General features: G+C 62.2%; 52 protein-coding genes and 6 pseudogenes (1 of these 58 running past the window's edge). 27 read left to right on the forward strand and 31 right to left on the reverse strand.

Annotation, left to right across the window (positions count from 1 at the left end):
* The 7 genes from DRF71_RS10210 to DRF71_RS10240 form a co-directional block, all read right to left on the reverse strand.
* The coding region (locus DRF71_RS10210) for a 3-methyl-2-oxobutanoate hydroxymethyltransferase (RefSeq protein ID WP_112310457.1) at nt 1-783 on the reverse strand (783 nt) is incomplete at its 3' end.
* On the reverse strand, nt 783-1,244 hold the full coding sequence (rbsD, locus tag DRF71_RS10215) for a D-ribose pyranase (protein WP_112310458.1): 462 nt from the start codon (nt 1,242-1,244) through the stop codon (nt 783-785). The genes rbsD and DRF71_RS10210, both read right to left, overlap by 1 nt.
* Nucleotides 1,241-2,167 carry a ribokinase gene (locus DRF71_RS10220; protein WP_112310459.1) on the reverse strand — a complete coding sequence of 309 codons (927 nt, stop codon included), beginning with the start codon at nt 2,165-2,167 and terminating at the stop codon, nt 1,241-1,243. The genes rbsD and DRF71_RS10220 overlap by 4 nt, the downstream gene beginning before the upstream one ends.
* Nucleotides 2,164-3,702: a sugar ABC transporter ATP-binding protein gene (locus DRF71_RS10225; protein ID WP_112310460.1), complete on the reverse strand. Its 1,539-nt coding sequence runs from the start codon at nt 3,700-3,702 to the stop codon at nt 2,164-2,166. Before DRF71_RS10225 ends, DRF71_RS10220 begins: the two co-directional genes overlap by 4 nt.
* A gap of 82 nt (nt 3,703-3,784) precedes the next feature.
* Nucleotides 3,785-4,750, reverse strand: coding sequence for a substrate-binding domain-containing protein (locus tag DRF71_RS10230; RefSeq protein WP_198672142.1), 966 nt, complete (start codon nt 4,748-4,750; stop codon nt 3,785-3,787).
* An 82-nt stretch (nt 4,751-4,832) separates the two neighbouring features.
* Nucleotides 4,833-5,846: an ABC transporter permease gene (locus DRF71_RS10235; protein ID WP_112311251.1), complete on the reverse strand. Its 1,014-nt coding sequence runs from the start codon at nt 5,844-5,846 to the stop codon at nt 4,833-4,835.
* Between the two features lie 94 nt (nt 5,847-5,940).
* Nucleotides 5,941-6,702, reverse strand: coding sequence for a phytanoyl-CoA dioxygenase family protein (locus DRF71_RS10240; RefSeq protein ID WP_112310461.1), 762 nt, complete (start codon nt 6,700-6,702; stop codon nt 5,941-5,943).
* A 233-nt stretch (nt 6,703-6,935) separates the two neighbouring features.
* Here DRF71_RS10240 and DRF71_RS10245 point away from each other — a divergent pair, with 233 nt between their 5' ends.
* The 5 genes and pseudogenes from DRF71_RS10245 to DRF71_RS10265 form a co-directional block, all read left to right on the forward strand.
* Nucleotides 6,936-7,706 (forward strand): helix-turn-helix domain-containing protein, encoded by a 771-nt coding sequence (locus DRF71_RS10245; protein WP_198672143.1) that lies wholly within the window; start codon nt 6,936-6,938, stop codon nt 7,704-7,706.
* 228 nt (nt 7,707-7,934) lie between these two features.
* Nucleotides 7,935-8,142: pseudogene (locus DRF71_RS29615) on the forward strand (ISL3 family transposase); the annotation flags it as partial.
* Nucleotides 8,143-8,315: 173 nt separating this feature from the next.
* On the forward strand, nt 8,316-8,765 hold the full coding sequence (locus DRF71_RS10255) for a transposase (protein ID WP_112310463.1): 450 nt from the start codon (nt 8,316-8,318) through the stop codon (nt 8,763-8,765).
* Between the two features lie 176 nt (nt 8,766-8,941).
* On the forward strand, nt 8,942-9,322 hold the full coding sequence (locus DRF71_RS10260) for a DoxX family protein (RefSeq protein WP_112310464.1): 381 nt from the start codon (nt 8,942-8,944) through the stop codon (nt 9,320-9,322).
* Nucleotides 9,323-9,776: 454 nt separating this feature from the next.
* Nucleotides 9,777-10,253: pseudogene (locus DRF71_RS10265) on the forward strand (transposase); the annotation flags it as partial.
* Between the two features lie 33 nt (nt 10,254-10,286).
* Here the strand turns inward: DRF71_RS10265 and DRF71_RS10270 are convergent.
* A complete protein-coding gene (locus DRF71_RS10270; protein ID WP_112310465.1) occupies nt 10,287-11,213 on the reverse strand; it encodes a LysR family transcriptional regulator in 927 nt (308 codons plus the stop codon).
* 75 nt (nt 11,214-11,288) lie between these two features.
* Between DRF71_RS10270 and DRF71_RS10275 the strand changes: the two genes are divergently transcribed.
* Both DRF71_RS10275 and DRF71_RS10280 read left to right on the forward strand, forming a co-directional pair.
* Nucleotides 11,289-11,585, forward strand: coding sequence for an MFS transporter (locus tag DRF71_RS10275; protein ID WP_232831437.1), 297 nt, complete (start codon nt 11,289-11,291; stop codon nt 11,583-11,585).
* Between the two features lie 23 nt (nt 11,586-11,608).
* Nucleotides 11,609-12,565: a pirin family protein gene (locus tag DRF71_RS10280; RefSeq protein WP_112310466.1), complete on the forward strand. Its 957-nt coding sequence runs from the start codon at nt 11,609-11,611 to the stop codon at nt 12,563-12,565.
* Between the two features lie 82 nt (nt 12,566-12,647).
* Here DRF71_RS10280 and DRF71_RS10285 read toward each other — a convergent pair whose 3' ends face one another.
* Entirely contained in the window at nt 12,648-13,196 is a 549-nt protein-coding gene (locus DRF71_RS10285; RefSeq protein WP_112310467.1) for a YbhB/YbcL family Raf kinase inhibitor-like protein, read from the reverse strand.
* Between the two features lie 445 nt (nt 13,197-13,641).
* Here DRF71_RS10285 and DRF71_RS10290 point away from each other — a divergent pair, with 445 nt between their 5' ends.
* The gene (locus tag DRF71_RS10290; protein WP_198672144.1) at nt 13,642-13,929 is read left to right on the forward strand and encodes a hypothetical protein; all 288 of its coding nucleotides are present in this window, start codon (nt 13,642-13,644) and stop codon (nt 13,927-13,929) included.
* A 165-nt stretch (nt 13,930-14,094) separates the two neighbouring features.
* Complete coding sequence (locus DRF71_RS10295; protein ID WP_112310468.1) at nt 14,095-14,367, forward strand: DUF5676 family membrane protein; 273 nt, start codon at nt 14,095-14,097, stop codon at nt 14,365-14,367.
* Nucleotides 14,368-14,728: 361 nt separating this feature from the next.
* Here DRF71_RS10295 and DRF71_RS10300 read toward each other — a convergent pair whose 3' ends face one another.
* Complete coding sequence (locus DRF71_RS10300) at nt 14,729-16,084, reverse strand: IS1380-like element IS1247 family transposase (RefSeq protein ID WP_006473457.1); 1,356 nt, start codon at nt 16,082-16,084, stop codon at nt 14,729-14,731.
* A gap of 107 nt (nt 16,085-16,191) precedes the next feature.
* Between DRF71_RS10300 and DRF71_RS10305 the strand changes: the two genes are divergently transcribed.
* Nucleotides 16,192-16,680: a dioxygenase family protein gene (locus DRF71_RS10305; RefSeq protein WP_157971031.1), complete on the forward strand. Its 489-nt coding sequence runs from the start codon at nt 16,192-16,194 to the stop codon at nt 16,678-16,680.
* Nucleotides 16,681-17,082: 402 nt separating this feature from the next.
* Here the strand turns inward: DRF71_RS10305 and DRF71_RS10310 are convergent.
* Nucleotides 17,083-18,026: pseudogene (locus DRF71_RS10310) on the reverse strand (IS5 family transposase).
* 42 nt (nt 18,027-18,068) lie between these two features.
* Nucleotides 18,069-18,242: a hypothetical protein gene (locus tag DRF71_RS27395; RefSeq protein ID WP_157971032.1), complete on the reverse strand. Its 174-nt coding sequence runs from the start codon at nt 18,240-18,242 to the stop codon at nt 18,069-18,071.
* Nucleotides 18,243-18,393: 151 nt separating this feature from the next.
* Between DRF71_RS27395 and DRF71_RS10320 the strand changes: the two are divergent.
* A pseudogene (locus DRF71_RS10320) lies at nt 18,394-18,828 on the forward strand (Hint domain-containing protein); the annotation flags it as partial.
* Between the two features lie 75 nt (nt 18,829-18,903).
* Here the strand turns inward: DRF71_RS10320 and DRF71_RS10325 are convergent.
* The 6 genes from DRF71_RS10325 to DRF71_RS10350 all read right to left on the reverse strand — a co-directional run bounded on the left by DRF71_RS10325 (nt 18,904) and on the right by DRF71_RS10350 (nt 23,578).
* On the reverse strand, nt 18,904-20,763 hold the full coding sequence (locus tag DRF71_RS10325) for an amidohydrolase (RefSeq protein WP_198672145.1): 1,860 nt from the start codon (nt 20,761-20,763) through the stop codon (nt 18,904-18,906).
* Nucleotides 20,764-20,941: 178 nt separating this feature from the next.
* Nucleotides 20,942-21,352, reverse strand: a complete 411-nt coding sequence (locus tag DRF71_RS10330) for a DoxX family protein (protein WP_232831439.1) — start codon at nt 21,350-21,352, stop codon at nt 20,942-20,944.
* Nucleotides 21,336-21,641, reverse strand: a complete 306-nt coding sequence (locus tag DRF71_RS10335; protein WP_112310474.1) for a GNAT family N-acetyltransferase — start codon at nt 21,639-21,641, stop codon at nt 21,336-21,338. Before DRF71_RS10335 ends, DRF71_RS10330 begins: the two co-directional genes overlap by 17 nt.
* Before the next feature lie 55 nt (nt 21,642-21,696).
* Nucleotides 21,697-21,972, reverse strand: a complete 276-nt coding sequence (locus tag DRF71_RS10340) for a XapX domain-containing protein (RefSeq protein WP_112310475.1) — start codon at nt 21,970-21,972, stop codon at nt 21,697-21,699.
* Between the two features lie 15 nt (nt 21,973-21,987).
* Nucleotides 21,988-22,599 (reverse strand): alpha/beta hydrolase, encoded by a 612-nt coding sequence (locus tag DRF71_RS10345; protein WP_112310476.1) that lies wholly within the window; start codon nt 22,597-22,599, stop codon nt 21,988-21,990.
* Between the two features lie 46 nt (nt 22,600-22,645).
* A complete protein-coding gene (locus DRF71_RS10350) occupies nt 22,646-23,578 on the reverse strand; it encodes a VOC family protein (RefSeq protein ID WP_112310477.1) in 933 nt (310 codons plus the stop codon).
* Between the two features lie 115 nt (nt 23,579-23,693).
* Between DRF71_RS10350 and DRF71_RS10355 the strand changes: the two genes are divergently transcribed.
* Complete coding sequence (locus tag DRF71_RS10355) at nt 23,694-24,599, forward strand: LysR family transcriptional regulator (RefSeq protein ID WP_232831441.1); 906 nt, start codon at nt 23,694-23,696, stop codon at nt 24,597-24,599.
* Nucleotides 24,600-24,612: 13 nt separating this feature from the next.
* Here DRF71_RS10355 and DRF71_RS10360 read toward each other — a convergent pair whose 3' ends face one another.
* From DRF71_RS10360 to DRF71_RS10385, 6 genes are all read right to left on the reverse strand, one after another.
* The gene (locus tag DRF71_RS10360; protein WP_112310478.1) at nt 24,613-25,722 is read right to left on the reverse strand and encodes a lactonase family protein; all 1,110 of its coding nucleotides are present in this window, start codon (nt 25,720-25,722) and stop codon (nt 24,613-24,615) included.
* A gap of 14 nt (nt 25,723-25,736) precedes the next feature.
* Nucleotides 25,737-26,846 (reverse strand): zinc-dependent alcohol dehydrogenase, encoded by a 1,110-nt coding sequence (locus DRF71_RS10365; RefSeq protein ID WP_112310479.1) that lies wholly within the window; start codon nt 26,844-26,846, stop codon nt 25,737-25,739.
* A gap of 160 nt (nt 26,847-27,006) precedes the next feature.
* A complete protein-coding gene (locus DRF71_RS10370) occupies nt 27,007-27,906 on the reverse strand; it encodes a carbohydrate ABC transporter permease (RefSeq protein ID WP_112310480.1) in 900 nt (299 codons plus the stop codon).
* Complete coding sequence (locus DRF71_RS10375; RefSeq protein ID WP_157971033.1) at nt 27,906-28,730, reverse strand: carbohydrate ABC transporter permease; 825 nt, start codon at nt 28,728-28,730, stop codon at nt 27,906-27,908. Before DRF71_RS10375 ends, DRF71_RS10370 begins: the two co-directional genes overlap by 1 nt.
* A 229-nt stretch (nt 28,731-28,959) precedes the next feature.
* A complete protein-coding gene (locus DRF71_RS10380; protein ID WP_112310482.1) occupies nt 28,960-30,246 on the reverse strand; it encodes an ABC transporter substrate-binding protein in 1,287 nt (428 codons plus the stop codon).
* Between the two features lie 320 nt (nt 30,247-30,566).
* Nucleotides 30,567-31,793 (reverse strand): arabinose transporter, encoded by a 1,227-nt coding sequence (locus DRF71_RS10385; protein WP_112310483.1) that lies wholly within the window; start codon nt 31,791-31,793, stop codon nt 30,567-30,569.
* A 275-nt stretch (nt 31,794-32,068) separates the two neighbouring features.
* On the opposite strand from DRF71_RS10385, the gene gndA reads away from it, so the two are divergent.
* The 6 genes from gndA (at nt 32,069) to DRF71_RS10415 (ending at nt 37,734) form a co-directional block, all read left to right on the forward strand.
* Nucleotides 32,069-33,469, forward strand: coding sequence for an NADP-dependent phosphogluconate dehydrogenase (gene gndA, locus DRF71_RS10390; RefSeq protein WP_112310484.1), 1,401 nt, complete (start codon nt 32,069-32,071; stop codon nt 33,467-33,469).
* A 107-nt stretch (nt 33,470-33,576) separates the two neighbouring features.
* Nucleotides 33,577-34,476 (forward strand): NAD(P)-dependent oxidoreductase, encoded by a 900-nt coding sequence (locus DRF71_RS10395; RefSeq protein ID WP_112310485.1) that lies wholly within the window; start codon nt 33,577-33,579, stop codon nt 34,474-34,476.
* Nucleotides 34,473-34,997, forward strand: a complete 525-nt coding sequence (locus DRF71_RS10400) for a gluconokinase (RefSeq protein ID WP_112310486.1) — start codon at nt 34,473-34,475, stop codon at nt 34,995-34,997. Before DRF71_RS10395 ends, DRF71_RS10400 begins: the two co-directional genes overlap by 4 nt.
* Before the next feature lie 76 nt (nt 34,998-35,073).
* Nucleotides 35,074-36,165 carry an ABC transporter ATP-binding protein gene (locus tag DRF71_RS10405; protein WP_112310487.1) on the forward strand — a complete coding sequence of 364 codons (1,092 nt, stop codon included), beginning with the start codon at nt 35,074-35,076 and terminating at the stop codon, nt 36,163-36,165.
* Nucleotides 36,166-36,202: 37 nt separating this feature from the next.
* Nucleotides 36,203-36,973: a hydroxypyruvate isomerase family protein gene (locus DRF71_RS10410; protein ID WP_112310488.1), complete on the forward strand. Its 771-nt coding sequence runs from the start codon at nt 36,203-36,205 to the stop codon at nt 36,971-36,973.
* Nucleotides 36,974-37,053: 80 nt separating this feature from the next.
* The gene (locus DRF71_RS10415; RefSeq protein WP_112310489.1) at nt 37,054-37,734 is read left to right on the forward strand and encodes a GntR family transcriptional regulator; all 681 of its coding nucleotides are present in this window, start codon (nt 37,054-37,056) and stop codon (nt 37,732-37,734) included.
* Between the two features lie 143 nt (nt 37,735-37,877).
* On the opposite strand, the gene DRF71_RS29420 is transcribed toward DRF71_RS10415, so the two are convergent.
* Nucleotides 37,878-38,048 (reverse strand): transposase, encoded by a 171-nt coding sequence (locus DRF71_RS29420; protein ID WP_408634537.1) that lies wholly within the window; start codon nt 38,046-38,048, stop codon nt 37,878-37,880.
* A gap of 26 nt (nt 38,049-38,074) precedes the next feature.
* On the opposite strand from DRF71_RS29420, the gene DRF71_RS10425 reads away from it, so the two are divergent.
* Nucleotides 38,075-38,407, forward strand: coding sequence for a hypothetical protein (locus DRF71_RS10425; protein ID WP_112310491.1), 333 nt, complete (start codon nt 38,075-38,077; stop codon nt 38,405-38,407).
* A gap of 19 nt (nt 38,408-38,426) precedes the next feature.
* Here DRF71_RS10425 and DRF71_RS29425 read toward each other — a convergent pair.
* The 6 genes and pseudogenes from DRF71_RS29425 to DRF71_RS10460 all read right to left on the reverse strand — a co-directional run.
* A pseudogene (locus tag DRF71_RS29425) lies at nt 38,427-39,402 on the reverse strand (integrase core domain-containing protein); the annotation flags it as partial.
* A gap of 77 nt (nt 39,403-39,479) precedes the next feature.
* Nucleotides 39,480-40,265, reverse strand: a complete 786-nt coding sequence (locus tag DRF71_RS10440; protein WP_112310492.1) for an SDR family oxidoreductase — start codon at nt 40,263-40,265, stop codon at nt 39,480-39,482.
* Nucleotides 40,266-40,301: 36 nt separating this feature from the next.
* Nucleotides 40,302-41,252 carry a sugar-binding transcriptional regulator gene (locus DRF71_RS10445; protein ID WP_112310493.1) on the reverse strand — a complete coding sequence of 317 codons (951 nt, stop codon included), beginning with the start codon at nt 41,250-41,252 and terminating at the stop codon, nt 40,302-40,304.
* A 21-nt stretch (nt 41,253-41,273) separates the two neighbouring features.
* A complete protein-coding gene (locus DRF71_RS10450) occupies nt 41,274-42,743 on the reverse strand; it encodes an FGGY family carbohydrate kinase (RefSeq protein WP_112310494.1) in 1,470 nt (489 codons plus the stop codon).
* A gap of 15 nt (nt 42,744-42,758) precedes the next feature.
* Nucleotides 42,759-43,718 (reverse strand): transketolase family protein, encoded by a 960-nt coding sequence (locus DRF71_RS10455; RefSeq protein ID WP_112310495.1) that lies wholly within the window; start codon nt 43,716-43,718, stop codon nt 42,759-42,761.
* The gene (locus DRF71_RS10460; RefSeq protein ID WP_112310496.1) at nt 43,718-44,527 is read right to left on the reverse strand and encodes a transketolase; all 810 of its coding nucleotides are present in this window, start codon (nt 44,525-44,527) and stop codon (nt 43,718-43,720) included. The genes DRF71_RS10455 and DRF71_RS10460 overlap by 1 nt, the downstream gene beginning before the upstream one ends.
* A 218-nt stretch (nt 44,528-44,745) precedes the next feature.
* Here DRF71_RS10460 and DRF71_RS10465 point away from each other — a divergent pair, with 218 nt between their 5' ends.
* From DRF71_RS10465 to DRF71_RS10500, 8 genes and pseudogenes are all read left to right on the forward strand, one after another.
* Nucleotides 44,746-45,726 (forward strand): ABC transporter permease, encoded by a 981-nt coding sequence (locus DRF71_RS10465; RefSeq protein WP_112310497.1) that lies wholly within the window; start codon nt 44,746-44,748, stop codon nt 45,724-45,726.
* A gap of 92 nt (nt 45,727-45,818) precedes the next feature.
* The gene (locus tag DRF71_RS10470) at nt 45,819-46,763 is read left to right on the forward strand and encodes a substrate-binding domain-containing protein (RefSeq protein ID WP_112310498.1); all 945 of its coding nucleotides are present in this window, start codon (nt 45,819-45,821) and stop codon (nt 46,761-46,763) included.
* Between the two features lie 16 nt (nt 46,764-46,779).
* Complete coding sequence (locus DRF71_RS10475) at nt 46,780-48,258, forward strand: sugar ABC transporter ATP-binding protein (RefSeq protein WP_112310499.1); 1,479 nt, start codon at nt 46,780-46,782, stop codon at nt 48,256-48,258.
* Between the two features lie 25 nt (nt 48,259-48,283).
* Nucleotides 48,284-49,072, forward strand: a complete 789-nt coding sequence (locus DRF71_RS10480) for an SDR family oxidoreductase (RefSeq protein ID WP_112310500.1) — start codon at nt 48,284-48,286, stop codon at nt 49,070-49,072.
* A gap of 255 nt (nt 49,073-49,327) precedes the next feature.
* Nucleotides 49,328-49,576: a hypothetical protein gene (locus DRF71_RS10485; protein ID WP_112310501.1), complete on the forward strand. Its 249-nt coding sequence runs from the start codon at nt 49,328-49,330 to the stop codon at nt 49,574-49,576.
* 283 nt (nt 49,577-49,859) lie between these two features.
* A pseudogene (locus DRF71_RS10490) lies at nt 49,860-50,785 on the forward strand (IS5 family transposase).
* An 859-nt stretch (nt 50,786-51,644) separates the two neighbouring features.
* A complete protein-coding gene (locus DRF71_RS10495; RefSeq protein WP_112310502.1) occupies nt 51,645-57,089 on the forward strand; it encodes a glutamate synthase-related protein in 5,445 nt (1,814 codons plus the stop codon).
* Between the two features lie 5 nt (nt 57,090-57,094).
* Nucleotides 57,095-57,230, forward strand: the start of a protein-coding gene (locus DRF71_RS10500; protein ID WP_112310503.1) for a diflavin oxidoreductase. The gene runs 1,601 nt beyond the window's last position; the window shows 136 of its 1,737 coding nt (coding positions 1-136); it begins with the start codon at nt 57,095-57,097; its stop codon lies off the right edge, out of view.

Consider the following 57,230-nt stretch of genomic DNA (forward strand, 5'->3'; position numbering starts at 1 on the left):
GGGTTCAGGCTGAATCATCTCACCGGGAGCAGGAAAGCTGCCGGCCGCCACTTCGGCACGAAAAGCCGCGAGGGCGCTCTGTCGTTCCTCACATATCTGCTGACGAAGGGTGGCAATATTGCCCCATGATCTCGCATGGCGAGGCAGGTGCGGGCTGTCGCCGGTAATATCTGATGTAAAGAGAAACACCACATCCCCTCCGGGGCCAGAGCCCAGAGAAACGGTGACCAGCCCGGATTTGCGGGTAATCGCCGCCAACAGCGGGGCCGCGACCAGTTCGGCCTCGACGGCGAAGGCGCCGGCGTCTTCCAGACGGCGGAATCGGTGCCAGAGGTCCTCGGCCTCGGCCAGATCGCGTCCGACACCCCGGACCCGGCCGGTCCAGGTGCTCTTGCGTGGTACAAAGCCGAGATGTCCCATGACGGGAATATCTTCGGCAGCCAGCAGGCTGACCAGAGACAGGCGACGCGCGGTGATGACCGCGTCTGCGCCGTCAGTCAGGGCGCGGAAGGCGGTGCGCAGGATCTCGTCTTCGGTGACAGCCTCGGCAAAACCGAGAGCTGCGGTCACAAAGACCCGCTTCGATCCGCGCCGCACGGTCGCGACATTGGCGGCCCGGCAGATCACCATCTCGATGCCGGCAGCCTCCGCCGCCGCTGCCTCTTCGGCGGTGTCAGCCGTGACCTGGGCGTGGCGGGCCGGTGCTCCCTTACCTGCCCGGAGCGAACCCACCGTCACCAACCGCTCGGCAGGCCGCGCGCTCCAGTCAAATATCTTCGGCATCAGGCTTTCAGCTTCCGCGCATATTCGGGCGGCGCCACGACGCCGGGCTTATCAAACCATTTCGGAACATCCACCCCGGACCACAGCAGGATATTGCCCCATGGGTCAAAAGCGCCGGTGCGTACAATCACCTTTGCCTGAGCGGCCATATCGCCAAGAATACGGCCATGGGTGGTCACCTCGTGATCGGAATCCGGGAAAAGCGTTTTCACCTTATCCAGCAGAACGGGATTATTTGTCGGCAGATTGTCGGCGTAACCGACCTTCTCGGCGACAAAATCCGAAGCGATCAGCGACAGCACCTGCTCCAGATCCGGCAGGTCTTTCTCAATCGCGAGATCAACACGCCAGACGGTGTCTGGGATCGGGAAACCCGCGTCACAGACGATCATAAGATCGCCATGCCCCATCGAGGCGATGGCATGGTTCAGTTCTGCATTCAGGATACGCCCACGTTTCATTGGTTTTCCTTTGCAAAGGCTTCGATTTCATGGCGTCGACCGAGCGAAGGCACCACCCCAAGTTTCGTGCAGGCCCAGGAGCCGCACAGAGTACCAAAGCGCGCGGCGTCGGGGATGGATTTCCCCTCGGCCAGCGCCACGGCAAAGCCGGAACAGAAGGCGTCGCCGGCGCCGGTGGTATCGACCACCGCGACCTCGCGGGCGCGAATATGCAGATCATGCTCATCGGAAAGGACCAGAACGCCTTCACGGCCCAGCGTCACCACCACCGTGCCAACCCCCAGCCGCCGGAGCCGGATCGCCAGATCGCGCGAGGGCGTCGGATCATCGGGTTTCAGCCCCAGCAGAATGCGCAGCTCGCTTTCATTCGGGATCAGCACATCGACATGTCTGAAGATCGACGGATGCAGCGCGCGGGCAGGCGCCGGGTTCAGCACTGTCCTGGCCCCCGAGGCCTTCCCCAGTTCCATCGCGCGCGCGGCGGCGGCATCCGGGATTTCCAGCACGGTCATCACCACATCCGACATTGCCAGCCGGTCGGCGGATTTATCCACCTGGGCGGCATCCATCGCGTTATTCGCGCCCATATCGAGGATGATGAAATTATTGCCTTCGGTATTGAGTATGATGAACCCCACCCCGGTCGAACGATCCGGAAGCTCGGCGACATGGCGTGAATTCACACTCTCGGCGCGATACATATCGAGGCCGATCTTCGCCAGGGCATCATTTCCCACGCAGGCGACCAGCGCAGAATCCGCCCCAAGCCGGGCTGTCGCGACCGCCTGGTTCGACCCCTTGCCCCCCGGCCCCATGTCGAAATCCGAGCCGAGGATCGTCTGGCCGAATATCGGCAGGGTCGGGGTTCTGATCGTCATCCCAACCGCAAAACTGCCGACGACGGTTATAACCGGTCTCTTCATGCTGCCCCCTCCGCGACCAGATGCGCGGGCTGTACGCTCGCCGCCATCATAAGATTCTGTTCGGTGATCTCTGCCCCGGTGAAATCGCGCGACAGCGTGCCATGCGCCATCATCACCACCCGATTGGCATGCAGCACCAGCTCCGGCAGTTCAGACGAGATCATCAGCACGGCCAGCCCTTCCTGCGCGAGGCGCTTGAGGATCGCGTAAATCTCGGCCTTGGCACCGACATCAATGCCTCGGGTCGGCTCATGCAGGATCAGCACCCTCGGCTCGGAGACGATGCCGCGCGACAGGATGATCTTCTGCTGATTGCCGCCGGACAGAGTGCCCATCACCTGCGCGGGGCCGGAGACCCGCGCGTCGAAAGCCCGGATCTGCCGCGCAGCCGTGTCGCCGATCAGCGCGTTCAGCAACACGCCGATCCGCGAATGGCGATCCAGCGTCGAAGAGACCACATTCTGCGCCACCGACATGGTCAGCAGCGCACCGCCATTGCGTCGGTCGGCCGGGATAAGCGCGATGCCCCCCTGAATAGCCGCCATCGGCTTTTGCGCAGGCAGGATCTGCCCGCAGACCGTCACCTCGCCCGAGCGCGGGCAAAGGCCGAAGATCGCTTCGGCCAGAATATCCTTGCCGCTGCCCGGCAGACCGCCAACCCCCAGGATCTCGCCCGGGCGCAGATCAAGGTCGATGCCATGGATCTCACCTGGCACCCGGAAATCGCGCAGCGAAAGCACCGGCTGCGCCTCTGCCGGCTTATGGGTCAGCCCATAGGGCACCGCATCGCCGAGATCACGACCGACCATCGAGGCAACCAGATGCGGCACCGTCACGCCCGAAAGGTCGGTGATGCTCTCGACCAGTTCACCATCGCGCATAACGCTGATCCGGTCCGAGATCGCCAGCACTTCATTCAGGTGATGCGAGATATAGACAATGGCAACGCCGTCATCGCGAAGCTGGCGCATAATATTGAAAAGGTGCTCGGATTCATGGGGAGAGAGCGCGGAGTTCGGCTCATCCAGCACCAGAACCCGCACTTTGCGGACCAGGGCGCGGGCAATTTCCACCAGTTGCATCTGGGCGACCGAGAGGTCGCGCAAAGGCGTGGCCGGGTCAGTATCCATGCCAAGCCGGGCCAGAATCTCACGCGACCGGGCCTGGGCCCGCGCGCGGCGGATCAACTGCCAGGGCGGGATTTCTGCCAGCGCCGGCAGCATCACATTCTCGCCGACCGAGAGATTGCGGCACAGTGACAATTCCTGGAACACCACGGCAATCCCGCGCCGCCGCACCTCCAGCGGCGAAGAGAGCCGCAGCGGTTTGCCGTCGAGCATCAGCGTACCCTCACTGGGCGCCAGCACACCCGCGAGGATATTCATCAGGGTCGATTTGCCTGCGCCATTCTCACCGATCACGGCATGAATCTCGCCCGGGTTCAGGGCCAACGACACATTCGAGAGTGCCCGCACGCCCGGGAAGGATTTGCCGATCCGCTGAAAAGAGACGACAGGGAGAGTGTCTGTCTGCATTCGGTGCCGATCTGTTCAAAACTGTTCGAGGTAGTGGCCCGGACCAGACCGGCCCGGGCCACAGCAGCTCAGGCCGCTTTGATCAGTTCACCTCTGCAATATTCTCAGAGGTATAGATGCCAACGCCGGTATCGACATTGTCGATGGTTTCGCCATTCAGGAACTTCACCAGCAGGTCGACGGCAGCGAAGCCCTGCGCTTCCGGCGCCTGGTCGATCGTCGCCTGGATGACGCCTTTCTCGACAAACTCGACGGTCTGATCGAGCAGATCGAAGCCGACGATCTTCACCGCACCTGCCTTGCCATTGCGGTCAACCCAGGACCCGGCCGCCGGAGTGGTGCAGCATTCAAGGCTCAGCAGGCCCGAGATTTCGGGATTGCCAAGCATGGCATTCTCAATCGCCGCATACATCTCCTGCGGGTCGGTGCCGGTATTGATGGTCTGAACCACTTCGGTGCCGGTGCAGTCAGCGGCCAGCGCATCACGCGCACCGCTTTCGCGGTCAAGGGACCATTGCGCGGCGGCATCCAGCGTCAGGATCAGGATCTTGCCCTCGGGGTGAACCTGGCACATCAGCTTGCCCGCTTCACGACCCGATTGGATCAGATCCTGGCCAGCAAAGGCCAGACGCTTGCTGTCGGGGTTGTCGGTATTATAGGTGATGACCGGAATCCCGGCATCGACCACGCGGTCGATGATCGGCGCCAGCGCATCGGTCGAGACCGAGGAAATCGCCAGCCCGTCCATCGTATCCAGCAGCGCCTCGATCTCATTGATCTGGCCATCGGCATCAGCGCCCACCGGACCGATGAACTTTGCCGCAACCTTATCCAGCGCATCGCCCCGTTCGACACCGGCGCGGATCTGCGGCGCAAACTCGTTCGAGACATCGTGATAGGAGACAAAGATGTTCAGCTCTTCGCCGGCCGCTACCTTGTCAGCGATCCGCTGGGCAAGCGCGAAATCTTTGACATTGACCGGCTCCGCCGCAGCCAGCATCGGCCAGACCATCCCCACGATCAAAGCAGTTCCAAGCAGTTTTTTCATTTTTTATTCCTCCCAGATTTGTTATTTCCGATCATACCCTCCCGCATGACCGTCCCTTTCGGGTTCTGTCAGATTCACCTTTTCAGACACGGCGCTCCCTGATGGTCCACCGGTCGATGGCAACCGCCACGACGATGACCAGGCCAATCAGAAACTCCTGTGCGAAAGGCGAAACGCCGGTCAGCACAAGCCCGTTACGCAACACACCGATGATCAGCACGCCGAGGATGGTTCCGATGATGGTGCCCTCGCCCCCGGCAAGCGAGGTGCCCCCCACAATCGTCGCAGCGATGACGTCCAGTTCCAGCCCCAGCCCTGTGCGCCCGGCCTGGCCCGACGGCAGGAAAGCGATCGACAGGATGCCGGCAAAGGCCGCAAGCCCCCCCATCAGCGCAAAGGCCGCGATCTTGACCTTCTCGACAGAGATGCCAGAGACACGCGCTGCTTTGGTCGATCCGCCAACTGCCAGCACGCGAAAACCGAACGATGTCCGCGCCAGCAGGAACCAGCCCGCCAGTGCGATCAGCACAAAGAAGACGAGCTGCATGGGCACACCGGCAATCGCCCCCTGCCCAAGGAACGTGAACTGTCCCAGAACATCGGGATTCGCGCCGTTTCTCGCATTCACCGTGACCGGGCGCCCATCGGTCAGGATCAGCGCTGCGCCCCGCACCATTGAAAGCATCCCCAGCGTTGCGATCAGCGAGGGCAGCCGCCCATAGGTCGACAAAAGCCCGTTGATGATGCCGATCACGATACCTGCCAGAATTCCGACCATCAGTGACGGGAAAAGCCCGTAACCGGCGACGATCACCATCCCGGTCACCAGACCGCAAAATGCATAAATCGACCCCACCGAGAGGTCGACTTCGCCCGAGGCCAGTACGAATGTCATTCCGACCGCCATGATCCCGAGCAGCGAGACCTGACGGCCGATATTCAGCAGATTGTTGGTCGTGAGAAAACGGTCATTCAAGATGGCCAGCACAATGCACATGACCAGAAGGGCCAGCGCGACGCCGGTTTCGCGCCCGCCAAATCGGGAGAACCGCTTTTTTACCGCTTTTGTTGCGGGCTGTGCCAGAGACCCTGTCATCAGCTTCCTTTCCGGGATGGCCTTCTGTTGAAGGGCCTTTCTGGGATGGCGCACGGCCCGCGAGGCGGGCCGCCGTGGCTCAGGAAAACCGAAGTCAGGCAGCCATGAAGCTGCCAGCGGGAACCGGCTTCATCTCTTCGTAATTGCCGTATTCGCGCAGGCGGGCAAAGGGCGCATTCGAGACAGCGTTGTAAGAGCAGATGTACCCCCAGCGATAGGTGTCGCTGTTGTTTGCATCCGAGCGGTGCAGCAGGTTTCCGTGGAACACCAGCGCATCACCGGCCTCCATCTCGACATAGAGATGCTCGTATCGCTCAAGAGCAGCCTCAAGATGGGCACGCGCCACATTGGTCTGGCCATCTTCGCGGATGTGGTCAAGACGGCCAAGCTTATGCGTGCCGCTCAACACCTGAAGGCAGCCATTTTCTTTGGTGGCTTTGTCAAGCGAGATATAGATCGAGAGCATATCGGGGCGCAGGCAGCCATTGTTATACCAATAGCCGAAATCCTGATGCCACTCCCATGCACCGCCTTCTCGCGGCTGCTTCATCGTCATCTTGTGGCTGTAGAGATAGGTCTCTTCGCCAAGAAGCGCCTCAGCCTGCAACACCATACGCTGATCGCGGGCAAGCAGCCCGTATTTGTCGTCACCCGCAGTGTTCCACATTTTCAGCAGGGTGCTTTTGCCGTCACGGTCCCCCTTGGCCATCACGCTGCCCTCGCGCGCCTCTTCCTCAAGCTGCCTGCGGGCGTGATCACGGAAATTGGTGACTTCGTCGGCTGAAAGCAGCCCTTTGACGATATAGAAGCCATCTTCTGCATAGCGAACCTGCTGGTCCCTGGTCGGCATAAGCATGACCCGGCCCTCCCTCTGTCTTCAATATGAGATCTGTTCCTCCGAACCGCTGGCACAGGGCCAACGGCTCCTCCTGACGGGCATATTGACGGCTGCGCCACCATTCTAAAATGGACTCTCAGATCAATTATTTATACAAAACGCGCATGATTCAGCCAAGTTTAAAACGAACGGTTTTTGTCGAGAACCTGCACACCCTTCCCGACCCTCGCTGGGAAGGGGCCGTTGCCCGGGTGCCACGGGCAGGCCATGTGATCTGTGGTCCGGATTACGCGGTCAGCCGGCTTTCCTCTCCCGGCTTCGACCTCCTTTACTGCCGCGAGGGTCAGGGCACGATCCATATCGGTGACGAGATCCGGCGGATCGGCCCTTCGACCTGTGCGGTGATTGCAGGGGATCGCCCACATGGCCATTTTGCCGACCGGCAGGATCCCTGGGTGCTGTACTGGCTGCGCATCACAGGTGCCGAGGCGACGACCATGATCCGAATGCTGTTCGGGCCTGATGGCAGAATTCCGATCGCGCGCGGAGCGGCAATTGCCGACTGGTTTGCCCGCCTGTTCGATCTGATGCGAGAGCGGGGCAAGAACCAGGAGTTGCTGATCAACAGGCAAATAGCCGAGCTGTGGTCGCTGCTCAACGCCGAGCGTCTTGCGATGGAGAGCGATCGCCTGCCACCCGCCCTGACGCGGCTGATTGCCGCGATGGGCGACAGACCCGAGCTGCGCTGGCCGGCAGAAGACATGACAGCAACAGCCCGGCTGAGTGGGGCGCAGCTGCGCCGCCTGTTCAGCGCGCATCTGCACATGACGCCCCGCGAATGGCTGCGCCGACAACGCATCCAGCGTGCCCAGGATCTGCTGCTCCGCCAGGGCGTGAAGGTCTCCTGGGTCGCAGAGACCTGTGGCTTCAGCGACATTTACCATTTCAGCCGCGAATTTCGCCGGGTGGTCGGCATGTCACCGACCGCCTGGCGACAATCGGACAGCGGCAGCAGCAGGTAAAGCGTCGTCGCTCTGAGCTGAAGCATAAGCCCTGCGATGACTGCTGACATTCGGGTGTGTCCCGGCTCCGAAGCCCCCGCTTCCCCCGGCCTTGTCGCGACAGATCCGGCCGTCAATCGGCGTGGAACGCTGCCCCCTATCGGCGCGCGATATTGGCTCTGACGCAGGTTTGGTGCAGTTGAGCCTCAAGCTCGCTACATTTTGGCCTTTCTTGTAGGGGAATCGCCCATAGCTTCATGGTTTTCGCGCCGAGATTTTCCGACAGCAGGGCCACAGCAGGGCTTACGTCCAATCGGATTGAGATCGACGGCAACACAATCCGTATCCACGCCGCTCATCGGAAGCCACAGCCGCCTGTCCGCGCTGCGGGAGTGCCTCGCACCATATTGACAGTCGTTACCTGCGCCGGCCCGCTGATGGTCCTGCGCATGGTCGTATGCCAGGCGAACGTTCTTCGAACTTGCAGACATCAATTCCACGACCAGAAAGGATGAAAAGGTCGCCGACCACGGGATCACCGGCCTGAACACCGAAACCATCACGACATCCATCAGCGCGGCGTGCCCCGCTGGCTAAGGAGTTGACTGACTGCGTGCCGGGCGTGCCTGAATGTCGAAGCACAACCCCGACGCCAGGACGATCAACTGCCTGTGCGAAGAAAAGGGGCAATGGGAAGTCTTCACGCGTCTTCCTGATGACGGACGGATATGTCTCAGCGGCAACGCCGCGGGACGCGCCCTTCGTGGTGCAGCACTTCGCGGAAAGGCCTGGTTCTTTGCCGTTTCTCCCCGCGATGGCGGCCGAGCCACCTTGAGATATACCCCGATCGTCACCGCGAAAATCAACGACACCGATCCTCAGACCTGGCTTGCCGATGTTCGCGCGCCTGCCCGAACTGCTCCCGTGGCATTGGAAGAGCAAGGACGTCGTTACAAGGGCATCCGGACCACGGCTTCCCCGGACAGTTCCTCCCGAAGCGACGAAGCCCGGAGTTCAGGCATTTCCTCGGCAGGCAATTCAGAAATCCATGATGTCATCCAGACCATAGTAAGCCTGTGACCCGGAGAGCGAACAAAACCGCAAATGTAATGATCGGCAATAAATTCTATGCTATGCGATTGAGAGGCTTGTATCCCCCTCGGTTTTGCCGTCAGCTTTTCAGCCGTGAGGCCAGCCCTTGGAATCCTCCCTGGGAGGCGCTGCCGGGCCAAAACCCGCATAACAGAGTGAGTGCCATGACGGATCTGTCGAAATACCATCAAACCACTCTGGGTCTTTTGCGCATTGCAATCGGCCTTGTCTTTCTGAATTTTGGCCTTGCCAAAATTTTTCATTTTGCGGCCGGGGATTACACGCCGCCGATTGGCTCGCTTTCCTGGATTGCAGGCTTGATTGAGCTTGTTGGCGGCGCGCTCCTTCTTGTCGGATTCAAAACCCGGATCGTGGCCTTCGTGCTCTCGGGTCTGATGGCCTGCGCCTATTTCATCGCACACTTCCCTGTGAGCATTTTCCCAACCATCAATGGTGGAGCTGCTGCTGCGGTTTTCGCGTTTGTTTGCCTGAATTTCGTGACGGCGGGCGCGGGGCGTTTCAGCGTGGATGGCATGCGCAACTGACCGCTTTTTCAGACCCGTTCTCGTCTGGACAGGGAGTGCTGCAAAAGCCTCACGCCGCAGGATTTCCCTGTCCCACTGCGGACCTGCCCTGCGAGGAATGACGAGACCGGTGAAGCTGTTCTGAGCCGCGATACGAGGCAAGACGCCGTGACCTGGCAGTTAAGGTCACGGGCCATGAGCATGTGGCGCCTTCCCGGCAATTTCGCGCTATGCGTCGTGGTTCCGCTGCGTTTCAGAGGTGGAACCCCCTGCATCCTCGGCAGAGTACACGACCAGAGTTTTTTACAACCACAGGGGGATGTATCGAACAAACTCACGCTGAGCGAGATCGGCAGACCGAAAACCACCACTTGCCAGAGGACGCACTGGCCAGCCTACAACCAGGCGCGCAAGCGCCGTGGTTCGCTGACAATCTGGCGCGCTCTGGCAGACGACCGGGTTCATCGGGTGGTAGGTCAACCTCGGACTTGACGAGCGAACGCCGGAGGTCCGGGTCATTGGGATCACCGCAGGCACTATCGGCGAGGCGGCAGTCTTGCCCGATCTGATCGCCGGGATCCCTCCGGACGAGAAGACTGGCTGCGTCACAGCTGATGGTGTCTGTGATACCCGAAAGTGCCATGATCCCATCGCAGAGTGCGGCACATATGCTGTCATCCCACCGCGCCGGAACGCAAAACCATGAAAGGCTGTCACCGCTGGCGCCATTGCCCGCAACGATGCCCTGCGGGCATCCAAATACCTCGGCCGCGCCTTGTAGCGATGATGGAGCGGCTATCATCGCCGGAACCGCGCCGAAGCGAACATGCATTGCCTGAAACTCCTGGGCCAACTCTTCCTGGGCCGGGGCCTCGATCGCCAGGTCGGTGAACTACAGGTCGATATCGCTGTCCTGAACGACTACACCGCCCTCGGCATAGCGGCCAAATAGGCCGTGCGATAAGTCCTTCCGTAAATTTGGAAATTAAGCTGTCTGCTGATTTCTGCAACACATCCCCGCTGCCCGTTTCCGCTCGGCCTCAGCGAGCATGGCCACAAAGGCAGTAAGCTTTGCAGGCCGGAAACGCGCCATCGGGCTGACGCTGTAAATCCCCCCTGATGGCAGGGTCCAGTCCGGCAGAACATGGATCAGCCTGCCCTGGGCCAGCAATTCGGCGACAAAGAAATCGGGCAACACCGAAAGCCCGCCGCCTTCGCAAACGGCGCGCAGCACGGCGGGTGTCGCGTCAATCGAGAGCGAGGGTGTCATTCGCACCTGCTGCTGCGGCAGCCGGTCATGGGAAAAAGCCCAGAGCAGCGGATCGCGCAGTGCGGTATTCGCAACAAAGGGCAGGCCGGCCAGATCCGCCGGTGCCCGACGGGGGGCAAGGCGCGCCTGCAGGGCAGGGTCAGCGACCAGCAGCTGGCGGAAAGCCCCGATCCTCCGCGCCTTAAGGCTGGAATCCGGCAGCCAGCCGATGCGGATCGCGAGGTCCGCTTCGCCGGCGGCAAGGTCAACCGGCCGATCCCCCAGCATGAGTTCAACCTGGCAGTCGGGGTAGCGGCTGGCGAAATCCGTCGCGACCGGCACCACAACCTGGCAGCCATAGTCATTCGTCGCGGCGATCCGCAAAACGCCGCGCGGCTCGGCGGCGGATTGTGCAAGCTCGCCCCAGGCATCCTCGGCCTCACGCAGGATCAGGCTGCAGCGCTCGTAAAAGATCCGCCCGGCCTCGGTCGGTCGCACTTTGCGGGTCGAGCGGGTCAGCAGGGTCGCCCCGAGCTCGGTTTCGAGTTGCGCAACCTGCTGGCTGACCACCGCCTTGGTGATCCCCAGGCGCGTAGCGGCATGGGTGAAAGACCCCGCATCCACCACGGCCACGAAATAGGCGAGACGGTTGAGGTTTCTCATCTGAGGCTGCTTTGGTTTGCTGATGGCATACAATCAGTATGGATCGTTTGCCTTATCACCTGCGATCAGCGCGCCATGATCAGCGTCACCTACCGGATCGATGAGGCGGATCGGGAAGAGTTTATCCGGCGGCTGCTCCTTGCCTCGAAAGAGCGGATGCGCAACGGCGCGACCCAGTGGTTCTTCCATCAAAGCGTCGAAGAGCCCGGGCTGTGGGTCGAGATTTTTCTGCTGCCAAGCTGGGCGGAACACATGGAACAACATGAGCGTGTCAGCCATACCGATGCAGATCTGCACAGTGATCTGCGGGCGCTGGATCGGCATGAGACAGGCCCGGTGGTGCGCCACTATATCGGCCCCCACCACGCCTGAACCCTATTCAAGAGGAGAGATCCGTGAGCTGGAACCCGGCCCATAATCCCGATTGCCCGCTGGGCGGCGAAGGCGCGATTGAAACGCTGATCATTCCGCGCGCCCGCGATCTTGGCGGTTTCGAGGTGCGCCGCGCGCTGCCCTCGCCAGAGCGGCAGATGGTCGGGCCGTTCATCTTCTTCGATCAGATGGGGCCGGCCGAATTCATCACCGATGGCGGCATCGACGTGCGGCCGCATCCGCATATCGGGCTTGGCACCGTCACCTATCTCTATCAGGGCGAGTTCGAGCATCGCGACAGCCTTGGCACCCATCAGATGATCTATCCGGGCGAGGTGAACTGGATGGTTGCCGGGCGCGGCGTCACCCATTCCGAACGCACCAGCGCCGAGACCCGCGCCACCCGGCACAAGCTGTTCGGCATCCAGACCTGGATCGCGCTGCCCGCCGACCGCGAGGATATGGCGCCCGATTTCGAACATCACAAAGAAGCCGTGCTGCCTTTCATTGAAGATGGCGGCGCCAGTGCCCGGCTCATTCTTGGCTCCGCCTATGGCGAGACCAGCCCGGTGACGATGCAGTCGGAAACCTTCTATCTGGATGTGGTTTTGCAGCCGGGCGCGATTTTCCCGATGCCTGACAACCATGAGGACCGGGGCATCTACGTCACCGCCGGCTCCATCGAGGTTGCAGGCGATCTGTTTGAGGAGGGTCGGATGATGGTCTTCCGCCCCGGTGACCGCATCAGCGTGAAAGCGGGGCCGCAAGGCGCACGACTTATGGCTCTGGGTGGGGCCACACTGAATGAGAAACGCTATATCTGGTGGAACTTCGTCTCGTCATCGAAAGAGCGGATCGCACAGGCGATGGAGGACTGGAAGGCTGCCGACTGGCAGAACGGACCATTCCGCCTGCCGCCCGGGGATGATCACGAATTCATCCCGATCTCGCCGGAAGTGGAACGCAGCCGGCCCGCCTGAGCGCTGGCACAGCCGCCCCGTAAGCAGGCGCCACCTTGAAACAGGGGGCGCCTTTTCTGTTCAGTTCACAAGGCTTGCGGCCTTACTGACCATACAGCCCGACAACGGATTGCCCCGCCAGCGCATGGCCCTGCAGCGCCTCCATCAGGGCGGCGCGGTCAAGCCCTTCCGGCAATGCGCCCGGCTCCAGATCTGTGGCGATGACGGTCATCGTGTAATGGTGCGGATTGTCGGTGGGTTGCGCACACATGCCGCGATAAACCGGCTCGCCTGTCAGGTTGGGGCCAACCGAGATCCCCTCTCCGCTTTGGGTGGCAGCCCCCTCAGCCAGCGCTCCGATTTCAGCGGGGATGTTATAGGCAACCAGATGCGAGGTCCCGAGACCCTTCTGCCCATCCGGGTCCAGGATCAGGATGGCAACGGATTTTGCACCCTCGGGCAGGTTGGACCAAGTGACCTGTGGCGAAAGTCCTCCCCCGCTGCCGCAATTCTCCGCTGCGCCGGCATTCTTCTTCGGGATCACACCCCCGTCGGCATATGAAGAGGACGTAACCGTGAATTTTGCATCCTGCGCGGCGGCAATGCCGCTACCGGCCATGATCAGGGCAACCGAGGCAATCATATATTTCATGGGGGAATCCTTTACTGAGTGAGAAACCGGAGGTGCATGACGAAGGGGCTGGACCCTTTGGGCATCATTGTTTATCCAATATCCAATCTTGCCGCCTCAAAGTGAACTGACGATGTCGTGACCCGGCGGCAAGCTGCGACACCGCCAGGGCGGCAGCAGGAAGACGGGGCACATAATCGCAACTGAAGACCGCCAGCCGGAGGCGGTCACGCCGAATTTACGGGCAACAGGCGAGGCCAGAGCAGGTATCAAAACCGCGAGGCTCAGGGCTTCTGCATGATATAAAAGGCAAAATATCCCTGCTGCGCCGATGTTCTGTTTTGGCAAACAATGCGTCAGGCGAGCCGGGCTTGATCTGACGGCAGGCCAGGCCCGACTTCTGTTCTCATGGGGTGGCCCTCGTCACTCCGAAACCGCACCGCGATGATGAAAGTATGAAAATTCCATGCTGCTTGACCAGTTCATGCCGCGCTGGATCAGCTACACGCTTTATGTCTTTCTGATCATCGCGCCACCTGCCCTGTCGCGCTACCGGCACATGCGGCACTTCGCATTGACCGTCGTGGCCGTCGTGGTGTTGGACGTGACCCTGCTGCGCTACGCCTACATCTCGTTCTTCTGCCTGCTGGCGGGGCTGGCGACGGTGCATCTGGCCTGGATCATTCTGACCAACAAATGCGCCGAAGAATGTCCGGAGTTGTTCGGGCACGACCGGGCAGGAAGGCCGGCCTGAAACGGCAGGAAAAGCCACTTCGCGCGGATTTCCTCGGCAAGCTGACTTCGAAGATATGTGGGACAGGCGCGCCAATTTGACGATTTTGCACAGATGTAATGTCCGGCTCGCAGGAGCGTCTTTCTCCATATCGGCAACTAGTGCCGGATCGTTGGAGAAATCGTCATGGATCAGCGCGAATTTCGTCGCCTTTCTATCGTGCCGCTTGGCTGCACGCTGTCGGTGTTCCTAGCAGTCAGTTTCATCCTTTGCCTGCTGGCGGCACTAGTCCTGCCTGCGCAAGGAATGCAAATGGCATTCGAAGAAGTCTTTCCGGGCTTCGTCTGGCTCGATTCAGCCAGTGTCTTTCTGGGACTATTCTGGACGGTCTTCTACGAGTGGTACATTGCCGTTCTGTTTGTCCCGATCCGAAACTATTTCTTTCGTCAATTTGCGTGATGGCCGAGCGTGAATTGAGCCAAGTTGCCATCGTGAAGGTAGGGACAATGGATAAGCCTATTATCTTGCCAATGCCTGGCAATGAAAACTTCGCCCGCGAGCTTGCTTTTGCCGGGGGCGGGGAGGTAAGCGCTATTGAACCTGCATTCCCCAAGTGGCGTGTCGTTTGAGGTGAAGATCGCCTGTATCCGAGCGCTAGACAAGGATTTTCTGCCGCAAGCGGCACCTGCGGTCGCGCAGACTGCTGGATCTGGACGGATCAGACCGCGAAGCCGCTGTTTCCTTGCCCAGGGGCGGCGTTTTTCAGCGCAGCGGACAGATCTGTCCAGCCGCTTTCGTTCAGTTTGAGCGTGGATCGCGATCATGCGCATAGCGGTGGCGCTCGCAATCGGCGGATAGCGGCGAGGATGGCGCGTACCATCGTGCCGGTGACAGCGACCTCGGCCAGCTGGAAGGTGATGGTGCGGGCGTGACGGACCACACGTGCCCCGATCTTGATCAGCTTCAGTTGCAGGCTGGTCAACGACCAGTCGGCCATGGCCTCGGGCAGCTCGATGCAGCGCAAGAAGGTGGCCAGGTTGTACGCCAGGGCGTGCAGTTGCAGCCGCACCTCATTGTCGCGGAACTTCCGGCACGACAGCCGCGTCCAGCGAAAGGCGTATTTGCCCTCTTTGATGTGCTGCTCGGCGGTGCCGCGCTGGTTGTAGAACCGCACCACCCAGTCCGGCTCCATCGGCAGGTTGGTGACGATGAAGCCGACACGCGGGAACAGTTCGCCCGGATGCCATTCGATCTTGGCGATCACCCGGCGTTCCTTGTCCCAGGACGCCGCCTGATACTCGAATTCCTCGAAGAACCGCTTGACCTTGGTCAGTGACGGCCGCCCGACAGGGCGCGTTAGCCGATGCGCGATCTTGTCCTTGAGGACCGCGTTTGCGGGCAGCCGGATGGCGTAGAAGAACCGCGCTTCTTCCAATCGCTCATAGATCGCCGGGATCGCGTAGGCAGCATCGGCCCGGAAGAACCTGCCACCAAGGTCGCGCTCCGCGTAGCGCGCAATGACGGGGTCGAGAACATCACGCCAGCCATCGGCGCTGTGGACGTTGCCATGGCGCAGGGCGCAGCGTTCCAGCATCCCGAACTGGTTGAACAGAAAGTTGGGGTGATAGCAGCTACAGTCGAAATGGCCATTCCAGGCAGACCCTTCCTGGTCGCCATGGGTCGGGCTGACCGAGCTGTCCATGTCCAGAACGATGTACTTCAGCCCGTTACGGTCATGGAACCGGTCGATCCATTGCCCGTTCAGGTCGGCCAGCGCGGCACGGTTCCCGGCCAGAGCCAGCGTCTCGGTCTCGAACCGTCCCATCTGCGATGCCGAGGCCGCTTGTGCATCGACCGCTCTGCCGCCGACAACTTGGCGCATGACCGGATCGCAGGCGAGACGGTTGGCGTCGTTGACATCCTCGTATCCGGCCAGCCGCCCAAAGACTGATTGCCGGAACAGGCCGTCGAGCCGATGGACCGTGTTCTTGCCAGAGCGAGTATCGCGCAGCGCCGCTGACGCCAAATCGGACAACCCGAGCGCGTCATCAAGCTCGCGCATCACCAGAAGGCCGCCGTCGGAACTGAGCTGCGTGCCGCGAAATTCCAGCCGCACGCGAGGGTCGAAATCCACCCGATCTGCCCGTTGCAAGCCCGCACCCTCTGGGTGATCCATGAAACGCGCCCCTCGCAGCCTTCAACACCATGTTTTATATAGGAAATATAATGGTCAGGACAGCGAAATCAGCGCCTTACTTGGGAAATGTGGGGAAAGGACAGAGAATGAGCGAAGATCACACCTCGCCTTATCGGCGCCGGGTCCTGGCGCTGTTTGGCGGTTGTATCGCCTGGATACGAGCCCCTGGCACCGGTTTTGCTCAGCAGGTGCAGAAGACACCAGCCCAGACAGAGGGTCCCTATTATCCGACCCCCTCAATGCGCTTTGCCGATCAGGACAATGATCTGGTCCGGATCGCCTCTGCGGTTCGCGAGGCGGGCGGCGAGATTATTCACCTGACCGGGCGGGTTTTCACGACCAACGGCGAGGCAGCGGTCGGCGCGCGTGTCGAAATCTGGCAGGTAGACAATAATGGACGCTATCTTCACAGCCGGGAACGTGGCCCGCCCCGAGAGATTCGAATTTTCAGGGCTTTGGATTTGCGATTACAGATGAAACCGGATTTTATTCATTTCGTACGATCAAGCCGGTGGCCTATCCAGGGCGCACCCCGCATATCCATGCCAGGATCCTTCATGCAGAACAGGAGCTGACCACGCAATTCTATCTTCATGGTCATAATCTGAATGACCGGGATTCGATCTGGCGACGGCTCAGCCCGGCCGAACGCAATGCCGTCGAAATGCGATTCATCTCCGGACCCGAGGGTGAGATGACAAATATCGACATTCAGCTATAACGTGTGCCATTCTCATTTGGGAATATGTCAATCATAAATTCCGGAGAAAGATGGAACCCGCTTTCGCGCATACTGGATTTTTGCCATATTGCCAGGATACCCAAATGCGCATGATCCGACTGAGTAAGCTGTTAGGCCGTTCTGTGAGGGTATAATGGCTGTCCAATCGCCGACCTGCATACATCTGGAAATAATCCGACACGGCTCTGTTGCACAAATCACCTGCTGACCGGACTTTCTCTTTCCCGGGACAGACTTAGCCCACGACTTCAGTGAGAGATATGCCGGGCGCCGTGAAGCCGTTCCGGACGGCGACACGGACCTGGAACTCGGCCACCTGACGGTCGAAATCCCGCGCCATGAGGCGCTGACCCAGCAGTTTCACACAGTTCACTTCGTTTCTGCGCGGCTCCGGCGGTGATAGCCGCCCCATCGTCGCCAGATGGTCCTGCCGAAGCACCGTGATGCGCGCAGGGCCTCGTTGCGGGCGATCGGGCCGGGTGTGTCGGGCTTCCGGGGCCTGGCGTTCTTTCGGGGAGGGATGATCGCGGTGGCACCTCGGGCGGCGATGGCACCATGGCATTTTCGGGTGTCGAAGGCACCGTCGGCGGTGACGCTGCCGATCTCCTGATCGGGCGGGATCTGGTCGGGCAGTTCGGGCAGCATGGGTGCGTCACCGACGTCGCCTGTGGTGAACCCGGCCGCCCGGATCTCCACTGTTTTCTCGTCAATTCCGATGTGGATCTTACGCCAGACGCGCCGTTTCGGGCCGCCGTGCTTGTGGGCGTTCCATTCGCCTTCGCCTTCGACCTTGATTCCGGTGCTGTCGATCAGCAGGTGCAGCGGCCCTTGCGATCCGCGATACGGGATGTTGACCTTCAGGGTCTTCTGGCGCCGCGACAGCGTGCTGAAGTTCGGCACCGCCCAGTCAAGGCCGATCAGACGCAAAAGGCTCTCGACGAACCCTGTCGTTTGCCGCAGCGCCATGCCGGACAGCACCTTCATCGTCAGGCAGGTCTGGGATGGCGGTATCGCTGTAGTCCGCCTGCCGTCCACGCTTCCCCATCGGCGCTTCCCCGTCGGTGCAGCCTCCCAGGTCATGGCGGGGGCGTACCAAATCGTCAGCGAGCCGCGACGCTTCAGCGCTGTGTTATATGCGGGCCGGTTCCTGGTCTTGTAGGCGGGTGTGGGTCGGCTCAGGCCGACCAGCTGTCACGCTGGATTCACAACATGAAACCCTCGTCAGATTTGTGCAACAGAGCCATTTGAATCGGAAAAATGCATGGCGTGCGTGTTTTCGGCACGCCGGCGGCCAATAATGGCATCAGCTTTGGCCGTGGCAAGGACCCGCCCAGCTACACGTTTGAGCAGGATGGCGGCGGTGCTGTGTCCCATACCCAGCTCTATACGAGCCATGTTGTCCTTCAGGTGACGGCGAGATTTGACCCGACAAACCCGACTGCAGATGCAAGCGGCGTGATGAATGGATGAATGGCCGGGTTCATCTGTGCAGGGTCATTATCCAGATGGACAATGGTGACCTGTTCATGCGGACTTAGCGCGGAATGCCCTTGGTCAGAATATGCCGGAGCGTGATCTGCTGGTCTCGCCTCAGCACAGGCTGTTGCTGATATCGCCTGTCGTCCGGCGCATGTTCGGCAGTGACGAAGTGCTGATCTCGGCCAGGCATATGCTGGCCTATCCCCGTGTCACCGGTGATACCCCTTCACAAAGCGTCACCTATGTGCATTTTATGTGTGACAGGCATAAGACTGGTTTTGCAGATAAAATGGCCACAAAAAAGCCGCTGCCAGGACGGGTGGCGCTGAAAAGCCCCGGCGCCGTCGTGCCGATGGAACTGATCGCGCTGTTCCCGAACATCCTGCAGGAATGCGATGCGCCGATCACTGCCCGTCATCGCGTGGGATCGGGAAGGCTTAACAGCCTGGTCGCGCGTTCGGATCGCAATGATCTGCCTCTGGAAAGCGCGGCGCCGTCCTGAGATCAATGCCGAAGGAGCCGGGATCCAGTCAGATCAAAAGAGCCGGACAGGTCGTGTCGTCCGGCCCTCTTTGAATCAGACTGCCCAGCAGCCGCAGCCGAATGCCCCCCAGAAACTGCGTGCATCGGAGACCGGGATCCCGGCGCCATATGCGCTGGCATGGTCATGTCCATGCACCTTGCAGCCAGTGCCGCAGCCACAGGCGGTGGCAAATTTAAGCCGGTTTTCCCCAGTCGAGGCGGTCCGGTAATAGCCGCCAAAACGCGCCACCGGCGACCAGTCTGGCATTGGCCGGGGCAAATCAGGGGCCAGCGGCCCGAAATCGCCATCACCATGAACGACTTTGCCGCCAAGAAGCGTCAATACAGCGCGCAGATGGATGATCTCGGCCTCTGGCACCGCGAAATAGTCATCCGACAGCAGTGCGCAGTCGGCCAGCTGACCCGCGATGATCTGCCCCTTCTTGCCCTGTTCATTCGAGAACCAGGTATTCGCCTCGGTCCAGAGCCGCAGCGCTGTCTCACGATCCAGCCGGTTTGCGGCCGGATAAAGCCGGGTGCCGCCAACCGTCACCGATGTCACCAGCCAGGACAGCGAAACCCAGGGGTTGTAGCTTGCCACCCGGGTCGCGTCCGTCCCGGCCCCGACCGGCAGCCCCGCCTCCATCATCTTGCGGATCGGCGGCGTGGTTTCGGCGGCTTTGGCGCCATAACGGTCGATGAAATATTCGCCCTGGAACATCATGCGGTGCTGCACCGCAATGCCACCGCCAAGCGCCGCAATCCGGTCGATATTGCGATCACTGATGGTTTCAGCATGGTCGAAAAACCAGTTGATCCCCTGAAGGGGGATGTCACGATTGACCTTCTCAAACACGTTGAGCGCCCGGTCGATGGTCTCGTCATAGGTCGCGTGCAGCCGCCAGGGCCAGCGGTTCCCGGCCAGGAGCCGGATCACCGGCTCCAGATCGGTTTCCATATTTGGCGGCATCTCGGGGCGCTCGACCCGGAAATCCTCGAAATCGGCGGCGGAATAGACCAGCATCTCGCCGGCCCCATTATGGCGATAGATGTCATCGCCCTGACCGGGCGAGATCTGCTTCACCCAGGAGGAAAAATCGGCCAGCTCGTCTTTCGGCTTCTGGGTGAAGAGGTTGTAGCTGATCCTGACGGTCATCTGCCCGTCCTCATGCAGCTTTTCGATGATCTGATAATCATCCGGGTAATTCTGGAACCCGCCGCCGGCATCGACGACCGAGGTGACGCCAAGGGAATTCAGCTCACGCATGAAATGGCGCGAGGAATTGATCTGGTAATCGGGGTCGAGCTTTGGCCCTTTGGCGAGCGTCGCATAAAGGATTGTCGCATTCGGCTGCGCCAGCAGAAGACCGGTCGGATTGCCCGCCGCATCGCGTAGGATCTCGCCACCCGGCGGATTTGGCGTGTTTTTGGTATAGCCCACCACCCGCAGCGCGGCGGCATTCAGCAGAGCCCGGTCGTAAAGGTGAAGAATGAAAACCGGCGTATCGGGTGCCACGGCATTCAGCTCTTCCAGCGTTGGCAGGCGTTTTTCGGCGAATTGCAATTCGGTGAAACCGCCGACCACCCGCACCCATTGCGGCGCGGGCGTGCGGTCAACCTGGTCTTTCAGCATCCGCATCGCCTCAGCGAGCGAGGGGACGCCATCCCAGCGAAGTTCCATATTATAGTTCAGGCCACCGCGGATGACGTGGATATGGCTGTCGATCAGCCCCGGGATCAGCCGGCGCCCGCCGGCATCAATCACGGTCGCATCGGGGGCTGCTGCACGGATTTCAGCCTCAGACCCCACGGCCAGGAAGCGCCCGTCCCGGATCGCGACCGCTGTGGCTGCGGGGTTCTGGCGATCAAGCGTGGTCACCTTTGCATTGACGATGATCAGATCGGTTCCGGGCATTGATGCCTCCTGCGCATGGCTGCGGGTTGAGGAGAGGAAAGCGTTCGCGGCGGCCCCCTGAAGGGTCTGGCGACGTGTGGGTCGAAACATGCCCGGCCTCCTGTTCTGGTTTGTGCTGTCGCAGGCCTTTGCGGCGATGATCCCCTGCCCTGGCCGGGCAGGGGCGGATACGCGGAGTTCAGTCCTTCTTCGTCAGGTCAAGCAGGGCGACCAGCAGGAAACCACCAACAAGACCCAGATGTTCAAAGAAGGAATTCGCCGCCATGAACCGGTCCTGACCGACCGGCAGGTCCCAGAACCGCAGCGCGACGAAGGTGGCCATCAGGGTGAACCCGGCCAGCGCAAGGGCGCCCAGCCAGCGCAGACGCCCGGTCAGGATCATGGCCGAGGCAATCAGCTCCAGCGCGATCACCAGACCTGCAAACAGCGCGGGCGGGGTCAGACCGAAATGCGTCATCTCGGCTATGGCACCGGAGAAATCGGTCAGCTTCACCAGACCGCCCTGGATATAGGCGGCGCAAAGCCCCAGCAACGCGATGAACTTCAGCCCGGCCACAGCGGGATTGCGGGGATCAATTCTGAATGACATCGGCCCATTCCGGATGAAGCTGCGATTGCGCGCGGACATAGGGACACAGAGGCACGATCCGGAAGTGTTTTGCCCGCGCATCGGCGATCAGATGATCCACCAGGGCACGCGCAATACCGGCGCCCCGCATCGTCTCGGGCACAAACGTATGATCGGCAATCACCAGGGTTTCAGAGACCTTCGAGAGGGTCAGCTCTGCCTCATCCGCAATCCCTTTTATGCGGGCACGATAGCGGCCTTTATGGTCCAGATCCTGATAAGTGATCTCAACGTCAACGGTATCTTTCATAAACACTTCCTGATGGAGGGCACAGCACTGAGTGGTCAGATCACGGGATGCGGGGTCAGACGGTATCGCGGTTCTGAGGCGGGGTGTCGCCCTCTGCCCTGACCGTTTCCGATGCCCCGGGGCCCGGGCGGATCGCGAATGATTTCTCATGCAGACAGGCCTGGATTACATTCCGGTGACCCTTCAGCCACTGAACGGCGGCCTCGCCGGAAACCATGCCCAACAGGCCAAGCAGCGCGATGATCGGAGGGGCGGGGGATTTGACGGCAAGACCGGCATAGATGGCACCGACACCAAAGCCGACCAGAAGCGAGAGGATATAGGGGTTCATGCAGATTGCCTTATTTTACGCGGAGGGCTGACCAGCGGAAAGGAAACGGTGCAGACTGGTGATCTCGCTTTGGCCAATCTGATGACCGCCCGGAGAAATGACAGTTTCTACGGCAGCCGCCTGGCCGGTGAACCAGTCAATCAGTGCGAGAGATGCAGACAGCGGGCAGATCGGATCAGTCCGCCCGGCGCTGATCAGAACCGGAAGCCCCCGCAGGTCAGGCTGAGGCTCTGGCGTCCAGGGGATCAGCGGGTGCAGCAGCGCCGCCCGGTCAAAAAGCCGTGGCTGGCGAAACAGCATTGCCGCCAGAATATTCGCGCCATTCGAATAGCCGAACGCGAAGAGCGGGCGGCCAGGATAATCCGCCCTGATCTGCTCTGCGAACTGCAACAGTTTTGTGGTACGGGCGAAGAGGTCATCCATATCATAGACACCTTCGCCGGTGCGGCGGAAAAACCGGTTGGCCCCGCCCTCCGACACATCGCCTCGCGGGGAAACGATGCCCGCTCCCGGCACCATGCTCCGCGCCAGCCCCACAAACTGATGCTCATCCCCGCCGGTTCCATGCAGGGCAAGAAGCACCGGATGATCAGGCAGGCCATCTTCGCGAAAGCTGTGATACGTCATAATCGGGTTCCGTTTCTGCGATATGGCATCCGGGGGGCGTGCGTCCTTACGGATCGAGCGGCTCCAGTTGTTCTTCGATCCGCTGCCGGTATGGCTCATAACGGCCGGGCAACTTCAGGGCCTCGCCCAGATGGGCGGTGTCTTCATCGCGGTCGAAACCGGGCTCATTGGTGGCCACTTCGAACAGCACGCCGCCGGGGGTGCGGAAATAGATCGCCCAGAAATAATCCCGGTCGATCACCGGCGTGACCTGATGACCGGTATCCATCAGCGCCTTGCGCACCTCCAGCTGCGCGGCGCGGTCGGGTACGGCGAAGGCTATATGATGGACCGAGCCTGCGCCCTGCCGCGCCAGCGGGGCCTCTGGCAGCAATTCGAGGTCGATCGTATCGGCCCCATTGCCGTTCCCGATCACATAGCGGGTCACGTCGCCTTCGGCCCCGGCCTTCTGGTAGCCCATAAAGCCCAGAAGCTCGGCCATGGCACCGGTATCGCGCAGGCGCAGCCTTGCGCCGGCAAAGCCACGGATCGCTTCGGCATCCCCGATGCCGGCGCCGGTCCAGGGGGTGCGGGCATCGTCATCCGCTTCGATCAGTGCAAAACCATCCCCGTCCGGGCCGCGAAACCTGAGCCGCTTCGCGCCAAAGGTCACATCCTGTTCCAGCCCTGCCACTTTTTCAGCCGCAAGCCGTTCCCGCCAGAAAGGCAGCGCGCCTTTCGGGACGGAAAACTGGGTCTCCCCCACTTCGCCGACACCGGGGCGGCCCTGCATCATATGCGGGAAGGGGAAATAGGTCATAACGGTTCCGGGGGTTCCGGCTTCGTCGCCATAATAAAGATGATAAACGCCGGGGTCGTCGAAATTCACCGTCTTTTTAACCCGGCGCAATCCGAGCTTTCCGGTAAAGAAGTCATTATTCTGACGTGCATCCGCAGCCATTGACGTTACATGGTGCAACCCTGTGATCCGGGTCAGCATGGCATTTGCCTTTCTGCTGTCTGGCTGACAGCCTGTCTTCGCGATGAAGGTAGTCGAATCGGCAATTCGGCAGAATTGCCGATAATGTTTCGAGTGAATTGCACAGGGCGCAATAATGGCGATCAATGAACTGAAAGCTTTGCAGACCTTTCTCCTTGCGGCGAGGATGCAAAGCTTTGCGCAGGTTGCACGCGCGCTTGACACAACGCCGGCTTCGGTCACCCGCACGATTGCAGCGCTGGAGGCGGATCTGGGCGTGCAGCTTTTCGTGCGCACCACCCGCCAGGTCTCGCTGACGACGGATGGCGCCGCCTTTGCCAGCCGGGTGGAACCGGCGGTGCAGATGCTTGAACGCGCCCGAAACGATCTTCTCGATGCGCATAAGGCCGATGAGGGCCGCCTGCGGCTGAATGCGCCGATGTCGATGGGCCAGCGTGTCCTGCCAATGATACTGTGCGGCTTTCAGGGCGTGTTTCCAAAGATAGATGTCGAGGTTTCGCTGACCGATGCTTTGCTTGACATGGTGAATGAGAATTTCGATCTGGCGATCCGCATTTCAGAACCACCGCTGGACAAGTTCACCATCTGGCGCAAAATCTGTGAGATCCGCCGGGTTCTTGTCGCGGCCCCCGGCACCGCCCATGCCGCTGTCACCCATCCCGACGATCTGATGCCCGCCGCCTGTCTGGGCTATAGCGGTGAGAGCCGCCGCGAGGTCTGGCAGCTTTCGCGCGATGCCGAGAGCCGCAGCATCTCTGCCGGGCGGTTTATCAGCGCGAATAACGGTGATCTTCTGGCCGAAATGGCGGCAGACGGGGCGGGCGTCGCCCTTCTGCCGCTTTTCATTGTCTCCGAGCATTTGCGATCGGGCCGGCTGGTTCGCCTTCTTCCCGAATGGAGCACGCCGCAGCTCTGGCTGATGCTCTATTACCCGCCCTATCAAAGCCTGCCCCCGAGGATTGCGTCCTTTTCGGACTATTTTGAACGTGAGATCCCGCCGCTCGTCTCAGCACTGGAATAAAGCGGCGGGTCACTCAGCGAACGAACTGAACGCAGACGGGTGTCGGCATGGCGAGGCTGTGGCCGGTGGCGCTGAGCGCGCCGCTTGCCGTGTCGATCAGGAAGGAGACCAGCAGATCGCTGTCCTGATTGGCCGCCACCAGAACGCGCCCGCCCGGCTCGATCCCGAAGGCGCGCGGGGTGCGGCCACCGGTTGAAACCCAGGTGGGCTGCCCCAACAGCCCCGTTGCCGCGTCGATCCGCCAGCTGATGATGCTGTCATGCCCGCGATTGGAGGCGTAAAGCGCATGACCCGAGGGGGAGACCTGAATATCCGCGCAGGTGCTGTGGCCGGTAAAGCCTTCGGGCAGCGTCGGCACCGTGCCGAGATAGCGGAAGCCGCCGGTCTCCCGATTGAGTTCCAGCATCGAAACCGTGCTGTTCAGCTCATTCACCAGATAGCCGAAACGGTTGCCGGGATGCAGCGCAAGGTGGCGCGGCCCCGCCCCGGGTTTCATTTTGACCGAAGGCACCGGACCCGGCTCCAGCATCTGGCGTGCGCGATCCATGCGGTAGATCATCAGCTTGTCGAGCCCGAGATCCGGCACGAAGACCCAGGGGCCCTCCGGGTCCAGCGTGGCGGCATGGGCATGTGGCCCGGCCTGCCGCCCCGGATCGGCACCCGATCCGATATGCTGGACAAAATCGCTGGGCGCGCCCAGGCTGCCATCTGCCGCAACCGGGAGCAAGGTGACACTGCCGCTCATGAAGTTCGAGATGATGGCGACCTTCGCACGGTCATCCACCACAATATGGCAGGGGTCGGTGCCAAGGCTGGGCTGCTGGTTCAGAAACCTCAGCTGCCCGCTGGCGCGGTCAAGCCGGAAGGCGCTGACAGTGCCGCCAAAGATATCGCCATGCACCTTCAGTTCATTCACCGCATAGAGATGATCCTGCGCCGCATCCAGCGCAAGGAAAGAGGGGTTGATCACCCCTTTGGTCACCGGCCCGGCGCGCATGGCGCCGGTCTGCGGGTCAAGAAAGAGCGCATGGATGCCCTGACCTTTCCCCTGCATGATCTCGCCCGTGCCAAAGCGGATCGCCTCGGTATAGGTGCCGATAAAGGCCAGAATTTCACCCGACATTGCTCTGGCCCCGCTCAGTTCGGTTCGACCACGACCTTGATCGCGCCGTCGCGGCGATTGACGAAAGTATCAAGCGCGGTTGCGAAATTTTCGAGCGGGAAGGTGTGGGTCACGAGATCATCGACCTTCAGCTGGCGCGAGGCCATCTGCGCGATCACCTTGCGCGAGACATTGGGATTGGCGCGCGAGCCATAGATCGCGATCTCATTATGGACGATATATTTGAAGGGCAGCGGCTCCTGCACATGATCGGGCGGCACACCCAAAAGCGAGACCGAACCGCCTTTGCGCACCATTTCAACGCATTGGCGCAGGGTGCCTGCGGCGCCCGAGGCCTCGATTGCCTCATCGACGCCGCGCCCGCCGGTGGCGGTGCGCACCGCAGCCACCGGATCCTCCTTCTCGAAATCGACCAGTACATCGGCTCCGACATCCGCCGCAGCCTGCAACCGCGCACCGCGCCCGACTGCAATCACCTGCGCCGCGCCCAGCAGTTTCGCCATGCGGATCGCGATCAGCCCGATCGGCCCCGGCCCGATCACCACGACAGAGCCACCATGGGTGATGCCCGACAGCTCCAGCCCGTGCAGAACCACGCCTGCGGTGTCGACCATCGAGGCTTCATGGAAGCTGACCGCATCCGGCAGATGGCTGACGCTTTTGATGTTATAGACCGCATATTGCGCATAGGCGCCCTGGGTGATGAAGCCGTAATGGCGGTGGCCCTCATCCTGGCGGCCATAATTGTAGCAGATGGTATAGCGCCCTTCGAGGCAGTTGGGGCAATGACCACAGCCGCTATGGGCCTCACCGGCGACGCGGTCACCCGGATTGAAATCATGGACACCGGCCCCGACTGCAACCACCTCGCCCGCCCATTCATGGCCGGGGACAAAGGGGTAAGAAGGCGGCCAGGTCCCGGCCAGCCCGCCATGGATGATCTCGGGGTCGCTGCCGCAGATCGCAACGGCACGAATGCGGCACAGCACCTCGCCCGGACCGGGCGCGGGCGGCATCGCCACGGTTTCAATCGAGAATGCGCCCGGCGCGCTCAGGACAAGGGCGCGCATGGTTTCGGGCAGGGTTTGCGCGGTGGGACGGGAAACTTCGGTCACTTGAGACATGGTTTTTCCTTACGGCTTACAGGGGGGGATGCCATTGCACAGGCATCGGAAATGGATATCCCGCGCCCTGGAAGGGACGTGCGAAGGGCGCGGGAGGGAGGGCCGGCGCGATGAGAGGAGGGAGCGCGCGCCGGAGGGGTGTGCAGTCAGGCGAAAGGGGCTATTTCAGCCCGGTGCCGGCAATGCCCTGGATGAAGGCGCGTTGCAGGAAGAAGAAGAGCAGCGCCATCGGCAAGGTGCCAAGAACCGCAATCGCCATCACCTGATCCCATGCGGTGCCATAGCCCGACATGAAAAGCGAAATCCCAAGCGGCAGCGTGCGCAGCGCGTCATCGGTGATGATGACCAGCGGCCAGATGTACAGATCCCAGGCCTCACGGAAGGTGAAGATCGCCAGCGCCACCAGCGCGGGTTTGCACAAAGGCATGACGATCATCCAGAAAATCCGCAGCTCTGACGCACCGTCGATCCGCGCGGCCTCGATCACATCGGTGGGGATGCTGAGCATATATTGCCGCATCAGGAAGACACCGAAACCCTCGACCAGGAAAGGCACCACCAGCCCCTGATAGCTGTTGGTCCAGCCGAAAGAGTTCACGATCAGGAACAGCGGCACCATGGTGATTTCAAGCGGCAGCATCATGGTCGAGAGGATCAGCATGAAAGAGAGATGCCGGCCGCGGAAACGGAACTTGGTCAGGCTATAGGCGGCAAGCGAGCAGAAGAGCAGATTGCCCAGCGTGATCAGCACCGCCACCACACTGCTGTTGAAGAAGTAGCGCCCGAAATTCTGCGCGCCCCAGGCCTCGGGATATGAGGCCCAGTTGATCGGGTTCGGGATCCATTGCACCGGATTGGCGAACATCTGATCCGGCATCCGCAGCGAGGAGGACAGCATCCAGTAGAACGGCAGCAAAGCCACCACCGCCACCAGCAAAAGGACTGCCAGCACCAGAAGGTTGCCCTTGCGCAGAGCCTCTCCTTCCGCCCGGGCGGCAATCAGCCTGCGCAGACGGCCTGGTTTGCCATTGGAAACAGGGGCTGAAACATCGCTGGGCATCACTGCTCCTCCTTGCGTGTGAACAGACGGACCTGGATGAAGGCGAAGGCCATCAGGATGGCGAACATCACCACGCTCATCGCCGAGGCTTTGCCCATGTCGAAGAACTCGAACGCGGTCTGGTAGATAAAGAGCGGCAACACGCGGGTCGCATCACCCGGGCCGCCGCCGGTCATAATCATCGGCACCGCAAAGACCTTCATCGCGACGATCACATTCATCACCACGACCAGCAGCATGGTCGGCTTCAGCAGCGGCAGCGTGATATAGCGGAAGGTGGCCCAGCTGCCGGCGCCGTCGATCTTCGCGGCGTCATAATAGTCGCGCGGAATTGCCTGTAGCCCGGCAAGAAAGATCACCATGTAATAGGGAACCGCCCGCCAGATGCCGATCATGATCACCGACCACAGCGCGGTGGAGCTGGAGCGCAACCACGGCACCGGATCAATGCCGACCCAGCCTAGGATCGTATTCATCACCCCGTCCTGCTGATACATGAAGGTCCAGACCACGGCCATGACCACAGCCGGCATCACCACCGGCATGAAGATCGCCGAGCGCAGGAAATTGCGCGCCAGCAGCGCCCGGTTGAACAGGATCGCCAGCCCCAGCGAGAGCGGGATCACCGGGATCACGCTGCAGCTGACATAGATCAGCGAGACCTGCACCGATTTCAGAAAAAGCGGATCCTGGGTCAGGTCGATGAAATTCTGCAAGCCGACCCAACGCGGCGGGCTGATCAGGTCATAATCGGTGAAGGAGAGGTAAAAGGCCTCCAGCATCGGCAGGAAGCGGAAAATGGCCAGGATCAGCAATGCGGGCAACAAAATGGCCCAGGCAAAGGCGGTCTGTTTGCTGCCGGGCGTAAGCCATGGGCGGCGCCCCGGGGTTTTTGGCCCCGAACTGGCAGGCCCCGGTCTCGCAGACCTTGAGGAACTGACGGGTGACATGGTGATCCCCTCAGGCGCGCGCGGGCGCCGATATGTTTTCGGTGTGAGTCAGATGACGGCAAGAGGCCCGCTGCCAGGTCGGAGGCCGGCAGCGGGGCAGGGCTTATCTGATGGCGCGTTCAATCTCGCTTTGCGCCTGATCCAGCGAAGCCTGCGGATCGACATCGTCATAAACCGTACGCTCGATCGCCCGGCCAATGGCCTGGCTGATCTCATTGGTGAATTCCGAACGGACATACCAGGAACCGGTTTCGATATCCTTCATATGAACCGCGAAGAAGGGGAAGTTCTTCGCCACCTCGGTCTCGGCCACACCTTTGAGCGGCTGCAGGAAACCTACTTTGGCGATCCATTCTTCCGGCTTCGACAGCATGAAACGGATGAAATCCCAGGCCACAGCCTTCTCGGCATCCGGTTTGGACGAATTCACCGCCCACATGAAACCATAGAGAATGGTGCGGGGGTTCTGCGGATCCAGCTGCGGATAGGAGACCACGGTGAAATCCTCACCGATGGCCGAGGCATGGATCTGCGGCGTGGCCCAGGGACCGGTGGTCCACATCGCGGTGCGGCCGTCAAGGAAATCCTGGTTCGGCGCCGAAGAGACATTCATCGTCGTGCGCGGATCGCCGGTCACCCGGGTCACATCACGCCACAAAGTCAGCGCCTTGACCGCCGCCTCGCTGTTGGCGGCCACCGTCACGCCATCCTCGGCCAGCAGGCGCCCGCCAAACTGCTCGACCAGCGGCTGGAAGAGCTGCAATTCCCAACGCGGGCTGTGATAGGGGAAATCAAAGGCCTTCTGAACGGTGCGGCTGCCCTCGGTGATCTTCAGCTTCGGGCCAAGCGCGATCATGTCTTCCCAGGTCTTCGGCGCATCAGCGACCGGATCCAGACCTGCTGCCGCGAATTCCTTGTTATTGATGAAAAGGCTCATGGAATTGGCCTGGAAGGGCAGCGCATAGACCTTGCCGTCAAAGGTCGCGGCATCAAGGCCACCCGGCGTGTAAAGGTCCTGGATGCCCTGATAATCAGCGGTGCCGAACACATCGAGGTTCAGCGGGTCCAGCAGGCCCTTGCTGTAATAAAGCCCGAAGAAAGAGGCGTCATTGTCAATGATATGCGGGCCGGTGCCGGTCGCCAGCGCGACGGTCAGCTTTTGATTGAGGTCCCCGGAGGAAACCACCACCGACTCGATCCGGATATTCGGATGCAGCCCCTGATAGGCAGCGATCAGCTCATTCATATAGGCGGTCAGAGGCCCGAACTCATGCCACCAGATCTGGATGGTCATCGGCTCGGATGGAAATTCAAAAGCGCGCAATAGTCCCGGAACCGTAAGCAGCGTGGTTCCCGCCAGAGCACCAAACATCGTTCTGCGTGTAATCATTACCGTTTCCTCCCTGAAACACCCATGCGCTCATCTGTCTGATGCCTTTTTGCTGCCTCTTTCGGGGCGGTGCAGATGAGCCGCAAGATTGGATACAAAATACGCGGCAGTGAAAAGCTGTCAATCCTTCTATTGCCGCCCGGGTAGCTTCACAGGCCTGTCTCGAAGAGAGCGGTGAAGATTTGGCCAACAAATATCAATATTTTCAATGTAATACCATGAATCTGGCGCAACCCCTGCCCCGCAAAACAGCGCGGTGGCAGGGAGAGTCTCGGCGAAAAGCCTTCACAAAGTCTTGCGCCTCGCGGGATCTTTTCGGGTCAAAGCTGCTTCTGGCTCTCACCCGATGGCAGCCCGCCGCCGCCCGCGCGCAGCAGAATCACCGCAACGATCAGGCCGCAAAGTGCCGTGATCGCGCCGGTGAGGAAGACGCTGCCAAGGCCCGCCCGGTCGGCCAGCAGCCCGGCAAGCGGCCCGGTCAGCCCATAGGCGAGATCCTGAAAGGCCGAAAAGCCCCCCACGGCGGTTGCCCTCAGATGCGGCTGCACACGTCGCACCACCTCGCGGCCCATTGCGGGATAGACCATCGAAACGCCCAGCCCGGTCAGAAGCGCCCCGGTCAGGCCGGTCACCGGACCGGGCGCGACCCAGATGGTGAACTGCCCGACCGCCGCGACCGCCAGCGAGAAGATCGCGACCGGCAGGCCGCCGATCCGGTCCGGCAAGCCACCAAAGAACAGCCGGGCCGCGACAAAGCCGATGCCGAAAGCCGTCAGGCCGAGGCCCGCATGGCTCCAGCCCTGCGCCAGGAAATAGAGCGAGAAGAAAGTGCCGATCAGCGCGAAACCGACGCCCTGAAGGTAGACCACGATGCCGAAGGGCCAGATCTGCGCGATGATGCGCAAAAAGCCCGGGCGCGGGCTGGCCGGAGCCGGCGCGGTGGCGGGCAGCCTCCAGATCACGATCAGGCCAAGCATGGGCAGGATCGTCGCCAGCAGCATCGTCCCGGCAAAGCCGATATGGCTCAGGAGCAAAAGGCCGAACGGAGCCCCAAGCGCCAGGGCGCCGTAAATCGCCGCCCCGACCAGCGCGAGCACTTTGCCCGAACGGGAGGGGCCGACGATGCTGATCCCCCAGGCGATGATGCCGACCGCGACAAAGCTCTCGCCAAGGCCAAGCACGAACCGTCCCGCCAGCAGGATCACACAGGCCAGCCAGGGGTTCAGGCCGGGCAGACCGACAAACAGCGAAGCGGTCGCGCCGGAAATGTAGAGGATCAGCCCGCGCATGACCGCAGCCTTCGGCCCGCGCCGGTCCGACATCAGGCCCGCCGGCCCGCGCATCAGGAAGGTCGCGATAAAGGCGATGCCGACGGCCAGCCCGGCCAGGCTGTTGCCCAGCCCGAGCTGTCCGCTGACAAAGACCGGTACTGCCGGCAATGACAGGCCGATACAGAGATATGAGACGAAAAGAATGGCCGCGAGAATCAGCAATCTGATCTGATCGTGCCGCTCTGTCCGGGTTGGGGATGGGGATGAAAGCGCCATAAAGCTCTCCTGTTTTCCCCGGCAGCGCCACATGCAAAGCACTCCGATCACCGGGGATCGTTGAGTGCGTTGAATGACGGTAACGCTTACGGCCCATATGGGCAGGCGATTGCTAACAACCCGCCTGGGGCGCTGTCAACCCTGCCGCCTCGGTCGCAAGTAACCCGAAGAATGGCCCGGTTTTCACGGCGACAGGTTGGGGCTTGCGCGAGATTTTAAACTGTGGATATTGGATACAATATGGCGACCAAAGTCGACGCCATGGGAGGAATCACTTGCAACGCACTGATTTGGGACTGATCGGTCTCGGAACGATGGGGGCTGCGCTCGCGCTGAACTTCGCCGGGAAGGGCTACCGGATCGCGGTGGCCAACCGCACGCCAGGGGTGGCGGCGCGCTTTGCCGCAGAGGCCGGAGCGCTGGCCGGAAATATCGTGCCCGCCGGGGGTCTTGCCGCGCTTGTGGCCGCCGTTACGCCGCCGCGTACGATCATTTTGATGGTTCCTGCCGGACAGGCGGTGGACGATCAGATCGCGGCACTCCGCCCGCTGCTGGGCAAGGATGATCTGATCATTGACGCCGGAAATGCGCATTTCCGCGACACCGAGCGCCGGATCGCCGACAACCCGGACCTTCTCTTTATGGGGATCGGCGTTTCGGGTGGCGAGGAAGGCGCGCGTCACGGCCCCGCCATCATGGGCGGTGGCGCGCAATCGGCCTGGAACCGGGTTGGTCCGATGCTTGAGGCAATTGCCGCCAGGCATCAGGGCACGCCCTGCGCGGCCCTGATGGGGCCGGGCGGGGCCGGGCATTTCGTCAAGATGGTGCATAATGGCATCGAATATGCCGATATGCAGATGATTGCCGAGATTTACGGGCTGATGCGCGACGGTATGGCGATGGGCGCCGCCGATATCGGCGCCGTTTTCCAGCGCTGGAACGAGGGGCCACTGAAAAGCTACCTGGTCGAGATTGCTGCAGCGGTTGCGCTTGCCACCGATCCCGAAACCGGCCGCCCGATGCTGGATGTCATCCTCGATATTGCCGGACAGAAGGGCACCGGGCGCTGGACCGCGATCGAAGCCCAGACCCTCGCAACGCCGGTGCCGGTGATCGAGGCCGCCGTCATGGCGCGCAACCTCTCGGGCGCAACGGCCCTGCGCAGTGCAGGGGTGCAAAAATTCCCGGCGGCGCAATCGGGTATCACGCTCTCCGTCGAAGATCTGGAGGATGCGCTGATCGCCGGCAAAATCCTTTGCTATGCGCAGGGCTTTGACATGCTTGCCGCCGCATCGGCAGCGTCGGGCTGGACGCTGTCGCTGCCGGAATGCGCCCGGGTCTGGCGCGCGGGCTGCATCATCCGCTCCGAAATGCTTGATCACATGGCCGAGGCGCTGACCCTTGATCCGGACAGCAATCTTGCTGTGTCGGAGACTTTCAGCGCCCTCTTGCGCAAACATGAGCGCGGCCTGCGCCAGGTGGTATCGGCCGCCGTTGCGGGCGGCCATGGGGTTCCCGCCCTCGCGGCGGCAATCTCCTGGTTCGATCTGATCCGCGCGCCCCGCGGCACGGCGAACATGCTCCAGGCCCAGCGGGACTTTTTCGGCGCTCATGGTTTTGAGCGCATAGATGGGCTGCCGTTGCATCATGGCCCCTGGGCCGCAGCGGCACCCTGAGGCGTCCGGCAGGTCGGTCGGTCTTTGTGCAGTAACGAGTGCTTTTCGCCCAGGTCCGGTCGTCACCCGAAACGACCGGGCCGGGGCGGGATTTCAGGATTGGGACAATGGACAGACAATGTATCGCCTTTCTCGGACTGGGGCTGATGGGGTCGCGCATGGCGCGGCGTCTGATTGATGCGGGCCTGGCGCCTGTGTTGTGGAACCGCAGCCCTGAAAAGCTTGCGCCCTTCGCGGGGCTGGCGACTGAACTGGCTGCCACCGCGCCCGAAGCGGCGCGACAGGCTGACATCATCATCCTGATGACCGATCGCCCCGAAACCGTTGAGGCGTTGCTTTTTGGTCCGGGGCGGGATGCTCTGATCCATGTCCTGAAACCGGGGGCGCTGGTGATCGATATGAGCAGCAACAATCCCGATTTTGCCCGCAGCTGCGCCCGCAGGCTGGCGGCAAATGGCATGCGCTTTCTGGATGCGCCGGTCTCAGGCGGCACCGATGGTGCGGCGCGCGGCACGCTTGCGATCATGGCGGGCGGTGCCGCAGCCGATTTTGCCGAGGCCGAACCCATCTTCTCGGCTCTGGGAAATCCGGTCCATGTCGGCGGCAGCGGCGCGGGTCAGCTGGTCAAGCTGGCCAATCAGATCATCGTCGCCGTAACAATTGGCGCCGTGGCCGAAGCGACGGTGCTGGCCCGCGCGGGCGGCGCCGACCCCGCCGCTTTGCGCCAGGCGCTGGCCGGGGGCTTTGCTGACAGCCGCATTCTGCAACTCCATGGCGGTCGCATGGTCTCGCGCGATTTCCGGCCCGGGGGCTCGGTCGACAATCAGATCAAGGATCTGGACGCGGCCTCCGGCGTGGCAGCTGCTGCCGGCGTCACGCTTCCTTTGCTGCAAGCGGTGCGCAGCGCCTTCACCGACCTCGCCAGCCAGGGGGATGGCGACAAGGATCACAGCGCCCTGATCCTGTGGCTGGAACGGCTTAATCTGCCATTGCAGGCCGCCCAATGAGGAATGCTCAGACCCGTCTCGTTGTCATGGGTGTGGCCGGTTCGGGGAAATCAACCCTTGGCCAAGAGATTGCCGACCGGCTTGATCTGGTCTTCATTGAGGGCGACGACCTGCATCCGGCAGCGAATATCCGGAAAATGGCCACCGGGATCCCTCTTGATGACGCAGATCGCCTGCCCTGGCTTGATGCGGTTGGAAAGGCGCTCCGCGCGCCCGGCCCGGGGGCGGTGGCCTCCTGCTCGGCGCTGCGCCGTAAGTACCGGGATCATTTGCGTCAGGTCGCCGGGCCGGATCTGGCCTTCCTTTACCTGTCAGGCGCGCCAGAGCTGCTCACCCGCCGTCTGGAGGATCGCAAAGGGCATTTCATGGGGGCCGCCATGCTTGAAAGCCAGCTTGCAACGCTGGAGCCGCCGACCGGCGAACCCGGCGTTCTGGAGCAGAATATTAACCTGCCGGTGTCTGCAATTCTGGAGCGGTCCCTCGCCTGGCTGAAAGAAAGGGCGTGGCGCTACGGCTTCTGAAACCAGAGCGGGCATAAGCGGTCATTGCGCGCGACGCTTCGATCCGGCGCGAAACGAAGAGTGGGAGAGAGTAAAGATGGCATCGGTCACGATACGGAATGTGAAGAAATCCTATGGCGCGGTGAATGTGGTTCATGGCGTGAATATCGACATTCGCGACGGGGAGTTCATGGTCCTTGTCGGGCCGTCCGGCTGCGGCAAAAGCACTACGATGCGTATGGTGGCCGGGCTGGAGACAATCACCTCGGGAGAGATCCTGATCGGCGACCGGGTGGTGAATGACCTCGCGCCGAAAGACCGCGATATCGCGATGGTTTTCCAGAATTACGCGCTCTATCCCCATATGACGGTCTTCGACAATATGGCCTTCGGGCTGAAAATGGCGAAGGTCGGCAAAGCGGAAATTGACCGCCGCGTGCGCGATGCCGCCGGTATCCTGAACCTTGCCAGCTATCTGGATCGCAAACCCGGCCAGCTTTCGGGCGGACAGCGCCAGCGGGTCGCGCTTGGCCGCGCGCTGGTGCGAAACCCGCAGGTCTTCCTGTTTGACGAGCCACTGTCGAACCTTGACGCCAAGCTGCGCGGCCAGATGCGGGTCGAGATCAAAAAGCTGCAATCGCGGCTGGGCACCACCTCGATCTATGTGACCCATGATCAGGTCGAGGCGATGACGCTTGGTGACCGTGTCGTGGTGATGCGCGATGGTTATGTACAGCAGATCGGCACCCCGCTGGAGCTGTATCACAAGCCGGTCAACCGCTTTGTCGCTGGCTTCCTCGGCTCTCCGTCGATGAATTTCGTCGAGACGGAGCTGGTCGATGAGGCAGGCGAACTGGTGGCAAAGGCCGAGGGCTTCCGCCTCGCTCTGCCAAAGGAAGCCGCAGAGAAGCTGAAGGCGCGCAAGCTGCGCCATGTGGTGATCGGGATCCGCCCCGAGGATCTGCTGGTGATTGGGGAGGGAGCGCCGGGCGAACCCGTCGTCACCGCCCAGGTCGAGGTGGTCGAGCATCTGGGTGCCGATGTGCTGCTGGATGTGAAGGCGGGCGTCTGCCAGCTTGCCGCCACCGTTGAGCCCACTGTTTCGGCCCGGATCGGCGACACCATCCGCTTTGGTGTCAATGCCGGGCAACTGCATTACTTCGATCCGGAAGATGATGTCGCGATCTGAGCCGCCGCCCCCTGTCCGTCTGTAAGAGAGTATTGATATGCCCCGCTTTTCCGCCAATCTCGGCTTTTTGTGGAAAGAGCTTGCACTGCCCGATGCCATCGCAGCCGCCGGGCGGGCCGGTTTTCAGGCGGTAGAGCTGCATTTTCCCTATGAGACCGACGCCGATCTGGTGCGCGATGCCTGTGCACGGGCCGGGGTTGAGCTTCTCGCGGTCAATACCGGGCTCGGGGACATCACCGCGCAGGAGCGCGGCCTTGGTGCCGTCCCTGGCCGCGAGGCCGATTTCCAGACGCAGGCGGATCGCGCGCTTGCCTGGCTGCGCCGGGCCGGAGGGCGGATGCTGCATTGCATGGCGGGAAATGTCACCGCACCGCAGCGGCCAGAGGCCTTCAGCACCTTCCTGCGCAACCTGCGCCACCTTGCTGATCGCGCCGGCGACGTGACGCTGCTGCTTGAGGCACAGAATATCCGCGATGCGCCGCATTACTTCCTCAATTCAGTGGACCGCGCTGCCGAGTTGATCGAGGCGGTCGACCGCCCGAATGTGCGGCTGATGTTCGACATCTATCATGTCGGCGTCCAGGACGGTGACGTGCTGACCAGGTTGCAACGGCTGCTGCCACTGACCGGCCATGTGCAGATCGCCGCTGTGCCGTCGCGCCATGAACCGGATGAAGGCGAGATTGCCTACTGCAACATCTTCCGCTCGCTTGATCAGATGGGTTATGCCGGCTGGATCGGCGCCGAGTATATCCCGCGTCAGGGCACCGATGCGGGCCTTGGCTGGCGCGGGGCGCTGACCGCATAGGCATCGCCTGGCCCGCCAGTCTCGTTGCGACAACGGGATGGCGGGACTATAATACTGTGGTTCGAAAGGTTGGGACGGGAATGGCAGCGCCTCTGGAAAAGCACCGCACCATGCAGGATATCGTCTATGGGGCGATAAAAGAACGCGTCCTGAATGCTGACTATCAGCCTGGACAGCGCCTGATGACGGCCGACCTCGCAAGCGAATTCGGCATGAGCCGGATGCCGGTGCGCGAGGCGTTGCAACGGCTTGAGGCCGCGACCGGCCTCGTGACGCTGATCCCGCATCGCGGCGCGGTCGTCAACGGGATTTCCGTCGGTGATCTGCGGGAGATTTTTGAGCTGCGTGCCGTGCTGGAAGGGCTGGCTGCACAAATGGCCATGCCCAATATGACGCCGGAACTGCTGTCGCAGATGAAGGAAACCAATGCGCAGATCGGGCGCTGCAACATCGAGGATGATGAAGAGATCTTCGTCAGCCTGAACTATGAATTCCATCGCCCGATCTGGGAGTCCTGCAACGCTCCGCGGCTCAATTCGATCCTGCATACATTGTATGAGGCCAGCCGTGGCTACCGGTATAAGAGCATCAAAGTGCCGGGCCGCCTGACAAATGTTGTGCAAGAGCATCAGGAAATTATTGATGCTTTCGAGAGAAACGATGTCGAGGGGATCGAGCGGACGGTTCGCGGCCACTACCGGCACACACTGAACAGTCTGCAAAATGGCCCGGGTAAGCCAACTGATGTGCCCACTCCGTAATTCACCGATGAGAGGTGGCCCGGCTGAGCCAGCAACTGTGTTGATCGTCCGTGCCGAGACTGCCACGGGATGCCTGTTTTGAGGGTAGCGATTGCGACAAGCCTGTGGGCGAACGCGATGGTGACCAGTTTGTGGGGCTTGCCTCATATCCTGAAGCCCTGCGCGACAGGCTTCAGGACAGGATTATGACATGCCGCAGCAAGTGCGGCCTGGAACAGGACATGTCTGAGTGCGCGCCGATCTCCTGCGACTTCTCGCTTGCCTCGCATTGCATCGCTGTCATGGGGGAGGGGAGCAAGACCGGTCAGATGTATTCCTGTTCCGAGGCTCTGCGAACTGAATGCCGCAGCATATCGGGAATGACCCGCGGCTGAAGGTTATGGCTGCCTGCGCAGCCCGCACAATTGCGCAGCAGGCGGTCATAACCGGAGTCCAATGGGAGCAGCGTATGGCGCCGAAATGCCAAGAAAACATTGCTTCTTCCGCCGGGCGGGCTGCTGAAAAGGTATTTCAGGGCTGCGTTTCGGCGAATAAATTCCCGAAATCCGCGAAAATTACCAAGAAGACCTACCTTTTTTGCGGCGAGCGGAAGCGGTATTTCCGCTTTAAAGCGCCACCATCAGCCTTCGTTCGACCTTTTCAGCAGCCTGCCAGGGTAATCCTCCCCGTTTAACGGGGCACAGAAATAGACTTCAGGCAGCCATCTTCAGTTGTCTCGAGCGGGTTTAATTCCGCCGATGCCCATGTTGGGGCCTCATTGTTGTAAGCCCATAGCCAGTCGGTTGCGATCTCCTGCGCCTCCTTGATGGTTTCAAAGATGGAGAGGTCCGGCCATTCATGCCGGAGCGAGCCATTGAAGGCGCCATTGGTTCGAGCCCAATGGCGAGCCCTGTTGTATCGCTCGATGTAGGCGTTCTGCTGCGGCTTGCGGGGCTGGATGTGGTTCAGGGCGATGCCCTGCGTCGACGCCCGGATCATCAACGTGGAGCGGATGTATTCCGGGCCGTCGCCAATGGTTGCCCCCGAACCAGTGGCGCAACCATTGGCAACTCCACCCTGATGGCCAGCGGCTTTCCGCCCACGCGATGTGGAGGAGGATCAGGAAACGGTCCGATGGACCGTTTTCCCGACGAATGTGAAGTCGATCTCGATGCCCAAGGCCCTCGCGGCTGAAGTCGCCCAGCACATTCAAAAGCCGGAACTGGCCAAAGCCGGAACTGGCGGCCATCGGCCAGACGGTCAGCCATGACGTCCATCGACCAGGCCGTGTTCGGCGCCTCTGGGACGCTGAGCTCTTCCGGTTTGTCACGCCTGATCCTTCGCCTGGGTTTGATCCGCAGGTTCAGCTCCAGGTCACAGCAGATCCGATGAACACGCTTGTGGTTCCTGGGCGTCCGTCATGGCCTTGAACCAGTGGCGGCTCATGCCTTCCACCCTGGACGTTGCGCATGTGTGAGGCAAGCATAGCCCAAAGCCCCAGGTCCGGTGCGCCGTTGTCAGACCCTACAAAAGGTCTTCTATGAACTCATTCCCGGCATTGCGCTTCGGGCTGTAGCGAAAGCAGGTCTCGCTCACACCAAAGGCCCGGCAAGCCAGCGCGATGCTGACCCCCTTCGTCGCCAAAGCCTTCCCGGCCTTCGCCAGTGGCCGCGAACCGATGGCGGCTCGCTGGCTCACCCGGAGTTCCCGCCTCCTGCGGCCAGAGTTGCGGGCCTTGCCCGCAAAATCGGCCACGGGTCACAGGTTCAGGACATGATCAGCCCGCCATCGACATTGATGGTCTGGCCGGTGATATAGGCGGCATCCTGAGAGGCCAGAAATGCGACCAGCGCCCCCACTTCGGCGGGGGTTCCGGCGCGGCCCATCGGGATGCCCTCGACCCATTCCGCCATCAGCTCGCCCGGGCCATATTCGCCCAGCATCCTGCCCCAGACGCGGTCGTTATAATCCCACATCTCGGTATGGATGATGCCGGGGCAGATCGCGTTGGCGGTGATGCCTTCCCGCGCCAGTTCCTTTGCGAGGCTCTGTGTCAGCCCGACCACGCCGAATTTCGAGGCGGCATAATGCGGCGTATAGATGAAACCCTGGCGTGCCTGGCCCGATGCTGTGTTGATCAGCCGGCCTTTGGTGCCACTGGCGCGGAAACGCTTCACCGCCTCCTGGCAGCAGAGGAAAACGCCCTTGGTGTTCACATCGAGGTTCAGATCCCATTCGCGCTCGGTCAGGTCTTCGACCTTCGCGATGGTGATCACACCCGCATTCTGGACCGAGACCGACAGCGTGCCGAGCCTGGCTTCCGCCTCGGCATAAGCCTCACGCACCGCCGCCGCATCGGTCACGTCGAGCGTCACACCAAGCGTCTTCGCACCGGTTTCAGCCGCAATCGCCGCCGCGATCTCCGGCGTATCGGCCTCAATCGCGGCTATGGCGACCTGCGCGCCTTCCTCGGCAAAGCGGGTGGCGATGCCGCGCCCGATCCCCTTATTGCCGCCCGTCACGAATACGGTCTGCCCTGCGAAACGTTTCATGGTCTCTCCTCCATAAGTCGTGCAGGGCGCCACCTCTCAGGCGATCAGCCGCCCTGCGGTGAATTTATCCGTGACCAGCACGTCGATCAGCCCAAGCCGCAGCGCGCCGGCAATCGCCTCGGTCTTTTTCGCGCCGCCGGCCAGCGCCATCACGCGATCCGCGCGGCGCAGTTCTTCCAGAGAAATCCCGATGACCCGGTCATTCAGCGGCGTCTCCACCGGGCGGCCCTCGCGGTCATAAAAGCGGAAGGATATCTCGCCCACCGCCCCCGCCTCATCGAGCTGGGCCATTTCCTGCTTTGAGAACACGTTGCCCGAGCGCGCGAGGAACTCGGACGGCTCGACAGCGCCGATCCCGACAATCGCCAGCGACAGCGCGCCAAACAGATCCATCGAGCCGCGCACCACCGGGTCCGACAGCATCACCAGTTTTGCCTCACGCGAAGAGGTGATCCCCTGCACCAGCAGCGGGCGCGGATCACCCCCGGTCAGCCGGGCAAGCCTTGCGATCAGCTGGCTGGCATCGGATTGCACCGAGGCATCACCCATGCCGCCGAGGATCTGCACCACATAGCGCGATTTTCCATTCCGGAACGGATGAACATTCTCAACCATGCGCAGGATGGTCTGGCTCCAGCTGGAGACGCCGATCACCTCGCCCGGTTGCAGCGTCACCTCAAGGAAATGGGCGGCCGCCTCGCCGATCCTGGCCATGATCGCGCCGTCGCGGTCTTCGCTGCAATCGACGACAATCGCCTCGGTCAGCCCGTAACGTTCGCGAAGCCCCTGTTCCAGTTCGGCAAATGTGCCGGCGGGGGGGATGACCGAGATGCGGACGATATCCTCATCCGCCGCGCGTTTCACCATGCGGGACACGGTGGCCTGCGACATGCGCAGGCTCTCGGCGATCTCGGCCTGGCGTTTGCCTTCGATGTGATACATCTGCGCGACCCGTGCGATCAGCCTTAACTCGTTGATCCGTCCCATATGGCCTCCATGGGTGAATATCTATTCACCTGTAGCGGCGGGGGGCGAAACCGTCGAGCGGAAGATTGCGTCGCGCCAGGTGGCGAGGCGCTGGACCGCGTCGGAGGGCGCAGGGGTGATCAGGCGGGTCTGGCGCGGCAGCGCCTCGATGGCGGAAAGATCGGTCCAGATCCCGAGGCTCAGCCCCGCGAGACAGGCCGCGCCAAGCGCCGAGGCCTCGGGCGCGTCGCATTGCGTCAGCGGGCGGTTCAGGATGTCGGCGACGCATTGCATGAGGAAGAGGTTGCCGCTCGGGCCGCCATCGACCGAGATGCTGCCCTGGGGTGTTGCGGCGCCTGCCGCCATGGCGGCAAAGACATCATGGACCTGGCAGGCCAGCGAATCGGTGACCGCCCGCGCCATCTGCGCCCGGCTGGTGCCGAATGTGATGCCGGAAAACAGCGCCCGTGCCTCGCTTTGCCAATGCGGCGCGCCAAGGCCGACAAAGGCCGGCACGAAACCGGGGCCACCGGGCTCCGCCGTTGCGGCAAGGTCGGTCAGGGCCTGAACATCGGCGAGGCCCAGCATCTCCGCCATCCAGGGCAAGGACGCCGCCGAGACGAGGATATTGCCCTCGAACGCATAGGTGGGTCGCCCGTTCACCGCCCAGGCGATGGTGGTGGTGATGCCGGCGGGCGGCGGGCTGTGATGCGCAAGTGTCGCCATAACCGAGGAACCGGTGCCGAAGGTCACCTTGCCATCGCCGGGCCGGAAGGCGCGGTGGCTGAAGAGCGCGGCATGGCTGTCACCAATCGCCGCGCCGATGGGAGTGCCGTCTTTGATCCCCGCGACACCTTTCGTCACGCTAAAGCGCGAGGCGCTGTCCTGCACCTCTGGCAGCGCCTCTTTCGGCACGCCGAACAGCGCGCAAAGCTCATCGCTCCAGCGCATTTCCTTCAGGTCGAAAAGCTGGCTGCGGGCGGCGTTGGAGGCGTCGCAGGCATGGGTTGCACCATTGGTCAGGCAATGGATCAGCCAGGCGTCAACGGTACCAAGACGGAAGGCCTTTCCCGAAGGCACGCGGTCCACCAGCCAGCGCAGCTTTGGCCCCGGAAACATCGGGTCGAGCGGCAGGCCGGTCAGTTCCCGCACCCGATCGGCATGGCCTTCGGTGATCAGTCGGGTGCAATCGGGGTCAGTGCGGCGACATTGCCACGAGATCACCGGCCCGAGCGGCGCGCCGCTTGCCGCATCCCAGACCGTCACCGATTCGCGCTGGTTCGAGATCGCGATTCCCGCGACCTCATGGCCGGGCGCAGTGGCGAGACAGGCGGCAATCGCCTCCTCAACCGAGGCCCAGATCCGCAGCGGATCCTGCTCGACCCAGCCGGGCTGCGGGTGCGAGATCCCGACCGGGGCAGAGCCGCGCGCGAGTACCTCGCCGGTTTCCGAGACGAGGATCGCCTTGGAATTGGTGGTGCCCTGGTCGATGGCGAGAATGGCGCGGGTCATATCCGGTCCTGGTGGTCAGCGGGTCTTGCGGGCGATCAGGGCGCGGGCAGCCTCGGCTACGCCGGCAGGCGACATGCCGAAATCGTCCAGCAGCGCCTCGGCCGAGGCGGTATGGGCGAAGACGCCCGGCACGCCGAGGATCTTCATCGGCACCGGCGCCGCGTCAACCACCACTTCGGCGATGGCCGAGCCAAGCCCGCCATAGGTCGAATGCTCTTCGGCGGTCAGGATAGCGCCAGTCTCGGTCGCGGCGGCGATCACCGCCTCGCGGTCGATGGGGCGCACGGTTGCCATGTTCAGCACCCGGGCCTGAATGCCCTCCGCCGCCAGCAGATCCGCGGCTTTCATCAGGCGATGCGTTACGGTGCCATTGGCGATCAGGGTCACGTCGCCGCCCTCACGCAAGAGGTTGGCGCGGCCCGGCACGAAGACATGGCCCGGGGCCAGCAGATCCGGCACGCCGACCCGCGACAGCCGCAGGAAGACCGGGCCGGGATAAGTCGCCGCCCATTCCACCGCCGCCGCCGTCTCAATCGAATCACAGGGCGCGATCACCGGCAGGTTCGGCAGCACCCGGGTCCAGGCGAAATCCTCGATCGAGTGATGCGTCGGCCCAAGCTCGCCATAGGCCATGCCGGAAGAAATCCCGATCAGCTTCACATTGGCGTTTGAGTAGGAAATGTCGGCCTTGATCTGTTCCAGCGAGCGCCCGGTCAGGAAGCACGCCGCCGCACAGACGAATGGCAGCATGCCGCCATTCGCCAGACCCGCACCGACGCCGACCATATTCTGCTCGGCAATGCCGACATTGATCAGGCGTTCGGGGAATTTCTTCTTGAACCCGTTCAGCTTTGACGAGCCGACCGAGTCGTTGCAAACCGCCACCACGCGGTCATTTTCTGCGCCGAGGCGTTCCAGCACTGCCACAAACGCATCGCGGCAGTCATGCAGTTTCACAGGGGCTACCGCGTTCATCACACTTCCTCCGCCAGCTCTGCGAGCGCGATTTTATATTGTTCGGCATTGGGCACTTTATGGTGCCAGTCGACCGTATCCTGCATGAAGGAAATGCCCTGGCCCTTGTTCGTATGGGCAATGACGCAATGCGGGCGCGGCCCGCGATGTTCCAGTGCCGGCACGATTTCCGCCATGCTATGGCCGTCGATCTCGGTCACCTCCCAGCCAAACGCCTCCAGCTTGGGGCGGAAGGGCGCGAGATTGTTGGTCTCGGACAGCGAGGCGCCCTGTTGAAAGCGGTTATGGTCGATGATCAGCGTCAGATTGCTCAGCCCGAATTGCGCGGCGGAGGCGATGGCCTCCCAGTTGGAGCCCTCCTGCATCTCGCCATCGCCGGTCATCACATAGGTATGGTAACCGGCCCCGGTCAGCTGTGCGGCCTTCGCGATGCCGACCGCGACCGGCAGACCATGGCCGAGCGGGCCGGTGCAGGTCTCAACACCCGGTACTTTATTGCTGTTTGGATGGCCGTTCAGGCGGGAATTCGGCTTCAGGAAGGTCGAAATCTCCTCCCAGGGCAGGAAACCGCGCTTCGCCAAAGTCACATAAAGCGCCAGAGCGACATGCCCCTTGGACAGGATGAAGCGGTCCCGCGACGCATCGCGCGGAAAGTCCGGGTTGACCTTCAGCACGCGGAAATAAAGCGCGGTCAGCATGTCGATGGCGGACATTTCGCCGCCGATATGACCGGCGCCGGCCTCTACCACCGCCTGGAGGTCGCGCAGGCGGATCTGCCGGGCGATATGCTCGAGATCATTTGGCTGCATGATTTCCTCTCGGTGCATAATTATACAGTACGATATATAATTGCAGCCCTTTGCCACAAGTCAAGCGGGAAACTGCGCCATCACAAAGATCGGTGGCGCCGCAAGAGTCGAAATCCGTGGTTGACAGCAGGGGGCGCCTCTTGTTACGCATTATATGCCGAGAGTGCATAATTATGCGATCTGGCAAAAAGATACGGTCTGGTGCGAGGGGAGGAACCATGCTGGCACAGAAAGGTGAGGCGCAGGGCTTTGACTGGCGCCGGCTGGCAGGGTCGATGCGCGGCGCGACAGGGCCGCTGATCGGGCTTATCCTGCTCTGCCTCTATCTGTCCTTCGCCACCGACAAATTCCTGTCAGTGCGCAATTTTCTGAACATTCTCGACCAGATCACCGTGCTGGGGATCATGGCGGTCGGCATGACCTGGGTTATTCTGATCGGCGGCATCGACCTTGCGGTCGGTTCGGTCATGGCGCTGGCGATGATGGTGCTGGGCTGGCTGAACGTCACCATGGGCGTGCCGATGGGTATCGCGATCCCGCTGGCGCTGGCTTCGGCGGCGGTGAACGGCCTGATTGCCGGGGTGCTGATCACCCGCTTCAACGTGCCGGCCTTTATCGCGACGCTGGCGATGATGTCGATCACGCGCGGCCTTGCGAATATGATCACCGATGGCCAGCAGATCATCGGTTTCCCGGCCTGGTTCAACACGATGGCGATTGTGCGCTATGGCGGCTACCTGACGCTGACGGTTGCGCTGATGCTGGCGGTCTTCGCGATTGCCCTGATCTATCAGCGCTATCGCCATGGAGGTCGCGTGCTTTACGCCATCGGCGGCAACCCCGAGGTTGCGCGGCTCGCCGGCATCAATGTGCGCCGCGCGACGGTGCTGGTCTATGTCGTCTGCAGCTTCCTCGCCGGGCTTTCGGGCATGGTGCTGGCGGCGCGGCTCGACTCGGTGCAGCCCTCATCCGGGATGTCTTATGAACTCGACGCCATCGCGGCGGTGGTGATCGGCGGCACGTCTTTGTCGGGCGGCACCGGCGGCGTCGGCGGCACCATTATCGGCGTGCTGATCATCGGGGTGCTGAGAAACGGCCTCAATCTGCTCAGCGTTTCGCCCTTCATGCAGCAGGTGATTATCGGCGCGGTGATCGTCCTCGCCGTGATGGCCGAGACCTGGAAGAAGCGCAGCCGCTAAGAAATACGCTCCGCACGGGAGAGGCGGGGCGGAGACGGGAGAGTGGCGCCCGGAAATCTGGTGGCCACTTCAACAACACGGAGGAGAGAGACATGACACTCAAAGGTATTTTGCTGGCGGCGACGGCTGCGATGGCACTGACCCTGCCGGGAATGGCCTCGGCCGAAGGCAAGGAAGTGAAGAAGATCGGCCTCGCGGTGCCGAACCTGCAGGCGGATTTCTTCAACCAGATCAAACTGGGCGTTGAGAAATACGCGAAGGAAAAGGGCATCGAGGTCGTCGTGGTTGACGCCAAGAACGACACCGCGACGCAGGTGAGCCAGGTCCAGGACCTGATGACCCAGGAAATTGACGCCTTCATCTATATCCCGGCCGGTGCGGCCGCTGCCGCCGTGCCGACCCGCCTCGCGCGCGAAGCCGGCATCCCGGTGATCAACGTCGACCGCGTGCCGGATGGCGCTCCGGGCGACACTTTCATCGCCGGCGAGAGCGTTGAATCGGCCTATGAGGTCTGCAAGTATATCATCGAGAAAGCCGGCGGCTCGGGAAAGATGGCAATCATCCACGGCCAGAAAGGCACCACGCCGGAAGTTGACCGTTTCGCCGGCTGTGAGCGCGCGATCAAGGAAAACGCGGGCGTCGAGCTCGTCGATCAGCAATGGTCGAATATGTGGTCGGCGGATGAGGGCTTCTCGATCGCGCAGAACATGCTTCAGGCGAACCCCGATATCACCATCATCTTCGGTCAGGCTGACGGCCTCGCGATGGGTGCGGCCAAGGCGGTCGATGTGGCGAACCTTTCCGACAAGGTGATCATCGGCGGCTATGACGGCGACGTCTCGGCGCTGGAATATCTGGCGAAATGCGAAGGCCCGTTCATCGCGACCGCAACCCAGTCGACGCAGGCCATGGGTGTGCTGGCGGTGGAATCGGCGCTGAAGGTGGCGGCTGGTGAATCTGTGCCGGAGCGTCAGACCCCGAACGCGGTGCTGACCACCTGCGACAACGCGCCGGAATTCGTCAAAAACCACCCGTAAGCAAAGGGCACGCGCCATGACCTCTCTCCTGTCGCTGAATGGGATTGCGAAATCCTATGGCCCGATCAGGGTGCTGCACGGGATCGACCTCGATATCCGTCCGGGTGAGGTCGTGGCGCTGCTTGGCGAAAACGGTGCCGGGAAATCGACTTTGTCGAATATCATTTCCGGCACCGTGCAGCCTGGCGCGGGGTCTATGACCTTCCAGGGCAGGGCCTATGCGCCGGCCAGCCCGCGCGAGGCGATGGATGCCGGCGTCGGCATGATCCATCAGGAGCTGAAACTGCTGCCGGCGCTGTCGGTGGCCGAGAATATCTTCGTCGGGCGCTATCCGATGAAGGCGGGCCGTCTGGACCGTCGTGAGATGGAAGCGCGGGCGCAGGCGGGGCTGGAACGGCTTGGTCTGGACATCGCGCCGGACCGGGTGGTCGAGGGGCTGTCAACCGGTCGCCAGCAGCTGATCGAGATCGCCAAGGCGCTGACGCTGAACGCGCGACTTCTGATCCTTGATGAGCCGACCGCCGCACTTGGCGGCGAGGAGACGCAGCTTCTGTTCCGCCAGATCGAACGGCTGAAGGCCGATGGCGTCGGCATCATCTATATCTCGCACCGGCTGGACGAAATCCGCCAGATCGCTGACCGCATCGTCGTGATGCGCGATGGCGCCAAGGTGCAGGAGTTCGATCGCGGCGATGTGCCGGTTCGGCAGATCGTCGAGGCGATGGTTGGCCGCTCGCTGGAGCGGATGTTCCCGACCGTGCCGGAACCTTTGCCGGGCGTGGTGCTGGAGGTGAAGGCGCTGACCGGCGCTCCCGGCACCTTTCAGGATGTCAGTTTCCAGGTGCAGCGCGGCGAGGTTTTCGGGATTGCCGGGCTGATGGGCGCGGGCCGCACAGAATTGGTGCGCGCGATCACCGGGGCAGACCCGGTGCGCTCGGGCGAGATCAGACTGAACGGCGATGTGCTGCGGCTCCGTGACCCCTCGGATGCGATCCGCAAAGGGGTCGTGCTGGTGCCGGAGGATCGCAAGCTCCAGGGCGTGGTGCTGGATCACTCGATTGCCGAAAACATCGCTTACCCGAGTCTGAAACAGGTGGCTCAGGGCGGCTGGCTGTCGTCGCGCCGGGTGACGGAATTCGCCGAAGGGCTGATCGGGCGGTTCGGCGTCAAGGGGCGCGCCGGGCAAAACGCGGGCGAACTTTCCGGCGGCAACCAGCAAAAGGTCGTGCTGGCGAAATGGCTGGCGAAAGACCCCGGCGTTGTGGTGCTTGATGAGCCGACGCGCGGGATTGATGTCGGCGCGCGCTCGTCAATCTATGAGCTGATCATGGAGCTGGCGCGCAAGGGCGTCGCGGTGATCGTGGTCAGCTCGGACCTCGAAGAGGTGCTGGGTGTCTCGCACCGGATCATGGTCATGGCCCAGGGTCGCCAGGCCGGGATCCTCAGCCGCGATCAGGCCAATGACGTGGCGATTATGGAACTCGCGACCAGCTGAGGTTGGCGAAGAACAGGAAGAATTGATGTCTCAGATCACCCTTGACGCCCCGAAACTCTTCGATCTTTCCGGACAGGTGGCATTTGTCACCGGCGCAGGGAGTGGCATCGGGCAGCGCATCGCCATGGGTCTGGCGCAATGCGGGGCGGATGTGGCGCTTCTCGACCGGCGCGAGGATGACGGGCTGGCGGTGACCGCTGATTTCATCGCCCGCGCCGGGCGGAGCAGCATTTCCATCGCCGCAGATGTGACCAGCGGTGCCGCGCTGCATGATGCAGTGGCGCGCACGGTGAAAGACCTGGGCGGGCTGTCGCTGGCCGTGAACGCCGCCGGTATCGCCACCGCCAACCCCGCCGAGGAAATGGCCGAAAGCCAGTTCCAGACCATGATGGATATCAACCTCAAGGGCGTGTTCCTGTCATGCCAGGCTGAGGCAAAAGTGATGCTCGCCCAAGGGCGCGGCGCCATCGTCAACATCGCCTCGATGTCGGGGGTGATCGTCAATCGCGGCCTCAGCCAGTGCCATTACAACGCCTCGAAAGCCGGCGTTATCCATATGTCGAAATCGATGGCGATGGAGTGGGTGACGCGCGGCGTTCGCGTCAACACGATCTCGCCCGGCTATACCGCGACGCCGATGAACACCCGGCCCGAGATGGTGCATCAGACCAGGCTGTTCGAGGATGGCACGCCGATGGGCCGCATGGCCTCGGTCGATGAGATGGTCGGGCCGGCGGTGTTCCTGCTGTCGGGTGCCGCGAGCTATGTGACAGGCGTTGATCTGCTGGTCGATGGCGGCTTTTGCTGCTGGTGAGGGGCGGCGTGGAGCCCCACGGGGACCGGAGGTGAGCCCCGGCGGGTGGACCGGATCCAGCGAAACAGGGCCGGAGATCGGGTCCGAGGGGCCATAGGGCTTTGGCGGCGTGGGTCGGTCCTGCGATTATGTGCCCCTGCCGAGATCCGGAAAGGTTCAGGCGGCCATGCTGGCTTAACATTTTCTGGCTGATCGGAGCTCCGATGCTGTGGCTGTGGATGCCTTCATCCCGTCGCGCTGGAAACACTTCTGTGCTTGCCCGGTATCATCGGGCTTGCCCCCAATCCGGTCTGCGGCGCAGTGAAATATCTTGACGGTCGACCCGGGGATCTCGCCGAGGACGAAATCGAGGCTTGTATCGGCCATGGTGGAGATGAGGGCGTCAAAGATGTCGGAAACCGCAGCCTGGATAGCCTGGTCTTCGGTAAGCGAAGCATCAAGCGTCTCTTGATAAACCTTCTCACGTTGCCGGTCGTCCCGAAAGGCGAAATGGCGCCGGTCTGAGAAGCCGGCGCCATAGAATCATGCTGCCCGATTACGTGACTTCTCAACGAGCTTTAGGGCCTTGCTCTCCCAGGGCCCGAGATCTGCCGGAAGGATCAATCCATGGCGCCCTTCATGTCCGTGCAACGGCAGCAGAAGATGCATAATTGAGAGGCGTGGCTTCTGAGCAAGACGATCAAATAGCCAGGTAAGATAGATTCTTGGATTTATACCGTTCAGCGGCTCTGTTGCATAAATCTGACGAGGGTTTCATGTTGTGAATCCAGCGTGACAGCTGGTCGGCATGATCCGACCCACACCCGCCTACAAGACCAGGAACCGGCCCGCATATAACACAGCGCTGAAGCGTCGCGGCTCGCTGACGATTTGGTACGCCCCCGCCATGACCTGGGAGGCTGCACCGACGGGGAAGCGTGGACGGCAGGCGGACTACAGCGATACCGCCATCCCAGACCTGCCTGACGATGAAGGTGCTGTCCGGCATGGCGCTGCGGCAAACGACAGGGTTCGTCGAGAGCCTTTTGCGTCTGATCGGCCTTGACTGGGCGGTGCCGAACTTCAGCACGCTGTCGCGGCGCCAGAAGACCCTGAAGGTCAACATCCCGTATCGCGGATCGCAAGGGCCGCTGCACCTGCTGATCGACAGCACCGGAATCAAGGTCGAAGGCGAATGGAACGGCCCACAAGCACGGCGGCCCGAAACGGCGCGTCTGGCGTAAGATCCACATCGGAATTGACGAGAAAACAGTGGAGATCCGGGCGGCCGGGTTCACCACAGGCGACGTCGGTGACGCACCCATGCTGCCCGAACTGCCCGACCAGATCCCGCCCGATCAGGAGATCGGCAGCGTCACCGCCGACGGTGCCTTCGACACCCGAAAATGCCATGGTGCCATCGCCGCCCGAGGTGCCACCGCGATCATCCCTCCCCGAAAGAACGCCAGGCCCCGGAGGCCCGACACCTCCGGCTCGATCGCCCGCAACGAGGCCCTGCGCGCATCACGGCGCTTCGGCAGGACCATCTGGCGACGATGGAGCGGCTATCACCGCCGGAGCCGCGCAGAAACGAAGATGAACTGTGTGAAACTGCTGGGTCAGCGCCTCATGGCGCGGGATTTCGACCGTCAGGTGGCCGAGTTCCAGGTCCGTGTCGCCGTCCGGAACGGCTTCACGGCGCCCGGCATACCTCTCACTGAAGTCGTGGGCTAAGTCTGTCCCGGGAAAGAGAAAGTCCGGTCAGCAGGTGATTTGTGCAACAGAGTTCCGCATAGGCCTTTCGGGTATTGGCCGCACTCGCCGCCTCGGCATAGGTCCGCGTCCGCTCAGCGAGATCCCGCAGGGCAGGCGGCTGATGACCCGTGGCCGCAGGGGAGGGGGGCTGCGGCGTCCTGACCGGGAGCCTTATCTGTCATGGGGTGCTCCTCCGGGTGGATGCGCGGATATGGGCAGGCTGTTCAGCGATGCGGACAGGGCAATCGCAGCGATCCGGTCAGAGCCATGCCCCGGACAGCTTTGCCGGGATGCTCCGATTGTGCTCCGGGCTGGTTTCGCGGTTTCTGTGCGCATATCTCTGTAAAATCTCATAATACCGATAATGCGGCTATGCGGAGATCGCGGTGCCCGCCGGCATCCGGACGGTGCTTTGGCAACGGTTTCCGGGCTGACGTCCGGCGATCCGGGTCCCTGATCGGGTCGGAGACCTGTGCGAGCCCATCTGAACCCTACGAATCCAGCCACTAGCGGCGGCGGCGGTGATCTTTTGGTCACCAGGCGGTAAGATATGAGGCCATAATTAAATCCGATCCGGCCATATTATCCTGAATTTATGGGCAGACCCACTCAATAAATCTGTTGATCGGTAAAATTAAGGCAGTATATAGGACCTATATGCGCGTTCGGACCCGGTTTTCCGATTCGCGCCACCCATCCATGTGCCTCAGGGCACCGAGAACCCCAGCCGGATCGTCCCAACGATCTCCGCCAGACACGCCCGGGCCCGTCGCCTGTCCGGAGCCGTTTGCCAGGACTTTTGGGCGATCTCGACCATGGCGGCAGGGGGATGACGCGAATGAACCAGGAACCGGCGCAAATCGGGCTTTATGACCGCGATCCCGACAAAAGCAGCTGTGGCGTCGGGTTTCTGACCCGCAAGGACGGCCTTCAGACCCATGAGATTCTGACCCTCGGCCATGAGGCGCTTTGTGCCGTGCCCCATCGCGGGGGCATGTCGGCCGAAGGGGTGGGCGACGGCGCCGGCGTGTCGGTGGATCTGTCGCTCGGCTTCTTTTCAGCGCTGACGGGCGCGGCGCTGGAACCCGGGGCGTTCGGCGTCGGGAACTTCTTCCTGCCCGATGAGACCGCACAGCAGGCCCGGGCGGAAAACCTCATCGGAGAGGCGCTGAACGCCCAGGGCCTCGGCACTCTGCTGCTGCGCGACGTGCCGGTGAACAATGCGGTGCTGCGTCCGGCGGCTTTGCGCTGCCAGCAGGCGATCCGGCAATGGGTCTTTGCCGCGCCGGAGGGTCTGCGCGGCGCGGGCCTTGATCTGCGCATCCACCGCGCGCTGCTGGCGATCGAGGCGGAGGCCTATACCGACCCCGCGCTGGCGGGGCTTTACCCCTTGTCGCTTTCGGCCAGGATGCAGGTGCTGAAGGGGCGGCTCAATTCCGATGAAATCGTGCCGTATTTTCTGGATCTGATGGACCCCTCGCATGGCGTCCACACCCTGTATTTCCACACGCGGTTTTCCACCAATACCGACCCGCATCCCTCGATGGCGCAGCCCTTCCGCTTCATGGCGCATAATGGCGAGCTGAACACCGACAAGAAGAACCGCCTGTCCGAGGCTGCCGTCGCGCGGGCGAAAAACAGCAATATCACCCGCCCGAAAGGCCAGTCGGACAGCTGCCGGCTGGATCAGACGCTGCAGGCCCGCGTGGTGGAGGACGGGCTGGACCTCGTCACCGCCGTCGTCTCGATGATGCCGCCGGCCTGGGAGAATGACGACACGCTTTCGCCGCAGGTGCGGGCGATGCTGGAATATTTCTCGCTCTATGAGGAGAAGAATGACGGCCCCGCTGCGCTGATCTTCGGCGATGGCCAGATCATCGGCGCGCGGCTGGACCGGCTGGGCCTGCGCCCGCTGCGGGTGGTGGAGACCGCCGATTACCTCGCCGTGATGTCCGAGGCCGGGCAGATCGCCTTTGCCCCCGACAGCGTGCTGGCGCGCGGGCGGATCGAGGCGGGCGGGATGCTCTATTATGACCACGCCGGGCGGCGCGCTTTTGGCACCCATGAGGCGCTGGAGATGCTGGCGGCGCGGCGCGATTATACCGAACTCCTGACCTCGGCCCGCACCCGTCTGGCCGATCTGCCCGAGGTTCCGGCCGAGCGTCAGGGCAGCCCGCTGCGCTATTCCGGCGATCTGAACCGCCATGCCCGTTACGTCGCCTATAGCCACAACCAGGAGAGCTTCCGCTTCCTGATGGACCCGATGCTGGCAACCGGGGCCGAGAAGGTCTCGGCAATGGGATATGGCAATGCGATCAACGCCTTGTCGGATAACGAAGGCGGCGTGGCGAAGTATTTCAGCCAGCGCTTTGCCCAGGTCACCAACCCGCCGCTGGACAGCATCCGGGAAGCGGATGGGATGACTTTGCGTGTGGCGTTTGGCGCAAAGCCGGGTCTCGGCGGCCAGGTCGCGCCGCAGATCGTGGTCGATACGCCGATCCTCTCGCATCTCGATATGCTGAAAATCCGCGAACAGGCGGCGACGCCGGTCGCGCGGTTCGAGATGCTTTATGAGCCGGTCCTTGGCGATGCAAAGGTCAATCAGCAGGCGCTGACCGGCGCCATCGACCGTATCGCGGGCGAAGTCGCGGGCTTTGCCGGCGCGCAGGGCGGCATCGCGATCCTCTCGGACCGGCATGTCAGCTCGGGCCGCGCCGCGATCCCGATGACGCTGATGGTCTCGGCCATCAACCAGCGCCTGATCGAGGAGGGGCTGCGCCTCCGCGTTTCGCTGATCGTCGAATCCGGCCAGATCTCCAGCTCCCATCACATCGCCTGCGCGCTCGGGTTCGGGGCGGCGGCGGTTTACCCGCTGGGCGTCCAGTTCCGCGCCGAGGAGAAATATGGCGCTGAGGCCGATAAGGCCTTCAAAAAATTCGCCAAAGCTGCCGAGAAGGCGCTGATGAAGACCATGGGCAAGGTCGGGCTTTGCACGGTGGAAAGCTATTCCGGCGGCGAGTTTTTCGAGCCGAATTTCCTCGACACCAATGATCCGGTGTTTCGCCGCTATTTCCCTAATGTGAAAACCCCGGTGGGGGGCGTGACCTTTGACGTGGTGGCCCAGGCCGTGGCCGACTGGCATGCCCGCGCGCTGCATGTGTCGCGCGAGGATGACATCCCGCTGCTGGGTCTGTTCAAGGAACGGGCCGAGGGCGCGGGCCACAGTTACGGCACCACCGCCGTGCGCGGTTTCGTCGACATGACGGAAGAGGCAATCAGCCAGCCCCAGGGCACGGAAGAGGTTGATCCTCTGCGGCTGATGACGCTGAACCGGCTGGAGGATGCGTTCGGCATCTCGGATGAGGGCTATACCAATACCAGTTTCGACCGGCTGACGCCGGAGCGGATCGACGCCTTCCGGGTGACGCCGGGCTATCGCAGCTTTTCGCGGATGATGGCCGAGGAGCGCGCCCGCCGCCCGGCGGCTTTGCGCGACGTGCTGGCCTTTCCGGCCGATGTGACCCGCGCGGCCTCGCCCGGGGATTTCCGGCGCGAGATGAAGAAGTTCAATCGCAAGGGGAATAACAGCTTCCTCGTGCGGGGCGTGTATTGCGCCGATCTGAGCGCGGGACGGTTCCGGCTGGGCCTGACCGGCATACCGGACTTTGCGCGGCTGGATGCCTTGTCGCAAAGCCTGATCCAGCGTTTCGGGCCCGAAATCACCGGCCACTGGCTGGAAGGCACTGCGCTGATGATCGAGGCGACGGGCGAGGCGCAAAGCTGGCTGTCGCGGCTGCGGCCTGCGCCCGAGGCGATTGCGCTGGATCAGGTGCAGCCCGCGCATCAGATCACGCCGAAACTGGCATCAGGTGCGATGTCGCATGGCGCGCTGGTTGCGACCGCGCATGAGGCGGTGGCGCATGGCACCAATATGGTCGGCGGCATGTCGAATTGCGGCGAGGGGGGCGAGCATATCTCGCGCTATGGCACCATTCGCGGCTCGAAGATAAAGCAGTTTGCCTCTGGCCGTTTCGGGGTCTGGGCGGGCTACCTTGCCGATCCGCAACTGGAAGAGATCGAGATCAAGATCGGCCAGGGCGCGAAGCCCGGCGAGGGCGGCCAGCTGCCCGCGCCGAAGGTCACCGTCGAGATCGCCGCCGCGCGGGGCGGCACGCCGGGGGTGGAGCTGGTCTCGCCGCCGCCGCATCATGATACTTACTCGATCGAGGATCTGGCGCAGCTGATCCATGACGCCAAATCCGCGCGGGTGCGGGTGGTGGTGAAGCTGGTTTCCTCGGAAGGGATCGGCACGATTGCGGTCGGCGTCGCCAAGGCGGGGGCCGATGTGATCAATGTCGCCGGGAATACCGGCGGCACCGGCGCGGCCTCGGTCACCTCGCTGAAATACACCGGCCGCGCGGCAGAGATCGGCATTGCCGAGGTGCATCAGGCACTGAGCGCAAACGGCTTGCGCGATCTGGTCACGCTGCGCTGTTCGGGTGCGCATCAGACCGGTTCCGATGTGGTGAAATCGGCGCTGATGGGCGGCGACAGTTTTGAATTCGGCACCACGGCGCTGATGATGCTGAAATGCGTTATGGCGAAGAACTGCAATATCAAATGCCCCGCCGGTCTGACCACGAACCCCGAGGCGTTCGACGGCGATCCGCGCGCGCTGGCGCAGTATCTGCTGAACATCGCGCATGAGGTGCGGGAGATCCTCGCCTCGCTGGGTCTGCCGTCCCTTGAGGCCGCGCGCGGACGGGCAGAGCTGTTGCATCTGCTGGATCACCCCGCTTCGGTCGGGCAGCTGGATCTGCGCGCGATGCTGACCGAAGTGCCCAGCCTGCACATCGAAAACTCGGTCCGGATGCCGCGCGATTTCGCGCTGGATGATGCCTTTATCGACCTGTTGCGCCCGGCGCTGGAAGAGGGGGCGATGCAGATCGACCTTGGCGGCAATCTGGTGCTGAACAACCGAAACAAATCGGTCGGCGGCCAGCTGGCTGTCGATATCGAACGGATGCTGAACCATGAGGGCCATGCGCCGAAAGCCAGCCTGAAGGATGACCGCGGCCGCCGCTATCTGCGCCCCGGCACGGTTCGGATCACGACGCAGGGTTCTGCGGGCCAAAGCTACGGCGCGTTTTGCAATGACGGCATGGTGATGACCCATACCGGAACCTGCAATGATGGCGTCGGCAAGGGGCAATCCGGCGGCGAGCTGGTGGTGAAAAGCCCCGGTGGCGGATCTGACAGCGCGGGCGGCAATGTGCTGATCGGGAATTTCGCGCTGTTCGGGGCAACCGGCGGGCGGCTTTTCGTCGAGGGTCAGGCCGGCGACCGGTTTGCCGTCCGGAACTCGGGTGCGACGGCGGTGGTCGAGGGCATCGGCGATTTCGGCGTCGAATACATGACCAATGGCGCGGTGCTGAACCTTGGCGATTTCGGCAAGGGCTTTGCCAATGGCATGTCGGGGGGCTTTGCCTGGCAATATGATCCCTACGACCTGTTGCGCGCCAGGGTCAGCCATGATTCCGTGGTTCTGGGGCGGCTGGATGGCTCTGACGCGTCAGAGATCCATGCGCTTGCAGTGCGGCAATTGCTGGAATGGCACCATGTGGCGACCGGCTCGGCCAAAGCGGAATGGCTGCTGGCGAACTGGGCGCAGGAACAGGTGAACTTTGCCTGGGCCCTGCCGCGCGCGCTGCTGCAATACCAGGACGCGGATGAGATCCTGCGGGCAAAACCGCGCAAGGATCTGATCGAGGAGCTGGGTCAGGCGCTGGTCTCGCATCAGATCAGCAAGCTGAAAAAGGCCTGGCGCGCGGGTGTTCCGGTCTTGCGCGGTCAGGTGCCGGGTTATGGCGAGACCGATACAGAACAGATGTTCGCCCTGCTCAATCAATGGACGGTGCTTGAGGCGGCGCAGGCGATAGTGATGCAGCGTCTGCGCACGAATGCCGATACGCCCGAGGCCCGCAAGGCGGCAAAAAACCTGATCCTGACCGAGGATTTCGCGCTGATGACGCGGCTGTTGAAACAGGCGCGGGCGGCGGTGACCGATTACGCGGATGCGGAACTGGCGGCGCTGGTCGCCGGCAAACGGCTGGGCGATTACAAAGAAGCGCTGTCTTTGCGCAATATCCTCTCGATGGACAGCCCGGGCACCTATGGCTGGATCCTCGACCAGGACCGCAAGAACCGCCGCATCCTCGGGCAGATCCCCTCTTTCGAGATGCTCTTCGCCCGCAATTCCCTTGCCGATCTGACCGGAGCCTGAGACCCATGCGCCTTCCCTATATCCCCGAAGATGCGCCGTTCAGCGGTGATCAGCGCGCCTGGCTTTCGGGCTTTCTCGCGGGTCTGCATTCGCGCCAGGCGATGGGGGCTGTCGCCGTCGCGCCAGCCGTCGGGGCGCGGC

The organism is Pseudogemmobacter bohemicus (genome assembly GCF_003290025.1).
Taxonomy (GTDB): domain Bacteria; phylum Pseudomonadota; class Alphaproteobacteria; order Rhodobacterales; family Rhodobacteraceae; genus Pseudogemmobacter; species Pseudogemmobacter bohemicus.

Coding starts and splice junctions, on each gene's coding strand:
- rbsD (WP_112310458.1), bottom strand. CDS start 1,244: ATGAAACGTGGGCGTATCCTGAATGCAGAACTGAACCATGCCATCGCC.
- DRF71_RS10220 (WP_112310459.1), bottom strand. CDS start 2,167: ATGAAGAGACCGGTTATAACCGTCGTCGGCAGTTTTGCGGTTGGGATG.
- DRF71_RS10225 (WP_112310460.1), bottom strand. CDS start 3,702: ATGCAGACAGACACTCTCCCTGTCGTCTCTTTTCAGCGGATCGGCAAA.
- DRF71_RS10230 (WP_198672142.1), bottom strand. CDS start 4,750: ATGAAAAAACTGCTTGGAACTGCTTTGATCGTGGGGATGGTCTGGCCG.
- DRF71_RS10235 (WP_112311251.1), bottom strand. CDS start 5,846: ATGACAGGGTCTCTGGCACAGCCCGCAACAAAAGCGGTAAAAAAGCGG.
- DRF71_RS10240 (WP_112310461.1), bottom strand. CDS start 6,702: ATGCTTATGCCGACCAGGGACCAGCAGGTTCGCTATGCAGAAGATGGC.
- DRF71_RS10255 (WP_112310463.1), top strand. CDS start 8,316: ATGTCGAAGCACAACCCCGACGCCAGGACGATCAACTGCCTGTGCGAA.
- DRF71_RS10260 (WP_112310464.1), top strand. CDS start 8,942: ATGACGGATCTGTCGAAATACCATCAAACCACTCTGGGTCTTTTGCGC.
- DRF71_RS10270 (WP_112310465.1), bottom strand. CDS start 11,213: ATGAGAAACCTCAACCGTCTCGCCTATTTCGTGGCCGTGGTGGATGCG.
- DRF71_RS10275 (WP_232831437.1), top strand. CDS start 11,289: ATGATCAGCGTCACCTACCGGATCGATGAGGCGGATCGGGAAGAGTTT.
- DRF71_RS10285 (WP_112310467.1), bottom strand. CDS start 13,196: ATGAAATATATGATTGCCTCGGTTGCCCTGATCATGGCCGGTAGCGGC.
- DRF71_RS10290 (WP_198672144.1), top strand. CDS start 13,642: ATGCTGCTTGACCAGTTCATGCCGCGCTGGATCAGCTACACGCTTTAT.
- DRF71_RS10295 (WP_112310468.1), top strand. CDS start 14,095: ATGGATCAGCGCGAATTTCGTCGCCTTTCTATCGTGCCGCTTGGCTGC.
- DRF71_RS10300 (WP_006473457.1), bottom strand. CDS start 16,084: ATGGATCACCCAGAGGGTGCGGGCTTGCAACGGGCAGATCGGGTGGAT.
- DRF71_RS10305 (WP_157971031.1), top strand. CDS start 16,192: ATGAGCGAAGATCACACCTCGCCTTATCGGCGCCGGGTCCTGGCGCTG.
- DRF71_RS27395 (WP_157971032.1), bottom strand. CDS start 18,242: ATGGCTCGTATAGAGCTGGGTATGGGACACAGCACCGCCGCCATCCTG.
- DRF71_RS10325 (WP_198672145.1), bottom strand. CDS start 20,763: ATGCCCGGAACCGATCTGATCATCGTCAATGCAAAGGTGACCACGCTT.
- DRF71_RS10330 (WP_232831439.1), bottom strand. CDS start 21,352: ATGTCATTCAGAATTGATCCCCGCAATCCCGCTGTGGCCGGGCTGAAG.
- DRF71_RS10335 (WP_112310474.1), bottom strand. CDS start 21,641: ATGAAAGATACCGTTGACGTTGAGATCACTTATCAGGATCTGGACCAT.
- DRF71_RS10340 (WP_112310475.1), bottom strand. CDS start 21,972: ATGAACCCCTATATCCTCTCGCTTCTGGTCGGCTTTGGTGTCGGTGCC.
- DRF71_RS10345 (WP_112310476.1), bottom strand. CDS start 22,599: ATGACGTATCACAGCTTTCGCGAAGATGGCCTGCCTGATCATCCGGTG.
- DRF71_RS10350 (WP_112310477.1), bottom strand. CDS start 23,578: ATGCTGACCCGGATCACAGGGTTGCACCATGTAACGTCAATGGCTGCG.
- DRF71_RS10355 (WP_232831441.1), top strand. CDS start 23,694: ATGGCGATCAATGAACTGAAAGCTTTGCAGACCTTTCTCCTTGCGGCG.
- DRF71_RS10360 (WP_112310478.1), bottom strand. CDS start 25,722: ATGTCGGGTGAAATTCTGGCCTTTATCGGCACCTATACCGAGGCGATC.
- DRF71_RS10365 (WP_112310479.1), bottom strand. CDS start 26,846: ATGTCTCAAGTGACCGAAGTTTCCCGTCCCACCGCGCAAACCCTGCCC.
- DRF71_RS10370 (WP_112310480.1), bottom strand. CDS start 27,906: ATGCCCAGCGATGTTTCAGCCCCTGTTTCCAATGGCAAACCAGGCCGT.
- DRF71_RS10380 (WP_112310482.1), bottom strand. CDS start 30,246: ATGATTACACGCAGAACGATGTTTGGTGCTCTGGCGGGAACCACGCTG.
- DRF71_RS10385 (WP_112310483.1), bottom strand. CDS start 31,793: ATGGCGCTTTCATCCCCATCCCCAACCCGGACAGAGCGGCACGATCAG.
- DRF71_RS10395 (WP_112310485.1), top strand. CDS start 33,577: ATGGACAGACAATGTATCGCCTTTCTCGGACTGGGGCTGATGGGGTCG.
- DRF71_RS10400 (WP_112310486.1), top strand. CDS start 34,473: ATGAGGAATGCTCAGACCCGTCTCGTTGTCATGGGTGTGGCCGGTTCG.
- DRF71_RS10405 (WP_112310487.1), top strand. CDS start 35,074: ATGGCATCGGTCACGATACGGAATGTGAAGAAATCCTATGGCGCGGTG.
- DRF71_RS10410 (WP_112310488.1), top strand. CDS start 36,203: ATGCCCCGCTTTTCCGCCAATCTCGGCTTTTTGTGGAAAGAGCTTGCA.
- DRF71_RS10415 (WP_112310489.1), top strand. CDS start 37,054: ATGGCAGCGCCTCTGGAAAAGCACCGCACCATGCAGGATATCGTCTAT.
- DRF71_RS10425 (WP_112310491.1), top strand. CDS start 38,075: ATGCCGCAGCATATCGGGAATGACCCGCGGCTGAAGGTTATGGCTGCC.
- DRF71_RS10440 (WP_112310492.1), bottom strand. CDS start 40,265: ATGAAACGTTTCGCAGGGCAGACCGTATTCGTGACGGGCGGCAATAAG.
- DRF71_RS10445 (WP_112310493.1), bottom strand. CDS start 41,252: ATGGGACGGATCAACGAGTTAAGGCTGATCGCACGGGTCGCGCAGATG.
- DRF71_RS10450 (WP_112310494.1), bottom strand. CDS start 42,743: ATGACCCGCGCCATTCTCGCCATCGACCAGGGCACCACCAATTCCAAG.
- DRF71_RS10455 (WP_112310495.1), bottom strand. CDS start 43,718: ATGAACGCGGTAGCCCCTGTGAAACTGCATGACTGCCGCGATGCGTTT.
- DRF71_RS10460 (WP_112310496.1), bottom strand. CDS start 44,527: ATGCAGCCAAATGATCTCGAGCATATCGCCCGGCAGATCCGCCTGCGC.
- DRF71_RS10465 (WP_112310497.1), top strand. CDS start 44,746: ATGCTGGCACAGAAAGGTGAGGCGCAGGGCTTTGACTGGCGCCGGCTG.
- DRF71_RS10470 (WP_112310498.1), top strand. CDS start 45,819: ATGACACTCAAAGGTATTTTGCTGGCGGCGACGGCTGCGATGGCACTG.
- DRF71_RS10475 (WP_112310499.1), top strand. CDS start 46,780: ATGACCTCTCTCCTGTCGCTGAATGGGATTGCGAAATCCTATGGCCCG.
- DRF71_RS10480 (WP_112310500.1), top strand. CDS start 48,284: ATGTCTCAGATCACCCTTGACGCCCCGAAACTCTTCGATCTTTCCGGA.
- DRF71_RS10495 (WP_112310502.1), top strand. CDS start 51,645: ATGAACCAGGAACCGGCGCAAATCGGGCTTTATGACCGCGATCCCGAC.